Below are 54,514 nucleotides of genomic sequence, written 5' to 3'. Positions count from 1 at the left end.
GCGCACTTCCACCTCGTGCGCCAGCCGGATCAGCTGGCCGCTGTCCTTGCAGTCACGCAGAAGCAGCACAAAGCCGTCAGCCGAAAAACGGCCCATCTCGACATAGGCCGGCACCGCGCGGCGCAAACGCCCGGCGCAGACAAACAGCGCGTGGTTGACCGCTGCCATGCCGTGCAGGCGCTCCAGCGCGTAGAGGTTGCCTATGCTCACCACCATCACGCCCACGACCGTGCCCGACCGTCGGGGCGTCGGCGGCGCATTGTCCGCTGCTGCCACGACATCGCCCGCCTCGCCTGCATCAGCCGTGCCCGCGGTGTCCCACCCGGTCAGATCTTCCCTGCCGCGCCGGAAAATATTTCCAACCATCTGCCCGGTTTCGGTGTGTGAACGCATGCGGGTCACCGGGTCATAACTGGGCCCCATGGCCATGACCTGGTGCAGCTCGATCAGGTAGGAGTAACGCGTCCAGAGCGCTGCGGCCATGGTCACGAGGTAGGCGGTTCCAGCGAGGGCGCTGACCGCATGCACCGGCCAGGCTTCCTGCCCGCGCCCCAGCGCAATCCAGCCCAGGCCCAGCATGGCCACCAGCATGAAAAACACCCCAAGTACGGCCGTCCACGCCAGCCGGTCCCCGCGGTAGGCGCTGCGCAGCGACACGGCCAGCGCCACCACGCCCAGAGTCCAGGCGAACCCGAGACCCAGCGCGAGGGACGGAACTGGCGGCAGCAGCCAGCCCGCCGCCATCACGCCCAGCACGAGTACCGTCAGCGCCAGCCGGGTCTGCAGCCGCCCCTTCCTGCCACGCAGCAGGCCCAGAATGGAAAACAGCAGGTAAGCCAGAAAGCCCGAGACCAGCATCGCAATGTGTGCCAGAGCCCGCGCCAGCGTGTTTTCATTCTCAATCGGCAGGCCGCCCAGAAAGGCGATCACAAAAAAACCCGAGGCGGTGGCCGAGAGGCCGGCGTTGAGCGAAATGCGATGCAGCGAACGGGAGAACGCCAGCGCCGAACCCGCCAGCATCAGGGTCGCCGTGCCGAAATAAACGCCCCAGAAGCCAAACGCGAGTTTGTCCATGAATGGCCGCATTATCCGGCCAAACCGTCGCCGCCACCGCGTAGAAACCGCAGCCCGGCGAGGCCTCCCGCCGCGCCGCCGCGTCCCTTACACTCACTGCCATTGGCCGGAGCGCCGGGTCTTTTGTCCGGTTTTTCCGTTCCAGCAAGCTGTTTTTCACCTTTCCCGACCCCGAAAGCGCGCCCATGTCCGCCGTCTTCAATTTCACCTTTGTGCCCTGGTTCCGTTCGGTGGCGCCCTACATCCACCTGCACCGCGGCAAGACCTTTGTGGTTGGCATTGCTGGCGAAGCCATTGCCGCCGGCAAGCTCCAGCACCTGGCCCAGGACCTGGCGCTGATTCAAAGCATGGGCGTGAAAATCGTGCTGGTGCACGGCTTCCGGCCGCAGGTCAACGAGCAGTTGGCCGCCAAGGGCCACGAGGCCAAGTATTCCCACGGCATGCGCATCACCGATTCAGTGGCGCTGGATTGTGCCCAGGAAGCTGCCGGTCAGCTGCGTTATGAAATCGAGGCCGCCTTCAGCCAGGGCCTGCCCAACACACCGATGGCCGGCTCCACGGTGCGCGTGATCTCGGGCAACTTCATCACCGCCCGGCCGGTCGGCATTGTCGACGGGGTGGACTTCAAGCACTCGGGCCTGGTGCGCAAGGTGGACACCAAGGGCATCCTGCGCACGCTGGAGTTCGGCGCCATGGTGCTGCTCTCGCCCTTCGGTTTTTCACCGACCGGCGAAGCCTTCAACCTGACCATGGAGGAAGTGGCCACGAGCGTGGCGATTGAGCTGCAGGCCGACAAGTTGATCTTCGTGACAGAAATCCCCGGCATCCGCATCCACCCCGGCGAGCCGGAAAGCGAAGACAACCCGATCGACACCGAGCTGCCGCTTGCCACCGCCGAAAAACTGCTGGCCCAGCTGCCCAACGCGACCCAGCCCACGGACACCGCGTTTTACCTGCAGCACTGCGCCAAGGCCTGCAAGGCCGGTGTCGAGCGCAGCCACATCCTGCCCTTCGCGGTGGACGGCGCGCTGCTGCTGGAAATCTACGTGCACGACGGCATAGGCACCATGGTGATCGACGAAAAACTCGAGAGCCTGCGCGAAGCCACCGCCGACGACGTGGGCGGCATCCTGCAACTGATCGAGCCGTTTGAAAAAGACGGCACACTGGTCAAACGCGACCGCACCGAGATCGAACGCGACGCCGACCACTACACCGTGATCGAACACGACGGCGTCATCTTCGGCTGCGCCGCGCTGTATCCCTACCCCGAGGCCAAAACCGCCGAGATGGCGGCGCTCACGGTGTCGCCGCACAGCCAGAGCCAGGGCGACGGCGAACGCATCCTCAAACGCATCGAGCAGCGCGCCCGGCTGATGGGCCTGGACAGCATTTTTGTGCTGACCACCCGCACCATGCACTGGTTCATCAAGCGCGGCTTTGTGCAGGTCGATCCGGACTGGCTGCCGGAAGCGCGCAAGCGCAAGTACAACGTCAACCGCAAGAGCCAGGTGCTGGTCAAGAAACTGTAGGCGGGCGCGGGCTTTTAGGGATGACATTGGGCGGCGCCAAGCCTACACTTGTGGCGATGAATATCGACAAGGAAAAGCTGGAAGCTCAAAAAGAGCTTATATCTCACGCCTATGGACAAGCTCGGGCGTACACCAATTTGATATTGGTTGCAGGGTACGCTGGCTTCTTTGCCATTTGGTCGTTTCTAAAGCCAGAATTGACCAAGCCAGAAATTTTTTGGTCTGCAATTCTCGTTTCGGTGTCGCTAGCTGCCTTTGTTTTTTGGGAGGTTTACCAAGGCTATTTCCAATCGCGGCAGCTATTGGGCTTGGTAAAGGCCGTCAAGAACCCGGATCAGTTCGCTGCGTTGATTGAGGCTCACAAACTTGCCGCCCGCGATCAATACATCGTTTATGCACGTGTATGGAGCGTTGTATTTTTCTTCTCCGTTGTGAGTGGTCTTGCCGGTGTCCTTGTTTTGCTCTTTGCCTTTGTGCGGTCACTGTGGAGCTTCTATACAACATAAATGCTTCACCGCGACCGATTGCAGATGGCTTCTACGATGGGTGAGTATGTCGAAGCGTGCCGTACTTCCTGCTGAAAGTTTATCTGCCGATACTGATGCTTTTTATCGGGTGCTAAACGATGAACCTGATTCCTCTGTAGTTCTAGTCGCGTCAGCTTATATTGATGCTTGTCTCGGTTCGATGCTCGAAAGATTTTTTATTGAGAGTTCCGTCTCGTCTAAGGTTCTTAGTCCGACGTCAGGGGCTCTCGGTAACTTTTCTTCTCGCGCTGACGTCAGTTATTTGCTCGGGCTAATTTCAAAGCCCATTTATCAAGATCTTCAGATTCTGGCAAAAGTTAGAAACCAATTTGCTCACTACCATCTCACGTTAGATTTTTCTAAACCTGAAGTTGTTGAAGTTTGTAAAGGGCTGACATACGCGGCGAGCCTGTTGCGCTGGGACCGTGAAGATGATCATCCGATGTTTTCTCCTGAGCAGATTGCAGATACAAGAACGCGTTTTGTCATGACAGCTGTTTTTGTCAGCCAGCGCTTGTTAGTAGACGCGTTGGGAATAAGGCATCGCGAGATCAAAAAACCGTCTCGCTCGACCTTATAGCGGGAGCCAAGCGCCACTTGGGTGCTACCAAGCGCCTGCCAAGTCGCGTTTGATAATGTTGATCGTGGTCAGCTTACCTAAATCATCAGTGATTGTGATGGACGGTACCATGGTGTTGGGCAGGGGACGATGCCATTGCGCTGCAATATTAAGAACATCCATCAATACGGTGCCTTCGAATGCCCTGTCGATGATTCCGGCCGTCACATCTCGATCAGGCACAAACACACAGTCGCCCGTTTTTCTCATGTCATCAATCGACCCTGTAGTTTTGTCCACAGGCTTTTGAAACATTTTTCTCGGAGGAACGGCCGCGGGTGGAGCTGCTGCCGGATCGATCCCGATTGAGGTACGCCTTGCGCCGATCGAAGCTTCAAGATAGTTCGGAGCCATGAGATCGATCAACCACCCATCACACTCGATCCATGCATGAAACGCGTCCGGGCCAGTCGTTAACATTCCATCTTCGGTTAGCGTGAACCAAGAGAGCACGGTATCGCTTTTCGCATCAAGCATCACCGCCCCACTGCCGCAGATAACTTTCGCATTCTTTGAGTAATGCTGGTGCATTAGGGCTGCACCCGTAATGCTGAAAAATACACACGAGCGACCGACATCATTTTTCCAGTTCAGCGCAAGACTCTGGATGACATTGTGCAAACGCTGGTATTGATTGAATGTCAGCGGAGGTTTCTTGTTCTTAATAGTCATGCTTAGAAGTATGCAAGGCGATCGACGCAACAAAAACCTCCGATTAGAGGAGGTTTCAGCAATTGAATTGAGCTTGATTGGAGATGAAGGCGTATGTTGGCCACTCATCGACGTAGGAAAAGGCCAGCGCCCGCTGGCGATGATGTCTCACGCCCTGCCCCGCGTCGGCGCGGCACAGTGATCAGGTGGCCACGCACAGCGGCCCGCCCTCCATCACACCATCATCCAAAGGACACAGCATGACCGAAAAAACCGCCAGCGTTCACTGGGAAGGCCAGGGCAAACAAGGCCAGGGCCAGATCAGCACTGAAACCGATGCGCTCAAAGCTTATCCCTACGGCTTCGGCAGCCGTTTTGAAGACGACCGCAAAGGCACCAACCCCGAAGAGTTGCTGGGTGCGGCGCATGCGGCCTGCTTCACCATGGCGTTTTCGTTTGCCTGCGACAAGGCGGGCTTTGCCACCGAGCAGGTGGACACGACCGCCAAGGTCAGCCTGATTCCCGATGGCGATGGTTTTTTGATCGACCGGATTGCGCTGACGCTGGACGCCAAGGTGCCCCGCATGGATGCGGGCCAGTTCCAGCAGATCGCCGAGGCCGCCAAACGCGGCTGCCCGCTGTCCAAGGCGCTGGCCAGCGTGGGTTCCATCACGCTGACCGCGACGCTGAAGGCCTGACCCCGGTCAGCCGGCCGCTGCGATCTGCCGCAAGGCCTGCTCGAACACCTCGGCCGGCTGCCCGCCCGAGATCAGGTGTTTGTCGTTGATGATGACGGCCGGCACCGCGTGGATGCCCTGCTGCAGGTAGAACTGCTCACGTTCGCGCACGGCGTCTGCATACTCGCTTGACGCCAGAATGGCCTTGGCCCGCGCCATGTCCAGGCCAACCTCGCCGGCCACGCGCGCCAGCACCTCGTGCGAGCCCGGGCTTTCACCGTCGGAGAAATAGGCTTTGAACAAGGCCTCCTTGAGTGCCAGCTGGCGGCCTTCCCCTTCTTCTTCGGCCCAATGCAGCAGGCGGTGCGCGTCGAAGGTGTTGTAGATGCGGCTGCGTTTGTCCATGCTGAAGGTGAAACCCACGTCCTGCCCGCGCGCGCGGATCATCTCGCGGTTGCGCTGTGACTGCTCGGGGGTGGAGCCGTATTTTTCGGCCAGGTGTTCAGCAATGTCCTGGCCTTCGGCCGGCATCTGCGGGTTCAGCTCGAAAGGCTGGAAATGTATCTCGGCCTGGACCTCGCCGGCAACCCGCCCCAGGGCGTCTTCCAGCGACTTGAGGCCAATCACGCACCAGGGGCAGGACACGTCGGAGACGAAGTCGATTTTCATTTTTGTGAGGGTCGGGGTGGTCATGCGGGCGTCCTTGACAGAGGGATAAAAAAATCAGCACCCATGGTAGTGGCTATCGAGCAACCCCGCAGGCCGTCGGGCTGGCTCGCCAACATGCCGGAAAATGCGCAGCAAGAGCCCTTTCCGACCGCTTTGAACAGGACACCACCATGCTCCAACTCCGCCCCAACTGCGAATGCTGCAACCAGGACCTGCCCGGCGACTCGCCCGATGCCCGCATCTGCAGCTTTGAGTGCACCTTCTGCAGCGATTGCGCCAGCAACAAGCTTGCCGGCACCTGCCCCAACTGCGGCGGCGAACTGGTGGCCCGGCCGCGCCGGCCGGCGGGCAAACTGGCCCGCTACCCGGCATCGACCGAGCCGGTCTTCAAGCCCGCCGGCTGCAACGCCCCGGCGTGAACCGTGGCACAGCGCGGCGCCGGCAGCTCCTGATTTAATAGCTGCTCCCGCCCGCCCTGATTGGGCTGGTGGCTGTTTTTGCTCCATATCAAGGACCCGGCAACGGCAGGCCGGTCTGACCATCAAATAGGACTTGTCTGATGGCAGCGCACGCCGCGCAGGACTAAGGTGGGTCTGACTACCGGAGATGTCCATGAACCGTCCCACCTCTGCCCCGGCGAGCCGCGAAGTCCGTATTCCGTGCGGAAACACCTGGCTGTACGGCGACCTGGTCCTGCCGGCCGGCGCTCAGGGCCTGGTGGTGTTTGCCCATGGCAGCGGCAGCGGCCGGCACAGCGCCCGCAACCGCCAGGTGGCGCAAAAACTCCAGCACGCGGGCATTGCCACCCTGCTGTTCGACCTGCTCACCGCGCAGGAGGAACAGGTCGACACCCACACCCGCGAACACCGTTTCGACATTGCCCTGCTGACCGGGCGCATGCAGCAGGTCACCGAGTGGGTGGCCGCCCAGCCGGACCTGCAACACGCCCCCATCGGCTACTTCGGCGCCAGCACCGGCAGCGCGGCGGCACTGATTGCCGCGGCGCGGCTCGGCAAACGTATTGCCGCCGTGGTCTCGCGCGGTGGCCGCCCCGACCTGGCCGGTCCGGTGGCGCTGGCGGCGGTGACCGCGCCCACCCTGCTGATCGTGGGCGGCAACGACGACGAGGTGATGGCGCTCAACGAGCAGGCCTACGCGCATTTGCACTGCGAAAAACGGCTGGCGGTGGTGCCGGGCGCCACCCACCTGTTCGAGGAACGCGGCACCCTGGAGCAGGTGGCCGAACTGGCGGCCGACTGGTTCGGCGCCTGGCTGGCTCCCGTCAAAACCAGGGGGGTCCACCATGAAAGACACACGCCTTCCCTATGAGGACCGCCGCGAGGCGGGCCGCGTGCTGGCCGGTGCGCTGACGCATTACCGCGGCCGCCCCCGGCTGCTGGTGCTGGCCCTGCCGCGCGGCGGCGTGCCGGTGGCTTACGAGGTGGCGCGCGCCCTGAAGGCCCCGCTGGACGTGTTGGTGGTGCGCAAGCTCGGTTTTCCGGGCCACGAGGAATACGCCATGGGGGCGATTGCCAGCGGCGGTGTGCGCGTGATGAACCCGCTGCCGGGCATGACGGTGTCCGCAGAACAAGTGGCCGCCGTGGTGGCGCGCGAGTTGCCCGAGCTGCAGCGCCGCGAGCAGCTCTACCGTGGCCAGAGACCGGCGCCCGATCTGCGCGGCCGCACGGTGATCGTTGTTGACGACGGGCTGGCCACCGGCGCGACCATGCACGCCGCGCTGCTGGCCATCCGCCAGCAAGAGCCGGCGCATCTGGTGATGGCCGTGCCAGTGGGCGCCGCGGACAGCTGCCAGGCACTGCAGGGCGTGGCCGACGAGGTGGTCTGCGTCGCCATGCCCGAACCGTTTCGCGCCGTCGGCCTGTGGTACCGACAGTTTCCGCAGACCAGCGACGACGAGGTGCGCACCTTGCTTGAAGACGCCCGCGTACACGCGCCTTCCCCCTGACACCCCACCAGGACCCCGCCATGACTGCGCAGCATTCCCCCCCACACACCGACACGGCTTTGCTCGAGGGCCTGCGGCAGCACCTGCAGCCCCTGAGCGGCAGCGCGAACGACCACGACGGTCTGCTGCAGATGATCGGCCCGGCGCGGTTTGTGCTGCTCGGCGAAGCCTCCCACGGTACACGCGAGTTCTACCAGGAGCGCGTCAACATCACCAAACGGCTGATCACCGAACAAGGCTTCACCGCCATTGCGGTGGAGGCCGACTGGCCCGATGCCTGGCGCGTCAACCGTTATGTGCGCGGCCTGTCCGACGACCGCAACGCGGCCGACGCCCTCTCGGGGTTTGAGCGTTTTCCCGCCTGGATGTGGCGCAACACCGTGGTGCGCGATTTTGTGGAATGGCTGCGCGCGCACAACGCCGGGCGCAGCGCCGCCAGCCAGGTCGGCTTTTACGGCATGGACCTGTACAGCCTGTTCACCTCCATCCAGGAAGTGCTGGCCTACCTGGAGCGCACCGACCCGCCGGCGGCAGAACGGGCACGCGAACGGTATGCCTGTTTCGACCACGCGGCCGAAGACAGCCAGGCCTACGGTTATGCCGCCAGTTTCGGCCTGGCGCGCAGTTGTGAAGACGAGGTGGTGCAGCAACTGCGCGCCATGACCCGCCGCTTCGGCCAGTTGCCGCCCACGCCCGGGCTGGAGCGCGACGAGATGTTTTACGTCCAGCAGAACGCGCGCCTGGTGCGCAATGCCGAGGAGTACTACCGCACCATGTTCCATGGCCGCGTGTCGTCGTGGAATCTGCGCGACAGCCACATGGAAGAAACACTGCAGGCGCTGGACCGCCACCTGGGCGCCGGCGGCGTGCCGCCGCGCATGGCCGTCTGGGCGCACAACTCGCACCTGGGCGACGCAGCCGCCACCGAGATGGGCGACCGCGGGGAGTGGAACGTGGGCCAGCTCGTGCGCGACCGCCACGATGGCGACGCGGTGCTGGTGGGCTTCAGCACCCACCACGGCGCGGTGACGGCCGCGTCGAACTGGGACGAACCGCCGCAGCACAAGCGGGTGCGCGCCGGCCTGCCCGGCAGCTGGGAGGCGCTGCTGCACCAGACCGGAACCCCCCGCTTCTGGCTGAACCTGCGTGACAACGACGCGCTGGGCGAACTGGCGCAGCCGCAGCGGCTGCAGCGCGCCATCGGCGTGATCTACCGGCCCGACACCGAGCGCCAGAGCCACTACTTCCACACCCACCTGAGCCAGCAGTTCGACGCATTGATCCACATCGACGAAACCCATGCGCTGGAACCGCTGGACCGGGGCCCGGTGTGGCACACCGGCGAGGCACCCGAAACTTTCCCCTCGGGCATGTAAGCCAGCGGTCTGCGGCCTTTAATGAAAATCGCGGCTAGAGGTGCCCAGCCGCCCCAGCAGCGGCGTCAGGTCTTCGAGCCGGTGCGCCACCAGGTTGCGCACGGCGCCGTAACCTTCGCGGGTGTCGCTTTCCTCGCTGCGCTGCCAGACACCGTACACCGCCAGCAGGCGCGCATGCAGCACCTCCTGGCGCTGGGTGTCACGCAGTGATTTCCAGACAATCACGTTGACCGGGCCGGTCTCGTCTTCGAGCGTGACAAAGATGGTGCCCTTGGCGGTTTGCGGCTGCTGGCGCACCGTGACAATGCCGCAGGCCGCCACCTCCCGGCCATTGGGCAAGGCGTTCAATTCACCGGCGCTCAGCAGCCCGCGCCTGGCAAGGCGCGGCCGCAGCAAGGCCAGCGGATGGCGGCGCAGCGTCAGGCCGGTGGACTGGTAGTCGAACAGGATGTTTTCGCCTTCGGGCGTCTGCGGCAACACCAGCGGTGTTTCATGCGTGGGCACGGCCTTGAGCAAGGCAGGTGCGGGCGCGATGGCCGAGGCCTCCCAGACCTGCTGGCGCCGGTGGCCGGCCAGGGGCCGCAGCGCGTCGGCGGCGGCCAGCGCGTTGATCTCGCGCGTGCCGAGCTGCGCGCGCGAGACCAGGTCTTCGGTCGAGGTGAAAGGCGCTTGCGCACGGGCTTCCCCGATGCGCAGCGCCGCCGCTTCCGGCAGGCCCGCCACCAGACGCAGGCCCAGGCGGATGGCGGGTTGGCCGGGATGGATGCCTGGATACTGCGGCAACCGGGCCACGTCGTCCGCCGTCTCCAGCGTGCAATCCCACGCGCTGCAGGTCACGTCCACCGCACGCACCTCCACCCCGTGGCGGCGCGCGTCCTGCACCAGCTGTGACGGCGCATAAAACCCCATGGGCTGGGAGTTGAGCAGGGCCGCCAGGAAACACGCGGGCTCGTGGCACTTGAGCCAGCAGCTCACATACACCAGCTTGGCAAAACTGGCGGCATGGCTTTCCGGAAAGCCGTACTCGCCAAAACCGCGGATCTGGCTGAAGATGTTTTCCGAAAAAGTGGCGTCATACCCACGTGCCGTCATCGCGTTGACCAGGCGGTCGTGAAAACGTTCGACCCCGCCCTTGCGTTTCCAGGCCGCCATGGAGCGGCGCAAATCGTCGGCCTCGTCGGCGGTGAATTTGGCCGCGATCATGGCGATCTGCATGACCTGCTCCTGGAAAATCGGCACGCCCAGCGTGCGGCCCAGCGCGTCCTTGAGTTCCGGATAGGGGTAGGCAATGGCGCCGCCCTTGCGGACCCTCTCGCGGTTGCGCAGGTAGGGGTGCACCATGCCGCCCTGGATGGGCCCAGGCCGAACAATGGCCACTTCCACCACCAGGTCGTAGTAGATGCGCGGCTGCAGGCGCGGCAGCATCGACATCTGCGCGCGGCTTTCGATCTGGAACACGCCCACCGTGTCGGCCGCGCAGATCATGTCGTAGGTGGGCACGTCGTCACCCGGAATCTGGTGCATCTGCAGTTGGCCGCCGCGCAACTGGTCCACCAGCTGCAGGCAGCGGCGTATGGCCGAGAGCATGCCCAGCGCCAGCACGTCGACTTTCAGCAGGCCCATGGCGTCTAGGTCGTCCTTGTCCCACTGGATGATGCGGCGGTCTTCCATGGACGCCGGCTGGATGGGCACCAGGCGCGTGAGTTTGCCCTGGGTCAGCACAAAGCCGCCCACATGCTGGCTCAGGTGGCGCGGAAAACCGATCAGCTGCACCGACAAATCCAGCCACTGCAGCACCGGCCCGGGGTCCTGCTGCAGGCCGGCTTCGGCGAGCTTTTTCTCCAGCGCTTCGCTGCCGTCAAACCAGAAATGTTCTTTGGCCAGCTGCTCGACCAGTTCGGGCGCCACGCCCAGCGCCTTGCCCACGTCGCGGATGGCGCTGCGCGGACGGTAGCTGATCACGGTGGCGGCAATCGCCGCGCGGTCGTGGCCGTATTTGGCGTAGATGTACTGGATGACTTCCTCGCGCCGCTGGTGTTCGAAGTCCACGTCGATGTCGGGCGGCTCACGCCGTTCGCGGCTGATGAAACGTTCGAACAGCAACTGGCTTTCCGCCGGGTTGACGGCCGTCACGGCCAGGCAGTAACAGACAGCCGAGTTGGCGGCGGAACCCCGCCCCTGGCACAAAATGCCCTGCTGCCGTGCAAAACGCACGATGTCGTGCACGGTGATGAAGTACATCTCGTAGCCGAGTTCTTCAATCAGGGCCAGTTCGTGGTTGATCTGGGTCTGGATCTTTTCCGGCACGCCGTCGGGGTAACGCTCCTGCGCCCCCTCGGCGGTCAGTCGGCGCAGGCACTGGGCCGGTGTTTCCGCTTGCGGCACCATGTCGCCCAGCGGGTAGCGGTACAGGTCGCGGATCTCGTCCAGGCTGAAGCTGCAACGCGCGGCCACCTCCAGGGTGGCGCGCAGCAGCTCGGGCGGGTAAAGGTCGGCCAGGCGCATGCGCGGGCGCAAATGCGCTTCGGCATTGGCCTGCAGGGCAAAGCCGCATTCATGCACGGTTTTACCCAGACGGATGGCCGTCATCACGTCGTGCAGCGGCTTGCGCGAGCGCACATGCATGCGCACGCTGCCAGCCGCCACCAGACGGATACCCGTGCGCTGCGCCACCGCCTGCAACTGCTGCAGGCGCAGCGCGTCGTCCAGGCTCTGCAGCAGCTCGACGGCCAGCCAGGCCTGCAAGCCAAACAGGCCGCCAGCCCAGGCGGCATGTGCGCAGAGTGCTTCAGTATCGATAGCAGACGGCAAGGGAACCAGCAGCACTTCGCAATCGGTCAGCAGCGAAAAATCGCTGCCCCCCAGCGCCACGCGGTAGCTGCCTTTTTCGAGAAGATCACCGGCCTGCCTGGCCGCGGTGATGAACTCGCACAGGTTGCCCCAGCCGGCGGCATTGTGCGGCAGCACCACCAGCCGGAAGGCATGCGCCGCCTGCACAAAAAACTCGGCCCCGGGCAGCAGCTGGAGCCCGTGTTTCTTGGCCGCCACATGGGCGCGCACCACGCCGGCCACCGAACATTCGTCGGTGATGGCCAGCGCGCGGTAACCCAGGCCGGCGGCGCGCTCGACCAGCTCTTCGGCGTGCGAAGCGCCGCGCTGGAAGCTGAAATTGCTCAGTACATGCAGCTCGGCATAGTCGGGAAGCGGTCCGTTGAACACACCGGTTCCTCAGGCAAAAAAACCGTGCAGGTACCAGGCGCGCCGCTGCATGTCTGCCGGCTGCGGCACCGGCAAACGCTCGCTGAAAATCCACAGCAAACCCGCCTGCTGGCTGCGGTAGATGAAGTAGTCGCGAATCGCTGCGGGCTTGCTGCGCACGCTGGCCGCTTCACCGCTCATCAGCCAGCCGCTGGCCTCCAGACGCTGCGGGCCGGCCAGCCGCAGCAGCGGCCCCTGGTACACCGGGCTGTCGCCCACCGCCGCCAGCCGCAGCGGTTCGGGCAGCAGCCAGGTCGGGTAGAGAGCGTCGGCTCTGGCCTCCCCTTTCTCCGTTTTCTCCGTTTTCTCCGTTTTCTCCGTTTTTTCCGCTTTTTCCAAGCCTTTTTGGCCTCTGGCCCTTGTGCGGCGGGCGCCAGCAGCTATGGATTGAATAGCGCCCTGGGCATGGACCCAGTGCTGCATCTGCTCGGGCCGGTGGTCGGCGCAGGGCTGCCAGGCCTGCACCTGCGCCGGCCCCAGGCGGGCGCTCAGGCGTTCGATCAGTTCCACCGCGCTGTCGCCCTGCTGACGCGCCTCCATCAGCAGGCTGGTGGTGGCAGCGGCCGCGTCCACCAGCGGCTCGGTGACCAGCGAGCGCAGGCTCAGGGAATGCACCGGCGCCGGCAGCTTTTGCTGCGCAAGCTGCTCGGCGATCAGGCGCGTGACGTGGCGCAGGTCCTGTGCGGGCTGGGCGGTGCGCACGTCCATCTCGCCGGTGGGCGGCACGTCGCGGCGTTTGTCCAGGTGCCAGGTGAGCCGCAGTGCGCAGATGCCGCTTTGCCGCCCCAGCAGCCAGGCGTGCAGGCCGGCCAGCAGCCGTTCGGCACCGGCCATCAATGCCGGGCCGTGTGTGACCAGCGCGTTGAGCTCGATTTTTTCCTCGAAGTGTTCGGGCAGCACCAGCCAGTCGTGGTTGTCGGGCAGGCTGCCGCGCGCCCGGTCCAGCGCCTCCAGCAGCTCCGCACCAAAACGCCGGGCCACGCCGTCGCGCGGCAGGCGCAGCAGGTCGTCCCAGCTGCGGCAGCCGATGCGCTCGAGCACGCCCAGGTGCGGACGCGCCGCAGTCAAGGTGTGCATGGGCAGGTCGGCCACCCGCGTGCGGCCCTGCCCCGGCGTGCCGGCAGCATGGCGCAGGCGCCCCAGTGCTATGAAGGATGTAGCGCCTTGCGCATACTGCAAAAGGGCCAGAGCCCGATTTGACTCAAAGAATCGTGTGATCCGCTGCGCCAGCAGCTGCATCAGCCGCGCCAGCCCGCCAAACAGGCGCAGGCTGCCGGTCACGTCCAGCAGCACGGCCTCGTCGACCAGCGCCACGCGCGGCGTGAAGCCCAGCGCCAGGCTGGCCACGGTGCGCTGCAGCGCGGCCTCGTCCATCAGCGCCGACCCGGGCTCAGTGGTGATGGCTGTTTGCAATGCGATCCAGCAGTGCATGGGCCTCCTCCCCGGGTACCAAAGCCACACGCGCCGGGGCCGGCTGCAGCCGGGGCAGCAGGACCGCAACTTCCTCGCGGCGGCGGCGTGCACGTTCGCGGCTGGCCGCCAGCAGGGCCGACAGGCGCGCCGGCCGCGTGGCCAGCAGCAGCGGCGCGGCCAGCGGCGGGCCGCGCCGCTTGAGCACATGCACCCGCAGGTTGCCCTCTTCGGCCGCCGCACCTTCGAGCAACAGGCGCAGCGGCGCGGGTGAAGACTCGAGCTGCGCGCGCAGCGGGCGGAACACAAACAGCAACTGGCTGTGCGCATGTGCGGCCATCTGCAGGCGGCGCAAATGGGCGCTGCGCGCATCGGGCAGCCAGGCCAGCACGGCGGCCACGTCGGCACACTGCAGGGCTTCGCGTGTGGCCCACAGCAGCGCCGGCCCCTGGCCGTGCACACAGAGAACACGCTGCATGTCGAGCTGGCGCGCGCCCAGCGCCGGGCCGAACGGCAACCATGGCGCACCCACCAGCACCACCAGCTTGGCCGGCGCCGCGGCCTGCACGGCGGCCAGCGCGGGCGCCAGCAGGCCCCACTCATGCTGGCCGGCCTGCGGCTGCAGCATTTCCACCAGCGCGCCTTGCGGCCAGCCGCCACCGGGCAACACCTGGTTGAGCGCCGCATACCCGGTGTCCAGCGCGGGCTGGCTGTGGCTGCCCAGCTCGGCGGCACGCCAGACGTCGGCGTTCAGCGCCAGACCTGGCGGCCAGGACGGTGCGGAGGTGACGGAAGAAAGTGAAAGCATGGAAAGAAAAGGTCTAAAATACTGTTTATATGTACAGTATTACACCTTTTCCGGCCTCAGGGGAGAATCCTTTGTTTTGGAGTCACCCACGATGAACAATTCACTGCGGCGGGCCTGTTGCCTGGCTGTGTTTTTGCTGGTTGCGGCCTGCTCGAAAGAGCCCGAACCCGTTGACCCGGCCCATACACCCAGGCCCTCCCTCGCCAACGTGAAGCCGAGTTTCATCAACAAGGTGTGGGAAGTCAGCCTGTCCACCGGGGTGGCACCGGGCACGCTGTACGCGTTCCTGTCGGACGGCACGCTGGTGGTCACCTCGCCCAACAGCAAGGCTGCCTTCGGTGCCTGGACCTACACCAACGGCAAGCTCACCATGATCGAGGAAGCGCAGGAGTACAAAACCGACATCCTGAGCCTGACCCAGGACGAATTGCGGCTGAAAAGCCACAACCCGGGTGGCAGCATTGAAATCCTGCTGGTGCCGGCGCAGGTCGCGCCACTTCCGCCCTGAAGCTCAGGCCAGGCGACGCGCAACGGCCGGCCTGCGCCCCTGCGCCACCAGCAGGACCAGCATCAGCAGCGCAATGCCGGCAAAACACAGGAAGGACCAGTTGGCAATCGACAGGCCCAGAAAGGTCCAGTCGATCTTGGTGCAGTCGCCGCTGCCCTTGAAAATCATCGGGATCACCCGCTGCAGCGGAAAAGTCTCGATCATTCCGTAAAAATCACGCCCGCAGGAGGCGACTTCAGGCGGGTACCACTGCAGGAAACTCTGGCGTGCGGCGACAAAAGCACCGAAACCGGCCACCAGCAGCGTCACCGCCGAACCCGTCATGAGCAGCCCTTTGCCGCGCGCGAAAGCCGTCACACCGGCAACCACCGCCACCAGCACCAGCGCATAACGCTGCACAATGCACATGGGGCAAGGCTCCAGCCCGACCACATGCTGCAGGTAGAGCCCGAAAGCCAGCATGGCCACACAGCCTGCACACACCAGGGCCAGCACACGGCGCGGCGCGGTTTGGAAATACGTCAACAACATCACGGTCCTTTTTTTCTTCAATCTGCGGATTGTCGGTGGTTCGGGAGTTTAGACGGCGATAAGTTCCCTGCCTCTTGCCTTGGGACATGCGTTGCGTGCAGAAATAAAAAGTGCCGCGGCGGAAAACTCCGCGCGGCACCCTGAAGACACAGGAATGATATTTATTTGGCCGGCGTCACCGTCACGGTGGGCACTTCAACTTTTTTCTCTTCCACCTTGACGGTTGGGACCGCAACCGTTTTTTCAGTGGTGCCCACCGTAATGTCCGGGGTCTTGACGTCGTACTTGGGCAGCGTGACGTCGCCCTCCTGGGTTTTGGTGATTTCAACTTTAGGCACAGTGATGTTGCCTTCCTGGGTTTTTTTGACGTCGCAGGCGCTCAGGCCCAAGGCACTGGCTGAAATGAGGGCAAAAGCAAGGGTGTTTTTCAACATGGGACTCCCGGGTAAATGGATTAAAAGTGATTGAACTGAAATATCAAAAGCTCGCTTCACAAAGGGCGGCTCAAGGCCCGAAGCAGCAGCTTTGAATAAATTTTCCCTGCGGATCACTGGCCGGTTTTGTAAGGTAGCGTCCTACGTCCGTGTGAGCAGAGTCTCTTTTTATTCGTCAGGTTCAAATCCCCTCCCCCGCATCCACAAACACCCGCGCGTTACGCGGTGTTACCACCAGCAGTTCTCCTTCGTGCAGACCCATGTCGCGGTATTGCTGCGAGGGCATCTGCACTTCGATCAGCGGGTCGGCCTGACCGCTGTCTTCAGACGGTGTCAGTTCCAGCCGGGCAATCGGCCCGATGACAATTGCGCGGCTCAATTGGGCCGCAATGCCTTTGGCGCCTGGCGAATAACGCTGCACATCGAAGTCGTGCGGACGCACATAGGCGAAAGCTTTCGCGTTTTGCGCGCCGCTGTGTTCGGGCGCCTCCAGGCGCATGCCTTCGAGCTGGATCTTGCCTTCGTGCGCACGGCCGTGGAAAAGGTTGACGTCACCGAGAAAGCCGTACACAAAGGGACTGGCCGGGTGGTCCCAGACCTGCTGCGGCGAGCCGATCTGCTCGACCTTGCCCTGGTTCATCAGCACCACGCGGTCGGCGACTTCGAGCGCTTCCTCCTGGTCGTGCGTCACAAAAATGCTGGTGACATGCAGGTCGTCGTGCAGGCGGCGCAGCCAGCGCCGCAACTCTTTTCTCACCTTGGCGTCGAGCGCGCCGAAAGGTTCGTCGAGCAGAAGTACCTTGGGTTCAACCGCCAGTGCGCGTGCCAGCGCAATCCGCTGGCGCTGCCCACCCGAGAGCTGCGACGGGAAACGATCGGCCAGCCAGTCGAGCTGCACCAGGCCCAGCAGGTCGTGCACCTTCCTCTTGATGTCGACGTCGCTGGGGCGCAGGCCACGCGGCTTGACACGCAGGCCGAAGGCGACGTTTTCGAACACCGTCATGTGGCGGAACAGCGCGTAATGCTGGAACACAAACCCGACCTGACGCTCGCGCACATGCACATCGGTCGTGTCTTCGCCGCTGAACAAAATGCTGCCCTGGTCAGCCGTTTCGAGGCCAGCAATGATGCGCAGCAAGGTGGTCTTGCCGCAGCCCGAAGGGCCGAGCAAGGCGACCAGTTCGCCCGAGGCGATGTCCAGGCTCACGTCGCCGAGCGCCTGGAAGTTGCCGAAGTGTTTGCTGATGTTGCGGATTTCAATACTCATGATGGATTCCGTTTCTTGTGTTCAGGTCGCACCGGCGGTGATGGTGGCCGGCGGCCTCTCGGGCGGCAAAGCCGCGGCAGTTTTTTCTTCCTGCCCGGCGCGCCACTCGGCCACCGACTTGATCAGCAAGGTGACCAGGGCCAGCAGCGCAAGCAGCGAAGCCACCGCAAAGGCGGCCACCGACTGGTACTCGTTGTAGAGAATCTCCACGTGCAGCGGCAAGGTGTTGGTCTGCCCGCGGATGTGGCCGGACACCACCGACACCGCGCCGAACTCGCCCATGGCGCGGGCGTTCGTCAAAATCACGCCGTACAGCAGGCCCCACTTGATGTTGGGCAGGGTCACATGCCGGAAGGTCTGCCAGCCGGTGGCGCCCAGCACGATGGCGGCCTGCTCTTCGTCGCTGCCCTGCGCCTGCATCAGCGGGATCAGCTCGCGTGCGATGAAGGGAAAGGTCACGAACACCGTGGCCAGCACAATGCCGGGCACCGCAAAAATGATCTTGATGTCGTTGGCCGCGAGCCAGGGGCCGAACCAGCCCTGCGCGCCGAAGACCAGCACATACATCAGGCCGGCCACCACGGGCGAGACCGAAAACGGCAGGTCCACCAGCGTGGTGAGAAAGGACTTGCCGCGAAACTCGTACTTGGCAATCGCCCAGGCGGCCGAGACACCGAACACCAGGTTCAGGGGCACGGCAATCGCCGCGGCAATCAAGGTGAGTTCGATGGCTGCCCAGGCGTCGGGCTCTTTCAGCGCGGCGAGGTAAGCGCCAAAACCCTTGCGCAGTGCTTCGGTGAACACCGCCGCCAGCGGCAGCACCAAAAACAGCAGCACAAAACCCAGTGCAATGGTGATCAGGGTGTAGCGCACCCAGGGCGCTTCGGTGGTACCGGACCGAACAGGGGACGTGCGCCGCGAAGGGCCGCCCAGAGCAAGCACAGCCCCCTCGGGGGGCAGCGAGGACACGCCAGGGCCGAGCATGGGGGCTCTATCAGTCATGCCGGTGCTCCCGCGTTGCGGCGCTGCCAGGCCTGCAGGCCGTTGATGACCAGCAGCAGCGCAAAGGAAATCACCAGCATCACCACGGCCACGGCGGTGGCGCCGGCGTAGTCGTACTGCTCGAGCTTGCCGATGATGATCAGCGGCGTGATCTCGGAAATCATGGGCATGTTGCCGGCGATGAAAATCACCGAGCCGTATTCACCGATGGCGCGCGCAAAGGCCATGGCAAACCCGGTCAGCAACGCCGGCGTGATGTGCGGCAGGATCACCTTGGTGAAAATCTGCAGGCGCGTCGCACCCAGTGAGGTCGCGGCCTCTTCCAGTTCCTTCTCGGCATCTTCCAGCACCGGCTGCACCGTGCGCACCACAAACGGCAGGCCGATGAAGATCAGCGCGATCACCACGCCAGCCGGCGTGAAGGCCAGCTTGATGCCCAGCGGTTCCAGGTATTGCCCGATCCAGCCGTTGCCGGCCAGGATGGCGGTCAGCGAAATGCCAGCCACCGCGGTGGGCAGGGCAAACGGCAGATCCACCAGCGCATCGACAATTTTTTTGCCGGGGAATTTGTAGCGCACCAGCACCCAGGCCAGCAGCAGGCCGAACACCAGGTTCACCAGCGCAGCAAACAGCGAGGCGCCAAAGGTCAGGCGGTAGGACGCCATCACGCGCGGGGAAGTCACCGCTGTCACGAACTGCTCCCAGCTCAGCGAGAAGGTCTTGAACAGCAGCGCCGACAAGGGGATCAGCACGATGATGCTGAGGTAGAACAGCGTGTAGCCCAGCGTCAGGCCGAAGCCCGGCAGCACCTTTTTCGCAGATTTTTTTGTCATTTTTTTTGTTCAACTCAGGCATGGCATTTTTCCGACGGGCCGCCCCTAGGAAAAATAGCCCCCTCGGGGGGCAGCGCATTACGCGAAGCGAAAAGCGTGGGGGCCAGTTACTTGACGATGTAAAGCTTGTCGAACTGGCCGCCGTCGTTGAAATGGACTTTCTGCGCTTCGCCGAGCGAGCCGAAGTAGTCCTTCACCGTGAATTGCTGGATTGGCTTGAACACACTGGAATATTTCTTGAGCACGGCCGCCGAACGCGGGCGAATCGCATGTTTGGCGGCGATCTCCTGGCCTTCGTCCGAATACAGATAGGCCAGGTAGGCCCTGGCCAGTTCGCCCGTGCCCTTTTTGGCGACCGTGCGTTCGACCACGGCGACCGGGTTCTCGGCCACGATGCTGGACGAGGGATACACCGCATCAACCTTGCCTTCGCCGAACTCGCGGTTCACCGACAGCACCTCGGATTCAAACGTGATCAGCACGTCACCCGTGTTGCGCTGCAGGAAGATGGAAGTGGCGTCGCGGCCGCCCTTGGCCAGGATGGGCACGTTTTTGTAGAGCTTGCCGACAAAGTCCGCGGCCTGGGCATCGCTGCCGCCGCTCTTGCGCACCGAGCCCCAGGCCGCCAGGTAGGCCATGCGGCCGTTGCCGCCGGTCTTGGGGTTGACCACGATGACCTGCACGCCGGGCTTGACGAGATCGGCCCAGTCCTTGATGCCTTTGGGGTTGCCTTTGCGCACCAGGAACACCATGGTGGAGGTGGTGGGCGAGGCGTCGTTGGGGAAGCGTTTCGTCCAGTCCTTGGCGACCAGGCCCTTGTCGGCCAGAAACTCGATGTCGGTCGTGGTGTTCATGGTCACCACGTCAGCGTCCAGGCCGTCGGCCACCGAACGCGCCACGGCGCTGGAGCCGGCGTGCGACTGGTCGATCTTGACGTCCTTGCCGGTGGTTTTCTTGTAGTGGGCGATGAAGGCCGCGTTGTAGTCCTTGTAGAACTCGCGCGCCACGTCATAGGAGCCGTTGAGCAGGGTCTGGGCCGAAGCCAGGCCGCCGGTGGCCAGGGCGAGGGAAGCCAGGAGGAGTTTGAGTCTGCGTTGCGTGGTCATACAGTTTCCAGAGAAGAAAATGAAAAAGAAGAAGAAGAAAGGTGAGAGGAATGAAGGCGGGTGGCGACATCCACGTCACCGGCCAGCGACTGCAGCAGGGCCGCGCCCAGCGGCCATTCGCCGTGGCCCGATTCAACGTTGATGTGGCCGCCGTTCTGGATGCGCACAAACTCGCTGCCCCAGGCCCGCGCATAGGCGCCCGCCAGGCGCACCGGGCAGTACGGGTCGTTGCTGCTGGCCACCAGCACGCTGCGGTAAGGCAGCTTGCGGGCGGGCACGGGCGCGAAGTCGCTCAGGATGGAGCGGCGCTCCGGGTCGGCCGGGGCCACCAGCAAGGCGCCGTGAATGCGTGCTGCCGCATCGGCCGGCAGGTGCGTGGTGGCAATGCAGCCCAGGCTGTGCGCCACGATGACGACCGGTTCGGTTTGCAGCAGGATGGTGCGGGCCATCGAGGCCACCCACGCCTGGCGGCTGGGTGTGATCCAGTCGTCCTGCTGCACACGCACGGCGTTATCCATGCGCCCGGCCCACAGGCTTTGCCAGTGGCCGGGGCCGGAGTCGCGCCAGCCGGGAACGATGATGAAGCGCACTGGCCTGCCCAATCGTCAGGGGACAAACGAAGTGTCGGCGGGTTGGGGTGTTGCCATGAGGACTCCTGTGCATTTGTATTCAAAAATGCATTGTGGGGAGTCGTCTTTAAAACTCAAAAGAATATATCGTTTTAAATTTATATGGCATAACGATATAACTAACCCGGTTTGAGGCTGCTCGCGCTTTGCGCCAGGAGCCTGTCTGTCTTGGAACGTTGAAAGCAAAATAGGGCCTTGGCCCTTATCCCACCTGCGCAAGCCGCTATCAAAAAACGAGCGACTTACAAGGCCAGCACATCGGACTTCAGGTGGTCACCCAGAAAATCCAGAAAACTGCGCACCGCCGGCACCTGGCCCCGGCGGGAGGGAAACACGGCATGCACCATGCCCGGCCGCAATGCCCAGCCGGGCAGCACCGGCACCAGCAGCCTGGCCTGCAGTTCTGCCGTGCACAGCATCTCCGGCAAAAAACTCATGCCGGTGCCGGCCAGCACGGCCAGCTTGAGGGTCTGCAGGTCGTCGGCCACATAACGCGGCTGGTGCTGCAACACAAACTCCTGCCCCTGCGGGCCCAGCAGTTCCCAGGCGCTGCGCCCCTCGGTGGCCGACATGGCCACCGTGTCGAGGTTTTTCAGGTCATCGGGCGTGGCGGGCGCACCCTGCCGCCTGAGCAGTTCCGGACTGGCCAGCAGGTAGCTGCAGGAGGCGCCCAGCTGCTTGACGACCAGGCTGCCGCTGTCGTCCAGGGTGGGCCGCACCCGCAGCGCCACATCCATGCCCTCTTCCACCAAGTCCACCACCCGGTTGGTCACCCGCATGTCCAGCTTCACATGCGGGTGCTGGGCCAGGTACTGCGGAATCAGGTAGCCCAGCGTGCCCTGCGCCAGGGTCACCGGGCAACTGATGCGCAGCGTCCCGCGCGGCTCGCTTTGCATCTGCGCCACGGCCTCGCCGGCGGCCAGGGCCTCGTCGCGCATGGCCACACAGTGGCGCAGGTAGAGCTCGCCCGCGTCGGTCAGCGAGAGCTTGCGGGTGGTGCGCTGCAGCAGCCGCACGCCAAGCCGCGCCTCCAGTTCGGCCACCCGGCGCGATAGCCGCGACTTGGGCAGGCCCAGCGCCCGGCCCGCCGCCGCAAAGCCGCCGCGCTCGGCCACTTCGGCGAAATACAGCATGTCGTTCAGGTCCTGCATGGGCGGCTCCCAAGTTGTTGTTTCGTGTGTTTATTGTCCTGCTGGTAGGACGATGTATCGCATTTTTGCCATCTTATCAATGAATGGATCCACCCACACAATCTATTCATGGCTGCGATTCATGGTGAATACGGCCAACAACCGATCCATCCCCGATTCACACCTTCAAGGAACCCTTCATGACCAAGCTTCTGCACATCGACTCCAGCATCCTCGGCGGCAACTCCGTGTCGCGCCAATTGACCGCCCAGATCGTCGACTCCTGGCGCGCCGGCCACCCGGCCACCGACGTCAGCTACCTCGACCTGGCCGTGGACACCCCCAGCCACCTGTCGGCCGAGTCCCTGGGTTTTCGCATGCCCGCCGGCAGCGACCTGAGCGACGCGCAAAAGCGCGAAAACGCGGTCTCCGAAGCGCTGGTGTCCCAGTTTCTCGCCGCCGACGTGATTGTGGTGGGCGCACCGCTGTACAACTTCTCCATCCCCAGCCAGCTCAAGGCCTGGATTGACCGCATCGCCCAGGTCGGCCGCACTTTCACCTACACCGACAAGGGCCCGGTCGGCCTGGCCGGCGGCAAGACCGTGATCGTGGCGTCTGCCCGCGGCGGTGTCTATTCGACCAGCGACGCCGGCAATGCGATGGAGCACCAGGAAAGCTACCTGAAGACCGTGTTCGGCTTCTTCGGCATCACGGACGTGCGTTTTGTGCGCGCCGAAGGCCTGGCCATGGGTGACGCGGCCAAAGCCGCTGCCCTGGCCGCTGCCACCGCTGACATTGCGACGCAGGCCAACGCCGCCAACGAAGCGCAGGCCGCCCTCGCCGCCTGAACCCGGCAGGCCTGAGAGCTGCCCCCATGAAAAAAGCCCGCACTGCGGGCTTTTTTCTTTGCGCGGGACAGAAGCTCAGGCGTGCTTTTTCACCCAGTCCACATAGGCGTTGACCCAGCCCTGCAAAAACGCCAGGCTGGCCTCGCCGATGTTCCCGGCCGCGTCGTACAGCCCTTCCTTGTTGTGGATGAAGGCCTCGGGCTGGCCCAGCGTGGGCACGTTCAGGTAGGCCAGGATGTTGCGCAGGTGCTGCTGCGCCAGCGCCGTGCCGATGGGACCGACGGAAGCGCCCAGCACACCCGCAGGCTTGCCGTTCCACACGCTTTTGCCGTAAGGGCGGGAGGCATGGTCAATCGCGTTTTTCAGGACGCCGGGAATCGAACGGTTGTATTCGGGCGTGAAAAACAGCAAGCCCTGGGCCGCCGTGATCTCGCCCTTCAGGCGCGTCACCTGCGCCGAGGGATTGCCGTCGTCATCCTGGTTGTAGGGTGGCAGGTCGTCGATGCGCACATGGGTAAAGCTGAAGTCTGCCGGGAACAGTTTTTCAAGCGCCAGCGCGAGCTTTTTGTTGAATGAATCCTTGCGGATGCTGCCGACGACAACGGCGATGCGGTATTGAGCCATGGAGTTCTCCTGAAAATGGTCAGACTGGCGGGACCCATAAAGGGGCTCAACCATTATGCGAACCCTGTTTGACATTGCGCGGCGTGAGGACAAGCAGCAGGCGCATGCCGCGACGGCCTTGCGCCCGGAAAAAACATCAATAATGGCTCGCCATCACCTTGCGCCCCGCACCCCTACTGGAAAAAACCGTGAATCCCAAAATCAAAGAGCTGCTCGGTCAGATCACCACGCTGGAAGACGAGCTGCGCGCCGCACTGCGGGAACAGGAGACTCAGCTGTTCTACCAGTTCAAGGGCAAACGGGTGGAATTCGAGGGCTCGATCCGCGAAACCCACCGCAAACTCAAACGCAGCCTGTGGCGCTGGATCGTGACGGACCGCCCGCAGAACTTCCTGACCGGGCCCATCATCTACAGCCTGATTGTTCCGCTGGTGCTGCTGGATCTCTGCGTCACCCTGTACCAGGCCAGCTGCTTTCCCATCTACAGGATTGCCAAGGTAAGGCGTGCCGACTACATCGCCCTGGATCGCCAGCACCTGGCCTACCTCAACGCCTTCGAGCGTTTTCACTGCACCTACTGCTCCTATGCCAACGGGCTGATCGCCTACGCGGCCGAAATCGTGGCACGCACCGAGCAGTATTTCTGCCCCATCAAACACGCGCGCCAGCTGTTCAGTTCCCACGCGCGCTACGAGCGGTTCCTGGCCTACGGCGAAGCCGCCGACTACCACGCCAAGCTCGAAGCGTTCCGCCTGGCGCTGGAAAAGGAAATGAAAACCTAGGCGGCCCGGCTAGCGGAGAATCAGCACCGGCACCTTGCTCAGCCGCAGCAGCGTGGTGGTCGTGCTGCCGACAATCAGCTGGCGGATGCGCGAGTGCCCGTAGGCACCCATCACCAGCAAGGCCGCACCCTGGGCCTGGACCAATGCCGGCAACACCTCTTCCGGCTCACCGGCCACAAGCTCGACCTCGGCGTCAAATCCCGCAGCTGTCAGGGCCTGCCGGGCCTCCTTGAGCCGCTGGCGTGCCAGCGTGGTGTCCACACCGGCCATGGCCACCAGCACCGGCAGGCCGGCCAGCAAGGGGCTGCGCGCCACCGTCTCCACGGTCTTGCGCGCAGTCGGGCTGCCGTCAAACGCCATGACCACACGCCGGGGTGCGTCGAACTGCTCACCCGTCGCCACCAGCACCGGCCGCTTGACCGAACGGATCACCCGCTCGACATGGTGGTCCAGGTGAATCTTCGAAGCCTCGCTCGCGTGGTAGTGCTCACCGAGCACAAACAGGCGCGCATCGGGCTCCATCTCGAGCACCGTGTCGAGCAGGTCACCATGCCGCAGGCGGCCGTCAGGCTGGGACACACCGGCGGCAGCAGCCCGCTCACGCGCGGCGGCCAGCAGCCGGCGACCGGCTTCCTGCGCCAGCTTGCCGCGCTGCTCGTCCAGAACGCTCAGTTGCTCGAGCAGGGCCTCCTGCGTGCCCAGCCCGATGGCGCCGCTGTAGTCGGTGACCTGAGGCCGCTCAGGGTTGCGCTCCAGCACATGCAGCAGTTCCAGCGGGACATCGAGCCGCAGCGAGGACCAGGCGGCCCAGTCGATCACGGCGGTGGTGTTGGCAAGCCCGTCAATGCAGGCGTAAACCTTGTTCATTTTTTTGTCTCCCGAGTCAGTGCATGAGTTTTTCAACAGCGCCCGGCTTGTCGTGGATCGCGAAGCGGTCCATCAGCGTGGTGCTGGCTTCGTTCAGGCCGATCACTTCCACCGGCGTGCCCTCGCGCCTGAACTTGAGCACCACCTTGTCGAGTGCACTGACGGCGGTGATGTCCCAGAAATGCGCGCGGCTCAGGTCAATACGCACCTGCTCGACCACTTCCTTGAAATCAAAGGAAGCGATGAAGGCCTCGGAGGATGCAAAAAACACCTGGCCAACAACGCCATAGGTGCGCACCCGGCCTTCGTTGTCGCTCGCTCGGTCCACGCGCAGCACCCGCCCGACCTTGTGGGCAAAGAAGATGCCGGACAGCAGCACACCGACAAACACCCCTTTGGCCAGGTCGTGGGTGGCCACGGTGACAAGCACGGTGGCGATCATCACGACGGAAGAGCTCGGCGGGTGCTCGCGCAACTTGCGGACCGAGTCCCAGCTGAAGGTGCCTATGCTGACCATGATCATCACGGCCACCAGCGCGGCCATGGGGATCTGCTTGACCCAGGGGCCGAGGAAAACAATGAGGATCAGCAGGAACAAGCCGGCCACAAAAGTAGACAGGCGCCCGCGCCCGCCCGATTTCACATTGATCACCGACTGGCCGATCATCGCGCAGCCCGCCATGCCGCCTATGAAACCGGTGGCAATGTTGGCCACGCCCTGCCCCACACACTCGCGGTTCTTGTTGCTGCCGGTGTCGGTCAATTCGTCAACAATCGAGGCGGTCATCATCGATTCGAGCAAGCCGACCACGGCCAGCGTGGCGGCATAGGGGAAGATGATCTTCAGCGTCTCCAGGTTCAAAGGCACGTCGGGCAAGAGGAACACCGGCAAGCTGTCGGGCAGCTGGCCCATATCGCCCACGGTGCGGATGTCGAGCTTGAGCGCCATTGCCACACCGGTGAGCACCACGATGCAGATCAGCGGCGACGGCACGGCCCGGGTGAGGTAGGGCAAGCCGTAAATGATCACCAGGCCCGCCGCCGTCATGGCATACACCACCCAGCTGACGTTGGTGAGCTCGGGCAGTTGCGCCAGAAAGATCAGGATGGCCAGCGCATTGACAAAGCCGGTGATGACCGAACGCGAGACAAAACGCATCAGCACCCCCAGCTTCAAGGCGCCGGCAATGATCTGCAGCACGCCGGTCAGGATGGTGGCGGCCAGCAGGTACTGCAGGCCATGCTCCTTGACCAGCATGACCATGACCAGCGCCATGGCACCGGTGGCTGCCGAGATCATGCCCGGGCGGCCGCCGGTGAAGGCAATGATCACGGCGATGCTGAACGAGGCATACAGGCCGACCTTCGGGTCGACACCGGCAATGATGGAGAAGGCAATCGCCTCGGGAATCAGGGCCAGCGCCACCACCAGGCCGGCGAGCAGGTCGCCGCGGATGTTGGAGAACCAGTCCTGGCGGATGGAGGGGTAAAGTGTTTTCAATGGAATGAGCGCAGCCCGGGGCATGCCTGGCTGTCGTTGGAAAGGGAAAAAGAGGAAGGGATCACCGCAGCAGATGGCTGCCGGATCACGTCGGACTCGCAGGCGCCAGGCGCCTCAAGTGAACGCTCAGGGCGGCGTCACAGAGCAGAAATAGCCGCGCGGCAGCCCGCAACCCGGAAAGATCACCGGGGCAGACAAGCGCATGACGAGGCCTTTGTGCATGGCAGCATTGTAACAATCGGGTTCCGCAGGCCGGGGCCCGCAGCAGGGGCGCTGGCGGTGTCGGCCTGCGCCGGAGCGCGCTGTTGCAGGCCGGCCCGCATGCGCCGGTGAGGCCCTGGAGATGCCGCCCGTCTGCTCCTTCTTTTATAGCTGCTCGCGCCCGTCTGACAAGGGTTGGAGGGCGATTTGACTGTCAACCTCAGCCCGCACGACGAAACGTCAGGTTGATGCGGCGCCGGCCCAGCAGCGCATGGTCGCCATCGGCCAGCGGCGCCACGCCATGAAAAGCCAGGCGCGCCGGCCCACCCCAGACCACCACGTCGCCGTGAACCAGGCGATGACGTTGCGGCCTGTCGCTGCGGCTGCTGGACCCGAACAGGAACACGGCGGGAAGGCCCAGAGAGACTGACACAATGGGCGCCGAGAGATCCTGCTCCTCCTTGTCCTGGTGCAGCGAAAGCCGCGCACCCGGCTCGTAGCGGTTGATGAGGCAGGCGTCGGGCTCGAAGGCGGCAAAGCCGGCCTGCGCTGCGGCGCGCACGGCCAGGCTCCGCAGGACCGACGGCATGGCTGGCCAGGGCTGGCCCGACAGCGGGTCCAGCGCGTCGTAGCGGTAACCGCTGTGGTCGGACACCCAGCCCAGCGCGCCGCAATTGCTCATGGCCACCGACATGCGGTAGCCACCCGGCGTGACCAGATGGCGAAACGGCGACAGGCGGGTGAGCTCTGTGATGGCTTGCAGCAGGGCCGCGTCGTCCTCGCGCGCAAAGCCGCGCAGCAACGCGGCACCCGGTGCCAGCGTTTCACGCGACACCGCCACGGGCAACTCGTCAAAAAGATCAGCGGTCAAGCTTTCTCCTGGTTTCTCCTGCGCAAATTCAGGCGCTACTGCGCGTCATGAAAAATCACACCGAGCGTGTGACGCTGGCCCGAGCGTACCGTGCTGACGCCGTGGCGCATGTTGACCCTGTAAGTACCCCTGCTTCCCTGCACCGGGCGGTGGTGCACCGCAAACACCACCGCGTCGCCCTGCATCAGGGGAATCACCTCGGGGCGGGACTGCATGCGCGGGCGCTGTTCGGTCAGCACGAACTCGCCGCCGGTGAAGTCATCGCCCGGCCGCGACAGCAGCACCGCCACCTGCAGGGGAAACACATGTTCACCGTACAGATCCTGATGCAGGCAGTTGTAGTCGCCCTCCGCGTACTGCAACAGCAAGGGCGTCGGCCGCTTCTGGCCGGCCGCGTGGCAACGCGCGAGGAACAAGGCATGTTCGGGCGGATAACGCGCGGCGATGCCCATGGCTTCGTTCCAGCGGTTGGCCACCTCCACCAGCCGGGGATACAGCGAGCTGCGCAGTTGCTGAACCAGGGCCGGCAACGGGTAGTTGAAATACTGGTATTGACCGCGCCCAAAGCCATGCCGGGCCATCACGACGCGGCTGCGAAAACGGTCTGTTTGCGGATAAAGCCCGGCGACCGCCTCACATTCGGCGGCACCCAGCAGCGCGGGCAACACCACCCGGCCCTGCGTCACCAGGGTGTCGGTATCGATCGGGAGGTCGGCGCGCAGGCGGCTTGCCGGCAGGGCGGCGGTGGCGGTGGCGGTGGCGCAGCTTGTCGAAGAAAACATCGGGCTGAGAATAGCCCCGCGCCAGGCAACCGGCACGCCATAAACGGACATCCCCCTGAACTGGCGCAGCTACTTCCGGTTTTTGAGATCAAATCGGCACACAGCCCAATACCGATGGGCGCCAGCAGCTACCATATTGATAGCAGAACGCGACGGCTTCGCGTTGGCTACGACAGGTGCGACCGTGTCCAGCGCACGATGTCGGCCGCTCCCATGGCACCGGGCTGGCGCGCGACCTCGCGGCCGTTGAGGAAGAGCGCCAGCGTGGGGATGCTGCGGATATTGAAACGTGCGCCCAGATTGCGGGCGGCCTCGGTGTCCACCTTGGCCACACGAACGGCCGGCTCCAGCTGCGCGGCAGCCTGTTCATAGGCCGGCGCCATCTGCAGGCAGGGGCCACACCAGGGCGCCCAGAAATCGATGAGTACCGGGATCTGGCTGCGCGTGATGTGGCGGTCAAACGCCGCTTCGTCAAGGTTGACCGGGTGCCCGGTGAACAGCGCCTTGTGGCAGCTGCCGCAGTCCGGAGCCTTGGCCAGATCCGCGCTGTTGACGCGGTTGGTCGTGTGGCAGTGCGGGCACACGATGTGCAGGGAATCCGTCATCTGTACCCCGTCTGCTGCCTGAAATCAGCTGTTGTTGGCTTCGTCCAGCGCCTTGCAGGATGGCGCGCACACGGCATGGGACTTGCCCAACACCTTGCGTGTGCCCATCTGCGAGCGGGGACGGTGTTTGCCGCACATGAAACAGGACATGGTGGCGGCACCAAAAGAAGCGGACGCGACAAAGGGCGAACCCGAAACCTTGGATTTGTAACGCAGTCCGTCAGCAAGGACGGTGGTTTTGGCATCAGCTCTGGCCATAGGGGGTTCCTTTGTTGGATGAGCGCATGGCGCGCTCGATGACTTGCCTGGCTTGCTGCTCGGCGCTGAGAGAACTTTCCAGCGGAGAGCGGCACAAGCCCGCGTACTGGTAATTGACATTTTCGTACAACTCGGCCGCGGCCGGGTGGGTATCGAGCAAAGCCCCCAGTTCGATGCCCGGAGGGGCGTCGCCAAAGGCCTCGACCAGGTGATTCACGACAGACAGGTATTGCTCGGGCCCGACCGGCTCGACACTGCGCTCCAGCCGCTCAAGCAGTTCGGCAAGAACGTGGGTCACGGTCAGGCTGGCGCTGGAAGAAGGGGTTTGGGTGGTAGTCATGCATCAGAACTGGGGGTGCCGGGCTGAAAAACAAGCACCGGCGCCGCCATTTTACCCGCAGCGCCTGGCCCCGTGCGGCCCGGGCAGAACCCGCATAGCTCCTTTTTTTATAGCAGCCTCCGTGCGACGGACAAGGGCCAAGCCACGGTTTTCTCCTCCATCGGCAATGGACCCGGTGGCAAGCGGAGCAAGGCGAGCCGCCGCCGCAGTCGCAGCTCGCCTACAAAGGCTTGCAGCCTGGGCCGACGGCACCCGCCCCGCTCATCTGAAACACTTTGTACGGTTGACCGGCCGTTGCCGGGGTCGCCAGGAACCGCAGTGCATTTCAAGCTTTTTTACCACCTCGCCAAGCAGTCCGTCACCGCCTGGGTTGACGACTACGCCCCCAGCATGGGGGCCGCCATTTCCTACTACACCGTTTTTTCGATCGCGCCGCTGCTGATCATCGTGATCGCGGTCGCCGGCCTGGTCTGGGGGCGGGACGCCGTGCAAGGTGAAATCGTGGCCCAGCTCACCGACCTGATCGGCCAGGACGGCGCCATCGGCGTACAGGCCCTGATTGAAAGCGCCAACAAGCCGGCCAAGGGACTGATCGCCACCGTCATCAGCGTGGCCGTGCTGCTGATCGGCGCCACCACGGTGTTTGCCGAACTGCAAAGCGCGCTGGACCGCGTCTGGGATGTGCCGCCCTCGCAAAAAGCCTCCGGCATCTGGGCCACCCTGCGTGCACGGCTGCTGTCGCTGGGCTTTATCCTGGGGCTTGGCTTTTTGCTGTCGGTGTCGCTGGTCTTCAGCGCCGGCGTGGCGGCTTTTGGCGGTTGGGCCAACGCGCTGTTCCCGGGTCGGGAGTTGTTGCTGCAAGCGGTGAACACGGCGATCTCACTGGGCGTTTCCAGCCTGTTGTTCGCCATGATCTTCAAGCTGATGCCGCAGGCCCGGGTCAGCTGGCGCGATGTCTGGGTCGGCGCCGCCGTCACCGCGGTGCTGTTCGAGATCGGCAAGGCGCTGATCGGCCTGTACATCGGCAAAAGCAGCGTGACCTCGTCTTTTGCGGCAGCCGGCTCGCTGGTGGTGCTGCTGCTGTGGGTCTATTACTCGGCGCAGATTTTCCTGCTGGGCGCGGAATTCACCTGGGTTTACGCGCACGAGTACGGCTCGCTCCGGGGTGAGGCCGAGCGCAAGGCAAAACCCGTCGCGGCTGCTGCGCCCGATGCCGGCAGCGTGCTCGCACCGGCCGTCCCCGCGCCGCAGCGAAACGAGGCAGCCGGCAAGACGGTTCCCGTCCTTGCCGACGCCGCCGTTCCCGGGGCCGCGGCCCCGGAGGCTGTTCAGCCCGTGCGCCAGTCACCGGTGCCAGTGGCGCTGAGCCAGCGCGCCCTGGTCTATGGCGCCGCCTCCGCCGGCGTGGTGCTGCTCTCCCTCTGGCTGAAAAAGCGCCGCGCTGCACCACCTTGGCCGTCAGGCCGGTACTGAAAGGCGCCCGCCATGACGCCACCCTCCAGGCCGCCTGCCCCAGCAGAAAAGGCCGGCGAGCAAGGAAGGCCGCACGGCGACTTACCTGCGTCGCGTGTTCCAACCCGGGCGTGTGATCAAGCCGCCGCGAGGAATTTTCCGCGCATGAAAGCCATGTAGCCGTCTTCGGTCATTTCGCGCCGGGCTTTCACAAAACCCCGGGCGTCGTCACCCACCAGGTAGCGCAGCTGGTCGCTGCCATCGGTAGCTGCGGCGTAGATGACTTTGGCCACATCGTCGGAGTTCATGTTGCTGGCCGAGGTCATCGCTGCGAAGGCCCTGTCGGTGTTCGCGATGAAATCGTCGTAGTCGGTCAGCCCCTTGTCGTTCGCGCTGCCGGCCGCGGTGCGGGCGTTGAATCTGGTGCTGGTCACGCCCCCGTGCGGTATCACCAGCTTGACGGCGATGTTCTGCGACGCAAGCTCGTAAGAAAGCGCTTCCGAAAACCCTTCGAGCGCAAACTTGCTCGCGCAGTACATCGAGATCATCGGCAAGGTGAACATGCCGGCGCCCGAACTCACGTTGATCACATGGCCACCCTTGTTGCGGCGGAAATGCGGCAGGATGGCGCGCGTCAGTTCCATCACACCGAACACGTTGACTTCGAACTGGGCCAGAATCTGTTCATGCGATACGGCTTCCAACAGACCGTACTGGCCGTAGCCGCCGTTGTTGACCAGCGCATCGATGCGCCCAAAGTGCTGAATGCCTGCTTCGATAGCCGTCCCCATGCTGGCCAGGTCCTGCACGTCCAGGCGCGTGACCATCACGTTGGCGATGTGGCGCAATTCGGTGTCTTTGTCGGGGTTTCGCTGCGTGGCGACGACGTTCCAGCCTTGAGCGGCGAAACGTTTGGCAGTCGCCAGGCCGATACCGGACGACGTGCCTGTAATCAGGACGGTTTTGCTCATGAGGGGTTTCCTTCAGGGGGTGTATTGAGGGCGGTTGCTACTGGCTTGAAGCATATGAGGCTGCAACTTATTCAACAATCCTCGAAATTTGGCATGAGTTAGTGCATGATTTAGCACAATGAGGCGAACTGGACTCTCAGAACTCAATGCCGTGGTCGCCGTGGCGGCGCACCGGAGTTTTCGCAAGGCGGCGGCCGAACTCGACATCTCCCCCTCGGCCCTGAGCCACGCCATCGCCACGCTGGAGCAGCGCCTGGGCCTGCGGCTGTTTAACCGCACCACCCGCAGCGTCTCGCTGTCGGAGGCCGGGGCCTCCTTCCTGGCGCGGGTGCAGCCGGCGCTGCATGAAATCACCGCCGCCATGGAAGGCGCCAATGACTTCCGCGACACGCCTTCAGGCACGCTGCGCCTGAACACCTCTGAAGGCGGCGCGCGCATGATCCTGGCGCCGCTGTTGCTGGAGTTTTTGCGGCGCTACCCCGACATGCAGGTCGACCTGGTCACCGAGGGCCGGCTGGTGGATATCGTCAAGGAGGGTTTCGACGCGGGCTTTCGGCTGGCCGAGGCCGTGCCGCTGGACATGATTGCCGTGCCCTGCACGCTACCGCTGCGCTTCGCGGTGGTCGGCTCACCGGCCTACTTCAAAGGCCGCAAGCCACCGAAAACGCCGCAAGACTTGCTATCCCACGCATGCATACGCAGCCGCCTGCCCAGCGGCGCCCTCTTTAAATGGGAGTTTGAAAAAGATGGCCGCAAGCTGGACCTGGATGTCGTCGGTCGGCTCACGCTGGACAACGACAACCTGCGCATCGCCGCCGCACTCGAAGGCGAGGGCCTGACCTGGACCAGCGAATGGCCGGTGGCGCAGCACATCGCGGAGGGCCGGCTTTTGCGCGTGCTTGAAGACTGGACACCGCCCTACCCGGGCCTGTGTCTGTATTACCCCGGCCACCGGCTGGTGCCGGCGGGCCTGCAGGCCTTGATCGGCTTGGTGCGCGAAAAAATGACACTGTCCTCTGCAAGGACAGCGCCATTTTGATCAGGGCTTGAATAAGGGCAGTCGCTCAGTCCCCGTGGTCTCCGGGTCCAGCGCCGAGGTGGTTTCGCCGGACAGCCACACCTTGGGCCGCTCCGGGGGCTTACTTTCTTGTGTAAATCTGGTCAAAGAAGCCGCCGTCGGCGAAATGCGCCTGGTCCGCCCTGGCCCAGCCGCCAAAGGCCTGGTCGATGGTGAACAGGTTCAGTTTGGGAAACTGGCTGGCGTATCTGGCGATGGCTTTTTGCGAGACCGCCGGGCGGTAGAAGTTCTTGCCGGCGATGTCCTGGCCCTCTTCGGAATACAAATACCTCAGGTACTCCTCGGCCACGATACGTGTGCCTTTCCTGTCGACGTTTTTGTCCACCACGGCGACCGCCGGCTCGGCCAGGATGCTGATCGACGGTATGACCACGTCGAACCTGGCGCCGAATTCTTTTTCAAGCAGGTAAGCCTCGTTTTCCCAGGCGATCAGCACGTCACCCTGAGCGCGCTGGGCAAAAGTGATGGTGGAGCCGCGCGCGCCGGTATCGAGCACCGGCACGTTGCTGTAGAGCTTGGCGACAAACTCTTTGGCCTTGGCATCGGTGCCATATTTGCGCTTGGCAAACTCCCAGGCCGCGAGGTAGTTCCAGCGTGCGCCGCCCGAGGTTTTGGGGTTGGGCGTGATCACGCTGACACCGGGTTTGATCAGGTCGCCCCAGTCCTTGATGCCCTTGGGGTTGCCCTGGCGCACGGCCAGCACGATGGTCGAGGTGTAGGGCGAGGAGTTGTGTGGAAGCCGTTTTTGCCAGTCAGCCGCGAGCCAGCCGCCGTTTTTGACCAGCGCATCGGTGTCACCGGCCAGCGCCAGCGTGGCCACGTCGGCATCCAGCCCGTCGATGATGGAGCGCGCCTGCTTGCCCGAGCCGCCGTGCGACTGCTTGATGGTCACGTCCTGGTTGGCCCTGGCCTTCCAGTATTTGGCAAAGGCGGCGTTGTACTCCACGTAGAACTCGCGGGTCGGATCGTAGGACACATTGAGCAGGGTCACGGGCGGTTTGGCGGCCGGCGTTTGCGCCAGGGCGGCTCCGGCCGACCCTGTCAGCGCAACGGCTACTGCCAGGCGGGTGGAAACATTCATAAAATGGCGGCGTGTGGTCATGTTCTGCTTTCTGGTCCGGTGCATTTTTTCTATGCGGGTTTGAGTGAGAAGCCGGATTCTGGAAGCGGCAGGCCAAAACAAGAACAAATAAGAATTCAGTTCTTAATACCAAAATCATCTATAACCAGATTCCACGAAAGAAGTCCCCATGGCACGTACCGTCAAATGCATCAAACTGGGCCGGGAAGCCGAAGGTCTGGACTTTCCTCCCTACCCCGGCCCATTGGGCAAGCGCCTGTGGGAAGAAGTCAGCAAGGAAGCCTGGGCAGACTGGATGAAGCAGCAGACCATGCTGGTCAATGAAAACCGCCTCAACCTCGCCGATGCCCGCGCCCGCCAGTACCTGGCCCGGCAAATGGAGAACCACTTTTTCGGCACTGGCGCCGACAAAGTTCAGGGCTACGTTCCCCCAACGGAATAGAGCCCCCACGCTTGTCACTTCGCGAGCCTTCGGCGGTGCGCTGCCCCTTGCACAAAGAAAAAGGGGCCTGCGCCTGCGGCCCGGCAAAGCCGGTTCCGCGGCCCTTGCTTGAAGGGACCGCTATCTCGGTGTCTGACAACACATGCCCGAAGTAATCGAATGGCTGGCCGACGGCACGCCGTACAGCCCGCGTTTTGGCGACCGTTACCGCAGTGAACTCGGCGGGCTGGCGCAGTCGCGCGAGGTGTTTCTCCACGGCTGCGGCCTGCCTGCCGCCTGGGCCGGCCAGCCGCAGTGGTGCATCCTGGAAACCGGCTTTGGCCTCGGGCTGAACTTCCTGGTGACCTGGCAGGCCTGGAAGGCTGACCCGGCGCGCCCGCGGCTGTTGCATTTTGTGGCGACGGAGGCACACCCGGCCGGCGCCGCCGACATGCTGCGTGCCGCCGCGGCGCATCCAGAACTGCTTCCTTTGGCCGAACAACTGCAGGCCCAGTGCTGGGGCCTGCTGCCCGGTGCCCACCGGCTGGTGTTCGAAAGCGGCCAGGTGCTGCTCACCCTGTGTATCGGCGACACCCGGGCGGTGCTGCGCGAGCAGGCGTTTGAAGCCGATACGGTTTACCTGGACGGCTTCAGCCCCGCCAAAAACCCGGGCATGTGGGACCTGCCGACCTTCAAGGCGGTGGCGCGCTGCTGCCGCCGCGGCACCCGCGTCGCCAGCTGGACGGTCGCGCGCAGCGTGCTCGACGGCCTGGTGCAGGTCGGCTTTGCGATAAGAAAAACGCCCGGGCTGCCGCCTAAACGCGACAACCTGCAGGGTGAATTCAACCCCGGCTGGGAGCCGCGCCAGGCCAGCCATTTCACACCGGTTCAGCCCTCTACCTGCATCGTCATCGGCGCCGGCCTGGCCGGCGCAGCCAGTGCCGCCAGCCTGGCGCGGCGCGGCTGGCTGGTAACGGTGCTGGATGCGCATGACACGCCGGCCGGCGGCGCCTCGGGCCTGCCAGCCGGCGTGCTGGTACCGCATGTCTCGCCCGACGACAGCCTGCTGTCGCGCCTGTCGCGCTGCGGCGTGCGCGCCACGCTCCAGCAGCTCCGTGCGCTGTTGCCGGAAGGCGGCGGCTGGCTGGCCAGTGGTGTGCTGGAGCGGCGGCTGGACGGCAGCGGCGGCCTGCCCCCTGACTGGCCGCAAGCCGGCCGCGACTGGAGCGAGCCAGCCAATGCGGAACAACTCGAACAGGCCGGGCTCGATGCGGCTTCAGCGGCCACCTGGCATCACCAGGCCGGCTGGATCAAGCCGGCCCGGCTGGTGCAGGCGCTGCTTGCGCAGTCCGGCATCAGCTGGCGCGGTGGCGTGCGGGTGGCACGGCTGGCACGCGACACCGCGGGCCCGTGGCAGGTGTTCGACACTCAAAAGCAGGTCATCGCGCAGGCCGACCTGGTGGTGCTGGCCGCGGCCAATGCCAGCGGGCTGCTGGTGGACGGCGGCCTGCCGCTGCAGGCGATTCGCGGCCAGGTCTCCTGGGGTCTGCGGCGCGCTGGCGACAACAGCGCGTTTCCCCCCTTCCCGGTCAACGGGCATGGCAGCTTGCTCCCTGCCGTGCCTGTCGATGACGGCGTGGCGTGGATGGCTGGCGCCGGATTTCAGCGCGACCGGGACGACTGCCGGCTCGACCCGGCCGACCAGCAGGCCAACCTGGATCGCCTGCAGACGCTGCTGCCGCACACGGCACAGCAAGTGGCGCTGGATTTCCACGACGGTACAGCGCGGGCCTGGGCCGGCGTGCGATGCGCGTCACCGGACCGCTTGCCGCTGGTGGGCCCGGTCCATCCCCTGCGGCAGCCGGGGCTGTGGTTGAACACGGCCATGGGGTCACGCGGGCTGACGTTTGCCGTGCTCGGCGGCGAACTGCTCGCCGCCCGCCTGCATGGCGAACCCTCGCCGGTGGACAAGCGCATGCAGCAGGCGCTGGCGCCACAGCGCGCCAGCCTGCTCAAACAACGGGTGGCGCCCGCAGACCCGGTGGTTTGAAGCCTTTTCGGGTCCTGGAGCCCGTCGGGCTTACGCAGGCAGCTATATATTGAGTAGCAACTTCTTGAGCTGCCCCGGGTGCAGGGGTTTTCGCAGATAGACCTGCGCACCGGAAAAACGGGCTCGCAAGCCCTGCTGCCAGGCCGGCGCCGTGCCGGTGACAAACAGGTGGGCAATCGCCGGCCGGGTGTGGTCCACCGCCTTGACCAGCTCCCAGGGGTCCATGTCGGTCAGTCCGAGGTCCACCGTGACCAGCAGGTAGGCATGGGTGTTCAGCAGGATCAAGGCCTCGGTGCCGGTGGCGGCCTCATCCACCTCGTGCAGGCCAGAGGCGGCCAGCTTGGCGCGCAGGTAGAGGCGGTCATCGCGCCCCGGGTCCACCACCAGCACCCGCCGCCCCGCCACCGGCAGGGTGCCCGGCTCCAGCGGCAGGGGCTCGGTGGCGTCACCTTCGTCAAGCACCACATCGAGGTCCTCATCATGCGCGAGGTTCAGATCGATCGGCTGCGAGGCCGGGAGTTCGGGTGAAGAAGGCAAAGGCGCCGACAGGAGTCCAAAGGCCTCGTCCATGACCTCCAGAACGGCCGACCATTTGACGGGGGCCGCCAGCACCCGCCAGGCCTGGGCGGGTGCCTCGTCTCCGATCCAGATCAATTTCAGGCCGTCGTGGGCCGGGTTGGCCAGCGCCAGAACGGCCTCCCAGCTGTCGCCGTCGATGATCAGGATATCGGGCGCTTCAATCGCCTCAGCGGTTTGTGCAGTCCAGGCCGAATAAACCACCTCGCGTGACTCCGACAGGCGAAACACCAGGTCCAGCGCCTGACGCTCGGTGCCGCTGAACCCGAAATACTTGACGAATATCCGCTTCAATGCCTCGCCCCTCGTTGTTATTGCCGTGGATGATACGGGGCTTGTCTCCAGTTGTTGCCAAGGGCGTTGCCCCGATGACACGGAATTCAGTGATAAGGCCCGGAAAGCCGCATGAACACTGGGGAATAAGCTTATTCGCATAAGCGAACAACAAATCTGTAGTTTGTTTTCATAAGCCATCGCCCTAAAGTGCCCGGCTTATGCATGATTTTGCTTTTGTGTTCGCGGGTTTCGCCGTCGGTCTCGTGGTGGGACTGACCGGGGTCGGTGGCGGCTCACTGATGACACCCCTGCTGATCTTCTTTTTTGGCGTCAAGCCGCACCTGGCCATCGGTACCGACCTGCTGTTTGCCGCCTTCACCAAGCTGGGCGGCACGGTCGGCCTGGCCCGGTCCCGGCTGGTGGACTGGAAAATTGTCGGCCAGACCGCCGCCGGCAGCATTCCGGCTTCGCTGGCCACGCTGTATGTGCTGCATCTTGTCGGACCAGCCAATCCGGCGGCCCAGGCCGTGATGACCACCACGCTGGGGGTGGCGCTGCTGCTGACGGCGTGCGCCACCTTCTACAAGGCCATCTACGGCAAGGCCGCGCCGCGCCACATTGAACCGGCCGCGCTGGCCGCAGCCACGCAGGCCCGCCATTGGGCCCTGCCGCTGCTGTTCGGCGCCGTGATCGGTGTGCTGGTGACGCTGACTTCGGTCGGCGCAGGCGCCATCGGGGTGATTGTGCTGATGCTGCTTTACCCCGCCCTGCCGCTGCCGCGCATTGTGGCCGCAGACATTGCCCATGCAGTGCCACTGACCCTGGTGGCGGGCTTCGGCCACGCGTCCATCGGCTCGGTCGACTGGCTGCTGCTGGCCAAACTGCTGGCCGGCTCGCTGCCCGGCATCTGGCTCGGCTCGCGCCTGGTCAACAGCACGCCCGACCGCTGGATACGTTCCCTGCTTTCCGTGCTGCTGGCGTATGCCGGCGCCAAACTCATTGCCATCTGACCCTCTGACCTTCTGAATCACCTGATCCTGACCGCCATGTACCAATACACCGAATTTGACCGCCAGTTTGTGAAAGCCCGCGCCGGCCAATACCGCGACCAGCTGACCCGCTGGCAGGCCGGCGAGCTGGCCGAAGACGACTTCCGACCGCTGCGCCTGCAAAACGGCTGGTACGTCCAGCGTTACGCACCCATGCTGCGCGTCGCGGTGCCTTATGGCGAACTTTCCAGCGCGCAGGTGCGCGTGCTGGCCAGGATTGCCCGCGAGTACGACCAGCCCAACGCCGCGCTGTTCAATGACGCGCAGGCCACGCAGGACAAGCTCGGCCCGGTGAACCTCAAGAGCGGCCTGTCGGTGGCGTCCAAACTCACGGCCGGTTATGCCCACTTCACGACACGCCAGAACATCCAGTACAACTGGATCCCGCTCGACAAGTCGGCGGACGTGATGGACCTGCTGGCCAGCGTCAACATGCACGGCATCCAGACCAGCGGCAACTGCATACGCAACATCACCAGCGACGAACGTGCCGGCATCGCGGTCGACGAAATCGCCGACCCGAGGCCTTTTGGTGAAATCCTGCGCCAGTGGAGCACGCTGCACCCCGAGTTCGCCTTTTTGCCGCGCAAGTTCAAGATCGCCATCAGCGGCGCGAAGGAAGACCGCGCGGCGACGGCCTGGCACGACGTGGGTCTGCACCTGATCCGCAATGGTGAGGGAGAGCTGGGCTTCAGGGTCCAGGTCGGCGGCGGCATGGGCCGCACACCCATCATCGGCACGGTGATCCGCGAGTTCCTGCCGTGGCACCAGATCATGAATTACATCGAGGCCATCGTGCGTGTGTACAACCGCTACGGCCGCCGCGACAACATGTACAAGGCGCGCATCAAGATCCTGGTCAAGGCCGAGGGCCAGAAGTACATCGATGATGTCGAGGCCGAGTACCTGCAGATCATGGAGCACGACGGCGGCCCGCACACCATCACGCAGGCCGAGCTGGACCGTGTGACGGCCTCCTTTGTGCCGCCCACGCTCAACTGCGACCGCAAAAGCGCCGACGCCAAGATTGCCAACATCCTGCGCGCTGCCGCCGAGGATGACATCGAGTTCGGCCGCTGGCTCAAGCAGAACGTGGCGCCACACCAGAACCCCGACCTGCGTTGCGTCACGCTGTCGTTCAAACGCCTGGGCCAGGCGCCCGGCGACGCGACGGCCGACCAGCTCGACACCGCCGCCGACCTGGCCGACCGTTTCAGCGCTGGCGAGGTGCGCGTCACACATGACCAGAACCTGCTGCTGCCCTGGGTGCGCTGCGACGAGTTGCCCGAGCTATGGCGCGCCGCGCGCAAGTCGGGCTTTGCCCGCCCCAACATCCGCCTGCTGACCGACATGATCGCCTGCCCCGGCGGCGACTTCTGCTCGCTGGCCAATGCACGCTCCATCCCGATCGCCGAAGCCATCACCGAGCGTTACCAGGACATGGACGAACTGCACGATCTCGGCGAGATCGACCTGCACATCAGCGGCTGCATCAACTCCTGCGGCCACCATCACAGCGGCCACATCGGCATCCTGGGCGTCGACAAGGACGGCAAGGAGTGGTACCAGGTCACCTTGGGAGGCTCCGACGGCTCCACGCTGAGCGGCGCGCCGGTGCCGGGCAAGGTCGTCGGACCCTCGTTTTCTGCCGCCGAAGTTCCCGAAGTGATTGAAGCCGTGCTCGACACCTACCGCCGCGAGCGCGAAGCCGGCGAAACCTTTATCGCCACCTTGCGCCGCGTCGGCATCGACCCGTTCAAAACCGCCGCCCATGGCGCGCGTTTTGCCGCTGCCGCTGTGGCCGCCTGAGGAGAATTGCATGAAACTATTGCCCTTTGCCGACCACGCCGTCATTGAAAACAGCGCCGTCCTGGTGCTGGCCAACGACGCCGACCCGCTGCAGGCGCCGCTGGAAGGCGTGACGCGCATTGACCTGCACTTTCCGAAGTTCACCGACGGCCGCGCTTTCAGCCAGGCTTTTCTGCTGCGTCGCCGGCGTGGCTTTGAGGGTGAAATCCGTGCCACGGGCGACGTGCTGGCCGACCAGCTCGCGCAGATGGAGCGCAGCGGCTTTGACACCGCCGTGCTGCGCGCCGACCAGGACATGGCCACCGCTCAACGCGTGCTGGCCAGCTACCCCGGCTACGGGGTGGGCCGCTACCAGGGCGACGCGGTGCATGTTGCCCCCCACTTTGCAGAGGCAGCCTGACCATGGGTGCCATATCGCTTTACGCCAAGGCCTCGCCCGACTTCGCGCAGAAACTCGCGCGCAGCATTGCGCTCCTGCAATCGTCGGCGCAACAACACTCGCCGCTGACCCAGGCCTCCAGTCTGGGCGCGGAGGACATGGTGGTCACGCACCTGCTCGAGGAAGCCGGCATCAACAGCGGCATCTTTGTACTGGAGACCGGCATGCTGCATGCCGAAACCGTCGCGCTGATCCCGCGCATCGAAGAGCGCTACCTGCGCCATGTCGATGTGTACCGCCCTGATCTGGAGGCGGCCAGTGCCTTTGTGCAGGCCAACGGCAGCGACGCGATGTACAAGAGCCTGGACCTGCGCAAGGCCTGCTGCCACATCCGCAAGATGGAGCCGCTGGCCCGTGCGCTGGAAGGCAAAAAGGGCTGGGTCACCGGCCTGCGCCGCGAACAGTCCAGCGCCCGCGCCGAGGTGCACGACGTTGAGGAACAGGATGGTCGCGCCAAGATCAACCCGCTGGCCGACTGGACCTGGGGCGACGTCTGGCATTACATCGCGCTGCACAACATTCCGTTCAACCCGCTGCACGACCAGTTTTTTCCCAGCATAGGCTGCGCACCCTGCACCCGCGCTGTGACGCTGGGCGAAGACTTCCGCTCCGGCCGCTGGTGGTGGGAACAGGAAAGCGACAGGGAATGCGGACTGCACGTCAGCGCCGACGGTACCCATGAGGCGCAGGAGCCCGCTGCGTTTGAACCGCTGTCCAGCCCGCTTTCCGGTCGAACTTCCAGCATCATCCCCATCCGAGAGATCCCCGCATGAACGCACGCGCCGAACCCCAGCTGCTCAGCAAGCTGAGCAATTCCCACCTCGACGCGCTCGAGGAAGAAACCATTTTCATCCTGCGCGAGGTGGCCGCAGCCTTCGAGCGCCCGGCCCTGCTGTTTTCGGGCGGCAAGGACTCACTGGTCATGCTCAAGTGCGCCGAGAAGGCCTTTGGCGTGGGCCGCATTCCCTACCCTTTGCTGATGATCGACACCGGGCACAACTTCCACGAAGTCACCGATTTCCGTGACCTGCGTGCGAAGGAGCTCGGCGCTGAACTGATCGTGCGCAACGTGGAAGACTCGATGAAACGCGGCACCGTGCGCCTCGCGCACCCCGGCGAGTCGCGCAATGTGCATCAGTCGGTCACCCTGCTGGAGGCCATCGACGAGTTCCGCTTCGACGCGCTGATCGGCGGCGCGCGCCGCGACGAGGAAAAGGCTAGAGCCAAGGAGCGCATCTTCTCGCACCGCGACAGCTTCGGCCAGTGGCAGCCCAAGGCCCAGCGGCCCGAGCTCTGGACCCTGTTCAACACCCGGCTGCAGCCCGGCGAACATTTCCGCGTGTTCCCGATCTCCAACTGGACCGAACTCGACGTCTGGCAATACATCGAGCGCGAAGCCATCGCCCTGCCGTCGCTCTACTACGCGCACCAGCGCAAGGTGGTCGAACGCAACGGCCTGCTGGTCCCGGTGACCGAACTCACACCCGCGCGCGATGGCGAGGAAGTGGTGGAGAAAACCGTGCGTTTCCGCACCGTGGGTGACATCACCTGCACCTGTCCGGTGGACAGCCCGGCCGCCACCGCCGCGGAAATCGTGATCGAAACCCTGGCCGCCGATGTGAGCGAGCGCGGCGCCACCCGCATGGACGACAAGACGTCTGACGCATCCATGGAAAAGCGCAAGAAAGACGGGTATTTCTAGGTCTCCCCCGATGCAGGCTTCGCCTGCTGCTTCCCCCCAGGGGCGGCGCCTGCGGGCCGGCAAAGCCGGACCCGCGGCCCCTGCTGAAAAAGACAAAGTCCCTGGCAACATTATTTTGAGATTGAGATGAACACAAGCACCCACACTACTGATTTGATAGCTGGCGGCGCACAACTGGCGGGCGCTACAGGCCAAAATGACCTGAAATCTGCGCTGAAGTTCATCACCTGCGGCTCGGTTGATGACGGCAAAAGCACGCTGATCGGCCGCCTGCTGGTGGACAGCAAGGCCGTGCTGCAGGACCACCTGGCCGGTGTGCAGCGCGGCGGCGAGACCGACCTGGCCCTGCTGACCGACGGCCTGTCGGCCGAACGCGAACAGGGCATCACCATCGACGTGGCCTACCGCTACTTCGCCACCGAAAACCGCAAGTTCATCATCGGCGACGCGCCCGGCCACGAGCAGTACACACGCAACATGGTCACGGCGGCGTCAAGCGCCGACGCCGCCGTGGTGCTGGTCGATGCGACCAAGCTGGACTGGAAAAACCCGTCCATGGAACTGTTGCCGCAAACCCGCCGCCATTCGCTTCTGGTCAACCTGCTGCGTGTGCCGTCGATTGTGTTCACGGTCAACAAGCTCGACGCGGTGGAAGACCCTGCGCTGGCCTTCAAGAACATCAGCGAGGCACTGACGGCTTTTGCGCGCGCCGCGCAGATCCCGGTCCGGGCCATCGTGCCGATTTCCGCGCTCAAGGGCCACAACGTGGTGGACGCCCGACCCGGCTGGTGCGGCTATGAAGGGCTGTCGCTGCTCCATTTGCTGGAGCACCTGCCGGCCACGCCCGCGGAAAGCACCGAGGCTTTCGCCTTCCCGGTGCAGTGGGTGGAAAAATTCTCGTCCTCCTCGGACACTTCCCAAGGCCGCCGCGTCTTCTGGGGCCGCGTGGCCACCGGCGGAGTGCAGCCGGGCCAGACCGTCACCGTGCTGCCCAGCGGGCAGACGGCCGTGGTGGCCCAGGTGCTGGACCATACCCGTCAGCCCACGGCCGTGCTGGCGGGCCACAGCGCCGGCATCGTGCTGGACCGGGAAGTCGATGTGTCACGCGGCGATTGGTTGCTGGCGGCCGATACCTTTGAACCCACGCGCGAACTGTCGGTCACCATCGCCTGGATGGACGACGAGCCGCTGGTCGCCGGACGTGTTTACTGGGCGCTGCACGGCCACCGCTGGGTCAAGGCCAAGGTCAAACGCATCGTGCACAAGCTCGACGTCAATACCCTGGCCGAGGAAGACGCCAGCGAGTTGCCGCCCAACGCCATTGGCCACATCGAGCTGAGCCTGCAGGCGCCGCTGGCCACCCTGCCTTATGCCCGCTCGCGGGTCCTGGGCTCGCTGGTGCTGGTGGACACGGCATCAAACAAGACCTCGGGCGCCGTGCTGATTCTTTGATCAGGATCAGTCCCGATCAAGCACCCGACTTAACCCTGCTCACGGAATCCTCTTAAAATCGAGGGTTTCCACCGATCCCGCAAGAACAACATGACTCACATCGTTACCGAATCCTGCATCCGCTGCAAATACACCGACTGTGTGGATGTCTGTCCCGTGGACTGCTTCCGCGAAGGCCCGAACATGCTGGTGATCGATCCGGACGAATGTATCGATTGCGCGGTCTGCATCCCGGAGTGTCCGGTCAATGCCATTTATGCAGAAGAAGACGTGCCGGCCGACCAGGTCAACTTCATCAAGATCAATGTCGAACTGAGCAACGCTCCCGGCTGGAAAAGCATCACCAAGCGCAAGGAAGCCTTGCCCGATGCCGAAGAGTGGAAAGACGTCACCAGCAAGCTGGACCAGCTCGTACGCTGAAAACGCATCCAGCCGCGCTTTGCGCGCCCAGCCTCTTCAAACTGAAACTCCGAAAAAGCCTCATGGAACCTCAACTGAACCAGGAAGTGATCAACACGGCTGTCGCGCACGATGGTCCGATAGAAACCGATGCGGTCATCGTCGGCGCGGGCCCGGTCGGGCTGTTCCAGGTGTTTGAACTCGGCCTGCTGGAGATCAAGGCCCATGTCATCGACTCGCTGGCCTACCCCGGCGGCCAGTGCATCGAGCTGTACCCGGACAAGCCGATTTACGACATTCCTGCCGTGCCCATGTGCACCGGCAAGGAACTGACCGATTCGCTGCTCAAGCAGATCGAACCCTTTGGCGCGACGTTCCACTTCGGTCAGGAAGTCAGTACTGTTGAAAAGCAGGAGGATGGCCGCTTTTTTGTGCAGACCTCCAAAGGCACCCAGTTCCTGACCAAAACCATCTTTATTGCGGCCGGCGTGGGGGCCTTCCAGCCACGTCTGCTGAAGGTTGACGGCCTCGACAAGTTTGACAACACGCAGCTGTTTTACCGCGTCAAGTCACCGGCCGACTTTGCCGGCAAAAACCTGGTGATCGTGGGCGGCGGCGACTCCGCGCTCGACTGGGCGCTCAATTTCGCCAAGGACGGTCCGAACAAGGCCGAAAGCGTGATCCTGATCCATCGCCGCGACGGCTTCAAGGCCGCGCCGGCCAGCGTGGCGAAGATGAAGGAGCTGTGCGACAACTACGAGATGCAGTTCATCGTTGGTCAGGTCACTGGCTACGAGGAAAAGGACGGCAAACTCACCGGCGCCAAGGTCACCGGCGCCGACGGCGTGACCCGCGTGGTGCCGCTCGACGTGATGCTGGTTTTCTTCGGCCTGTCGCCCAAGCTTGGACCGATCGCGGACTGGGGCCTGGACATCGAGCGCAAGCAGCTCAAGGTGGACACGGAGAAATTTTCGACCAATGTGCCTGGCATCTTTGCGGTCGGCGACATCAACACCTACCCCGGCAAGAAGAAGCTGATTCTCAGCGGCTTTCATGAATGCGCGCTGGCCGCTTTCGGCGCCGCACCCTTCATCTTTCCGGACAAGAAAATCCACCTGCAGTACACCACCACCAGCCCGAAGCTGCACAAGGTGCTCGGCGTGGAAACACCTGTCTTCGACTGACAAACAGGCACCCTCCCGACAGGCCCGCCACGTGCGGGCCTTTTTGTTGCCTGTCTCTTTTTTGATTAATATCACCCGGGTAATATTGACATTCATGTTTTACCCGGATAATATTCAGCTCATCGAAAAAGAGGACAGGCCGACGATCACGGCAGGTCAGACAGCGCATCCAACTGGTCCCGCAAGAAAGAACATCATGGGAACCCTTCACCTGGTCTTCGGACCGCAAGGCGCCGGCAAGTCAAGTTATGCGCGTCTGCTCACAGACCGTATCCAGGGCGTTCGGCTGTCGATAGACGACTGGATGAGCCAGCTGTACGGCCCCGACCTGCCCACTCCCTTGAACTTTGCCTGGATCATGGAACGCGTTCAAAGGTGCGAGAAGCGCATCTGGACCACCGCAGCAGAAATTGCCGGCACGGGCGGCCACGTGGTGCTGGATCTCGGATTCATGAAGGCCAACAACCGGACTGAATTCCTGTCGCTGGCCAGCGCCGGCCAGCATCCGGCGCAGCTTCACTTTGTCAACGCACCGCTTGATGTCAGGCGCCAGCGTGTGCTCCAGAGGAATGCCGACAAGGGCAACACCTTTTCCTTCGAGGTCACCGCGCCCATGTTCGATTTCATGGAACGCGAGTTCGAGCCGCCCACGGAGCAGGAGCTCGCGAGCGCCACCGTGTTTCATTCACACTGAAAGAAAAACATGACCCCATCGTCCGGCCCCACGGCAAACACCTCCCCGCAGCGGTGCTGCACGGCCTTCGAGGAAAGCCGCCGCATCGCCACCGGCCCCTTGCGCGAGGTCGCCCTGAAGGTAAAGGCCGTCGTCGACCAGGGCCGGCAGAAAACCATCCTGGTGTTTGACGACCTGAGCAGCGAGCTGGTCGAGCTGGACCTGCGCGGCAGCGACGCCGATGTGCTGGCCCGCCTTCAGTCGCCCGGGCTGGCGGAGGGTGGCGATGTCCCGGCCACCCCTGAGCCGGAGGACACGCCGCGCGGCCCGGGCCGGCCCCGGCTGGGCGTGATTGCGCGCGAGGTGACCCTGCTGCCGCGGCACTGGGAATGGCTGGGCAGCCAGCCCGGTGGCGCGTCGGTGGCGCTGCGCAAGCTGGTCGAGGAAGCCCGCCGCACCCACGAGGGCAAGGACCGTGTGCGCCGTGCGCAGGAGGTGGCCTACCGTTTCATGTCGGCCATCGCCAGCGGTCTCCCCGGGTTTGAAGAGGCCAGCCGCGCGCTGTTCGCAGGCGACAGCGCTCGCTTCGACGAGCAGACCCAGGCCTGGCCGGCCGACCTGCGCAACCACGCACAAGGCCTGGCCCGGCAGGCGTTCACGGCGGCTGAAGGAAAGGACGCGGCATGAGCACACGACCTCCGCTGATGTGGAAGGCTTTTCTCGTCTTCCTCGGCCCCATGATGGCCAGCAACATCCTGCAGGGGCTGTCGGGCACGATCAACAACGTTTACCTCGGTCAGATGCTCGGCGTCGGCGCCATGGCGTCGGTGTCGGCCTTCTTTCCCGTGATGTTTTTCTTCATTTCCTTTGTTATCGGGCTCGGTGCCGGAGCCTCGGTGCTGATCGGCCAGGCTTGGGGCGCCCAGGAGCCGGACAGGGTCAAGGCCATTGCCGGCACCGCGCTGAGCGTCGGCCTGTTGGCGGGGCTGGCCGTCGCGGTGTTTGGCGGAACCTTCACCGGCCGGCTACTTACCTTGCTGGGAACGCCGGCCGACATCCTGCCCGGCGCCACTGCCTATGCGCGCGTGATGCTGATCGCCATGCCCGGCCTGTTCGTGTTCCTGCTGGTCACGTCCATGATGCGCGGCGTGGGCGACACACTGACGCCGCTGCTGGCGCTGCTGCTGTCCACCGCGGTGGGCCTGGTGGTGACGCCGGCATTGATCCGCGGCTGGGGCGGCCTGCCGCAAATGGGTGTTGCCAGCGGTGCGTGGGGGGCGGTGCTGTCTTTCACGGTGGCGCTGGTCTGGCTGGCCTGGTACCTGCGGCGCAAGGGCCACGCGCTGGCACCCGACGCCCGGTTTCTGCACCACATGAAGATTGACCGCGCCATCCTCGGAAAAGTCCTGCGCATCGGCCTGCCCACCGGCATGCAGATGGTCATCGTCTCGCTCGCCGAGGTGGCGGTGCTGTTCCTGGTCAACCGTTTCGGCTCAGAGGCCACCGCTGCCTACGGTGCCGTGAACCAGATCGTGGCCTATGTGCAGTTTCCGGCGATCTCCATTGCCATCACGGCCTCCATCCTCGGCGCGCATGCGATAGGCGCAGGCCATGCCACACGCCTGGGCACCATCGCGCGCACGGCCATCATGCTTAACCTGCTGGTGACCGGCGGCCTGGTGTTGCTGGCCTACCTGTTCTCGCGCAGCATCATCGGGCTGTTCATCACCAGCGCGCCAGTCATCGAAACGGCCCAGACCCTGCTGCACATCATGCTGTGGAGCACGGTCATCTTCGGCATGTCGGCGGCCATCTCGGGTGTGATGCGCGCCAGCGGTTCGGTGCTGGTGCCCACCGCGATTTCCATCACCGCCATCCTGGCCATTGAAGTGCCCGTCGCGTGGCTGCTGAGCCGCTACATCGGCCTGAACGGCATCTGGGTGGCCTACCCCGTGGCGTTCACCGCCATGCTGGCGATGCAAACCGCCTACTACCGGCTGGTATGGCAACACAAACCGGTGCGGCGGCTGTGACCCTGCCGCACGTCATGCAGCGCCTGCCGTAGAATCCAGCAGGCGCTCCAGGAGGAGCGCATTCGCTGGGGGTGTTGCCACGCAAGTGGCGACTGAGAAAGTCCCTTTGAACCTGACTGAGGTAATCCTCGCGCAGGGAAGCATGTCCAAGGCGCGGCACGGGGTTTTTCGACCCTGCACGCGCCCTCGCAAGCCGACCTGCCATTGACACAAGGAAACGTTGATGGCCACCACCCTACCCGCTACCCCCAACACCGCACTCACGCCCCTGGCCCAGGGAGACCGTTTGTTCGGATGGCGCGAACACGCCGCGCTCTGGCTCAGCCTCGGTGTCGGGCTGCTGGTCATGCAGATCGGCGCCTACCTGGTGCCGGCTCTCGGCACGCAGGCGGCCCTGGCCGTCATTGTTGTCGGCTCCATTCTCGGCGCCGGCCTGCTGGCCTGGACCGCGAAGATCGGCTGCGACAGCGGTCTGTCCAGCGCCGGCCTGATGCACGCCACCTACGGCAGCAGCTTCGCGCGCCTGCCGGTGCTGCTCAACATCGTGCAGCTGATCGGTTGGACCACCTTCGAACTGGTCGTCATGCGAGACGGCACGGTCGCCATTGCCCGGCAGTCGGGGGCCTTTGTCGCGTCCTTCTGGCCGGTGCTGGCCACGCTACTGTGGGGCGGCGTGCTGATTGCGCTGCTCTCGGGCTCCATGGTCAAGCTGGTGCGCAAATTCATCGGCCGCTACGGCCTGCCGCTGGTGATTGCCTCGCTGCTGTGGCTGACCTGGCAGTTCCTGGGCCGCGCCCACGCGCAAGGCTGGCAGGAAATCTGGAACCGTCCCGGCACAGGCGGCATGAGCACGCTGTCAGCCCTGGACCTGGTGATTGCGATGCCGGTGTCCTGGCTGCCGCTGGTGGCCGATTTCGCACGCCATGGCCGCGACGGCAAAAGCGCGCTGCGCGGCACCTGGCTGGGTTATGCGATTGCCAACACCTGGTGTTACGGCCTGGGCGTGCTGATTGCGCTGACCACCCCGAGCACCGACCTGGTGGCCGCCCTGCTGCTGGCGCAAGGCGGGCTGATTGCCCTGGGCCTGATCCTGATCGACGAGGTCGACAACGCCTATGGTGACCTGTACTCCGGCTCGGTCGCGGGCCACAGTCTCAAACCCGGCTGGAGCCTGCGCCGCTGGGGCATGGCCCTCGCCGTCCTGTGTACCGCGTTGGCGCTGGTGCTGCCCATGCACAGCCTGGAGCCCTTCCTGCTGATGCTCAGCTCGGTGTTTGTGCCGCTCTACGGCGTGATCCTGGCGCGCCTGGGCGGTGCGCCGAATGTCGCTGCGCTGGTGGGTACGAAAAAAGTCAATCTCAGCGCGGTCGTGATCTGGGTGCTGGGCGTGGGCACATATCACCTGTGCGCCCAACTCGCGCCCGAGTGGGGCGCAGCGCTGCCCACGCTGGCCCTGACGTTTGTGCTCGCGCGCGCGACCCGTGCCCGTTCCGGACCGGCTACCGGAGAGCGCGCGCTCAGCCCCGTGGCTTGAGCGGGTTCAAGGGCCTGAGCCGCATGGCCATGGGCGCATGCCCGTGGTTCAGCGGCCCGCTGCCGGCGCCGGTTTTCACCTTGGCACCGGCCAGCAGTGCCGCACGCACATAGGCGCGGGCCATTTCCACGGCTTCCCGCAAGGGCTGCCCCAAGGCGAGTCCGGCCGCAATGGCAGACGACAGCGTGCAGCCTGTCCCGTGCGTGTTGGCACTGTGAATGCGCGGCGCATGCATCCAGTGTTGGTCGCCCGCTGCTGTCAGCAGCAGGTCCATCACCGTGTCGCCCGGCAAATGCCCACCCTTGAGCAGCACCGCGCGCGCACCCCTGCCCAGCAACTCACGGGCGGCCGCTTCCATGTCATCGGCATTGTTCAGTGGCCGGCCCACCAGCAAGGCGGCTTCGTCCAGGTTGGGCGTGACCAGCACCGCGCGCGGAAACAGCTCACGCACCAGCACGTCAATGGCCGGGTTATCGATCAGCACCGCGCCGCTGGTGGCCACCATCACCGGATCCAGCACGATTTTGTCGAGTGCATGGCGCTCTATCGCCTCGGCCACGGCCAGCACAATCTCGGGCGCATGCAGCATGCCGATCTTCACCGCGTCCACGCCGATGTCTTCGACCACCGCGTCGATCTGGTCACGCAGCATGGCCGGCGGCACGCCATGAATGGCCCGCACGCCCTGGGTGTTCTGCGCCGTCAGCGCGGTGATGGCCGTCATGCCGTAGCAGCCGAGCGCGGCAAAGGTCTTCAGGTCCGCCTGGAGGCCCGCCCCGCCGCCGCTGTCAGAACCCGCGATGGACAACACGCGCGGGTACTCGAATTCAAAAGTGTCGTTGCTCATGGAGAAAAGTGTTTCCCGGTGGTTCAGGCCTGGCGAAGGCGATGCCGGATTATCGGGGAAGCCGCCCGGCGCCTTGAACGCCGGGGATTCGCGCCTGAATTCTCGGCCCCGAGTTCAATCCTGAGCCAGAAGTCCGAAAAAGTCAGGCTATAATCTTAGGCTGTATTCCTCAATAGCTCAGTTGGTAGAGCGCCGGACTGTTAATCCGTAGGTCCCTGGTTCGAGCCCAGGTTGAGGAGCCAAATTTAAAGCCTGGACGTGCACAACGTCCAGGCTTTTTTCGTTGGCGGGGTTACCATTTGCAGGTGTTGTCCATGCGCCGCCGGCCCGTGCGCTCAGCACGCCCACCCGCCTCACCCACCCGCCATGCGCAAGTCACCCCACCCCCTGCCCTGGCTGGATGCGGACGAACCCTTTCCGCCGGTGGAAACGGCATGGGCTGAGGGTGATCCGGCTCCCGGCCTGCTGGCCGCCGGGCGGTCGTTGGACGTGGCAAGCTTGCGGCAAGCCTATGCGCTGGGCATCTTCCCGTGGTTCGGGGTCGGCCAGCCCATCCTGTGGTGGAGCCCCAACCCGCGCATGGTGCTGCGTACCCAGGACTTCAAGCTGCACCGCTCGCTGCGCAAAACCCTGATGCGTTTTATCAGTTCATCCGGTCATGAGATCCGTTTTGACACGGCTTTTCCGGAGGTGATCCACGCCTGCGCCAGCACGCCACGCGACGGCCAGCCGGGCACCTGGATCGTGCCGGACATGGTCAAGGCCTACACCGCCCTGCACCACGCCGGCTATGCCCACAGCGTGGAAACCTGGGTGAACGGCCAGCTCGTCGGCGGGCTGTATTGCGTCAACCTGGGTGCCATGGTGTTTGGCGAGTCGATGTTTGCCCACCAGACCGATGCGTCCAAGACAGCCCTGGCGGCGCTGGTGGCTTTCTGTCGGGCTCGAGGCCTGCCCATGATTGACTGTCAGCAGAACACGCGGCACCTGGCCTCGCTAGGGGCTGCAGAAATTCCCCGCGGGGAATTTGCCCGGCAGGTGGCCACCCTCGCGGCCCAGGCTTCACCCCGCTGGGAGTTCGACGTCCTATACTGGAAGCAGCTACTGACGGCCAGCCCACCGAACGACCAGACGACGTGACGCACCTCAAAGACCTGCCCCTTCAGACGCTGCAGTTTTACGCAACAGCGCCCTACCCCTGCAGCTACCTGCCGGGAAGGCAGGCCCGCTCGCAGGTCGCCACCCCCAGCCACCTGATTCACAACGCCGCCTACTCAGAGCTGGTGACCAAAGGCTTTCGCCGTAGCGGCATGTTCACTTACCGTCCTTATTGCGACGGCTGCCAGGCCTGTGTGCCCCTGCGCGTGCCGGTGGCTACTTTCAAGCCAGACCGCAGCCAGCGCCGCGCCCTCAAGCAGCACCAGGCGCTGCAGGTCCGTGTGCTCAAGCTGTGCTTCATGCCCGAACACTACCAGCTCTACCTGCGCTACCAGAACGGCCGCCACGCCGGCGGCGGCATGGACCATGACAGCATCGACCAGTACACGCAGTTTCTGCTGCAAAGCCGCGTCAACTCGCGCCTGGTGGAGTTTCGCGACACGCTGCCCAATGGCGAGGCCGGGGCGCTGAAAATGGTGTCCATCCTCGACGTGCTGGAAGACGGCGTGTCGGCGGTGTACACGTTTTACGAGCCCGACGTACACGCCAGTTACGGCACCTACAGCGTGCTCTGGCAAATTGAGCAGGCCCGGCAACTGGACTTGCCGCATGTGTACCTGGGCTACTGGATCGCCGAAAGCCCGAAGATGAGCTACAAGGCCCGGTTTCTGCCGAACCAGATCCTGGCCGACGGGCAATGGGTGGACTCCGCGACCCCGGCGCCAGCCAGCGCGACCTGAGTACCGCCCGTGAGACAGGTCAAGGCAACGCGGCGACCGGCAACGGTGCGCTGATTTCACCAGCTAAAATCTGGTGAAGGTCGCCCCCCCATGAAAAAGCAAGATTCCCTCGCCTCACCCGCCAAACCCACTGTTCAGGTCATTGAACGAATGTTCACCCTGCTGGAGATTCTGGCGGGCCGCGAGGAAGCCGTCTCGCTCAAGGAAATCAGCGAGAAATCCGGCCTGCACCCGTCGACAGCGCACCGCATCCTGAACGACCTGGCCACAGGCCGGTTTGTAGACCGGCCGGTGGCCGGTAGCTATCGGCTCGGCATGCGCCTGCTGGAACTGGGCAACCTGGTGAAGGCACGCCTGAGCGTGCGCGACGCGGCGCTCACGCCCATGCGTGAACTGCATCGGCTGATCCAGCAACCGGTCAACCTGAGCATGCGTCAGGGCGATGAAATCATTTACGTCGAACGCGCCTACAGCGAACGCTCGGGCATGCAGGTAGTGCGCGCCATCGGCGGACGCGCGCCGCTGCACCTGACGTCGGTCGGCAAACTGTTTCTGGCGTTTGATGATCCCCAGCGGCTGCGCACGTATGCCACCCGCACCGGCTTGCCCGGCCAGACCAAAAACAGCATCACCCAGCTGGCGGTTCTGGAGCGCGAGCTCTCCAAGGCACGCCAGTACGGCATTGCCCGCGACAACGAGGAACTGGAGCTGGGGGTGCGCTGCATGGCCGCCGGCATTTACGACGACCAGAGCAAGCTGGTGGCGGGACTGTCGATTTCTGCACCGGCCGACCGGCTGGATGAAAACTGGCTGCCCAAACTGCAGTCCACCGCGAGCGAGATCTCGGCGGCGCTGGGCTACAAGCCCAACAATTTCAAATAAAAACGGGCCCGGGCCCTTGCCCCTCGTGCGCTGGCAGCTACACTTTTAGTAGCATTCCCAGCGGACCGACCGGTTGTCCGGCCAGCGGGAAAACCGCGGCTCAGCCGTTATTGGGCTGGGCGGTGGCGCTTATTTTAGGTGCGTTGACCGGTTGGGACTCCACCCAACGGCGAACGCGCTCTGCGTCACCGAGGCGGCTCAATTTGCCGGCCGAATCAAGAAAAACCATGATCAGCTTGCGCCCTGCAATTTTGGTCTGCATGACGAGGCATTGGCCGGCTTCTGAGATGTAGCCGGTTTTTTGCAGGCCAATTTCCCACTCGGGATTTTTCACCAGACGGTTGGTGTTGTTGTACTGCAGGGTCTGGCGCCCGACGGCAACCTGGTAACCGGTCGAGGTGGACAACTCGCGCAGAACCGGGTCGGCATGGGCGGCGTTGACCAGCGTCGCCAGGTCCTGGGCGCTGGACTGGTTCTGGCTGGACAAACCAGTCGGCTCCACATAACGGGTGTCCTTCATGCCCAGCATTCTGGCTTTCGCGTTCATCAGGCCCACGAAGGTGGACAAGCCGCCCGGGTAAGTGCGGCCCAGCGCATGCGCGGCACGGTTCTCGCTGGACATCAGCGCCAGATGCAGCAGTTCGCCGCGGGTCAGGCTGGCGCCCACGCGCAGGCGGGAGCTGCTGCCCTTTTCGGTGTCGACGTCGTCCTGGGTGATGGTGATGGTTTCGTCCATCGGCAGATGCGCACCGCTGATGATCACGCCCGTCATCAACTTGGTGAGCGAAGCGATGGGAAGCACTGCATGGTCGTTTTTGCTGAACAGCACTTCCCGGGTGTCCTGATCGATCACCAGGGCCACGCTGGATTTCAGGTCAAGAGGGTCCTGTGCACTGTGCAGGCCCGCCAGCTGGCCATATGACAACCGGGGCGGCGAGGCCACGATCACCACGGACCTGCGCGGGGATTTGGAAACGAAACGGGTGCTTTTCCGGCTGGAAATCACCGTTTTCGACACCGTC

57 protein-coding genes, 1 tRNA gene and 1 riboswitch (2 of these 59 only partly in view) are annotated in these 54,514 nt (G+C 64.2%); of the genes, 31 read left to right on the top strand and 27 right to left on the bottom strand.

Going from position 1 to position 54,514, the window contains the following annotated elements:
* Positions 1-1,074, bottom strand: the 5' portion of a protein-coding gene (locus PSV33_RS09280) for a GGDEF domain-containing protein (protein ID WP_300560858.1). It extends 246 nt beyond the left edge of the window; only the first 1,074 of its 1,320 coding nucleotides appear in the window; the start codon lies at positions 1,072-1,074; the stop codon falls past the left edge of the window.
* A 185-nt stretch (positions 1,075-1,259) separates the two neighbouring features.
* Between PSV33_RS09280 and argA the strand changes: the two genes are divergently transcribed.
* Genes argA through PSV33_RS09265 form a run of 3 tightly spaced genes read left to right on the top strand, consistent with a single transcriptional unit; the run spans position 1,260 to position 3,713 of the window.
* Entirely contained in the window at positions 1,260-2,606 is a 1,347-nt protein-coding gene (gene argA, locus PSV33_RS09275) for an amino-acid N-acetyltransferase (RefSeq protein ID WP_300560856.1), read from the top strand.
* A gap of 56 nt (positions 2,607-2,662) precedes the next feature.
* On the top strand, positions 2,663-3,112 hold the full coding sequence (locus tag PSV33_RS09270; RefSeq protein WP_300560853.1) for a hypothetical protein: 450 nt from the start codon (positions 2,663-2,665) through the stop codon (positions 3,110-3,112).
* A gap of 46 nt (positions 3,113-3,158) precedes the next feature.
* A complete protein-coding gene (locus tag PSV33_RS09265; RefSeq protein ID WP_300560851.1) occupies positions 3,159-3,713 on the top strand; it encodes an MltR family transcriptional regulator in 555 nt (184 codons plus the stop codon).
* A 24-nt stretch (positions 3,714-3,737) separates the two neighbouring features.
* On the opposite strand, the gene PSV33_RS09260 is transcribed toward PSV33_RS09265, so the two are convergent.
* Positions 3,738-4,424, bottom strand: coding sequence for a DUF2026 family protein (locus PSV33_RS09260; RefSeq protein WP_300560849.1), 687 nt, complete (start codon positions 4,422-4,424; stop codon positions 3,738-3,740).
* A gap of 239 nt (positions 4,425-4,663) precedes the next feature.
* Between PSV33_RS09260 and PSV33_RS09255 the strand changes: the two genes are divergently transcribed.
* Positions 4,664-5,101: an OsmC family peroxiredoxin gene (locus tag PSV33_RS09255; RefSeq protein WP_300560848.1), complete on the top strand. Its 438-nt coding sequence runs from the start codon at positions 4,664-4,666 to the stop codon at positions 5,099-5,101.
* Positions 5,102-5,107: 6 nt separating this feature from the next.
* On the opposite strand, the gene PSV33_RS09250 is transcribed toward PSV33_RS09255, so the two are convergent.
* Positions 5,108-5,773, bottom strand: coding sequence for a DsbA family oxidoreductase (locus tag PSV33_RS09250; protein WP_300560846.1), 666 nt, complete (start codon positions 5,771-5,773; stop codon positions 5,108-5,110).
* A gap of 146 nt (positions 5,774-5,919) precedes the next feature.
* Here PSV33_RS09250 and PSV33_RS09245 point away from each other — a divergent pair, with 146 nt between their 5' ends.
* From PSV33_RS09245 to PSV33_RS09230, 4 genes are all read left to right on the top strand, one after another.
* The gene (locus PSV33_RS09245) at positions 5,920-6,168 is read left to right on the top strand and encodes a DUF1272 domain-containing protein (protein ID WP_300560844.1); all 249 of its coding nucleotides are present in this window, start codon (positions 5,920-5,922) and stop codon (positions 6,166-6,168) included.
* A 193-nt stretch (positions 6,169-6,361) separates the two neighbouring features.
* Positions 6,362-7,078 carry an alpha/beta family hydrolase gene (locus PSV33_RS09240; RefSeq protein ID WP_300560843.1) on the top strand — a complete coding sequence of 239 codons (717 nt, stop codon included), beginning with the start codon at positions 6,362-6,364 and terminating at the stop codon, positions 7,076-7,078.
* On the top strand, positions 7,053-7,715 hold the full coding sequence (locus tag PSV33_RS09235; RefSeq protein ID WP_300560842.1) for a phosphoribosyltransferase: 663 nt from the start codon (positions 7,053-7,055) through the stop codon (positions 7,713-7,715). Before PSV33_RS09240 ends, PSV33_RS09235 begins: the two co-directional genes overlap by 26 nt.
* Before the next feature lie 20 nt (positions 7,716-7,735).
* Positions 7,736-9,091, top strand: coding sequence for an erythromycin esterase family protein (locus PSV33_RS09230; protein ID WP_300560839.1), 1,356 nt, complete (start codon positions 7,736-7,738; stop codon positions 9,089-9,091).
* An 18-nt stretch (positions 9,092-9,109) separates the two neighbouring features.
* Here the strand turns inward: PSV33_RS09230 and PSV33_RS09225 are convergent, their stop codons facing one another.
* From PSV33_RS09225 to imuA, 3 genes are read right to left on the bottom strand one after another with little or no spacing between them, the layout of a single operon-like run.
* The gene (locus tag PSV33_RS09225; RefSeq protein ID WP_300560837.1) at positions 9,110-12,310 is read right to left on the bottom strand and encodes an error-prone DNA polymerase; all 3,201 of its coding nucleotides are present in this window, start codon (positions 12,308-12,310) and stop codon (positions 9,110-9,112) included.
* Positions 12,311-12,319: 9 nt separating this feature from the next.
* Positions 12,320-13,780: a DNA polymerase Y family protein gene (locus tag PSV33_RS09220; protein WP_300560836.1), complete on the bottom strand. Its 1,461-nt coding sequence runs from the start codon at positions 13,778-13,780 to the stop codon at positions 12,320-12,322.
* Positions 13,740-14,567, bottom strand: coding sequence for a translesion DNA synthesis-associated protein ImuA (imuA, locus tag PSV33_RS09215; protein ID WP_300560835.1), 828 nt, complete (start codon positions 14,565-14,567; stop codon positions 13,740-13,742). Before imuA ends, PSV33_RS09220 begins: the two co-directional genes overlap by 41 nt.
* A 91-nt stretch (positions 14,568-14,658) precedes the next feature.
* Here imuA and PSV33_RS09210 point away from each other — a divergent pair, with 91 nt between their 5' ends.
* Entirely contained in the window at positions 14,659-15,075 is a 417-nt protein-coding gene (locus PSV33_RS09210) for a hypothetical protein (RefSeq protein ID WP_300560834.1), read from the top strand.
* A 3-nt stretch (positions 15,076-15,078) separates the two neighbouring features.
* On the opposite strand, the gene PSV33_RS09205 is transcribed toward PSV33_RS09210, so the two are convergent.
* The 8 genes from PSV33_RS09205 to PSV33_RS09170 all read right to left on the bottom strand — a co-directional run bounded on the left by PSV33_RS09205 (position 15,079) and on the right by PSV33_RS09170 (position 22,028).
* A complete protein-coding gene (locus PSV33_RS09205; protein ID WP_300560931.1) occupies positions 15,079-15,606 on the bottom strand; it encodes a disulfide bond formation protein B in 528 nt (175 codons plus the stop codon).
* 161 nt (positions 15,607-15,767) lie between these two features.
* A complete protein-coding gene (locus PSV33_RS09200) occupies positions 15,768-16,157 on the bottom strand; it encodes a hypothetical protein (protein WP_300560831.1) in 390 nt (129 codons plus the stop codon).
* Between the two features lie 64 nt (positions 16,158-16,221).
* Positions 16,222-17,307, bottom strand: a complete 1,086-nt coding sequence (locus tag PSV33_RS09195) for a sulfate ABC transporter ATP-binding protein (protein ID WP_300560829.1) — start codon at positions 17,305-17,307, stop codon at positions 16,222-16,224.
* A 21-nt stretch (positions 17,308-17,328) separates the two neighbouring features.
* On the bottom strand, positions 17,329-18,309 hold the full coding sequence (gene cysW, locus PSV33_RS09190) for a sulfate ABC transporter permease subunit CysW (RefSeq protein ID WP_300560827.1): 981 nt from the start codon (positions 18,307-18,309) through the stop codon (positions 17,329-17,331).
* Complete coding sequence (gene cysT, locus PSV33_RS09185) at positions 18,306-19,142, bottom strand: sulfate ABC transporter permease subunit CysT (protein ID WP_300560825.1); 837 nt, start codon at positions 19,140-19,142, stop codon at positions 18,306-18,308. Before cysT ends, cysW begins: the two co-directional genes overlap by 4 nt.
* 107 nt (positions 19,143-19,249) lie before the next feature.
* Positions 19,250-20,248, bottom strand: a complete 999-nt coding sequence (locus PSV33_RS09180; RefSeq protein WP_300560823.1) for a sulfate ABC transporter substrate-binding protein — start codon at positions 20,246-20,248, stop codon at positions 19,250-19,252.
* Positions 20,245-20,838 carry an alpha/beta hydrolase gene (locus tag PSV33_RS09175; protein ID WP_300560821.1) on the bottom strand — a complete coding sequence of 198 codons (594 nt, stop codon included), beginning with the start codon at positions 20,836-20,838 and terminating at the stop codon, positions 20,245-20,247. Before PSV33_RS09175 ends, PSV33_RS09180 begins: the two co-directional genes overlap by 4 nt.
* Before the next feature lie 281 nt (positions 20,839-21,119).
* Positions 21,120-22,028, bottom strand: coding sequence for a LysR family transcriptional regulator (locus tag PSV33_RS09170; protein WP_300560820.1), 909 nt, complete (start codon positions 22,026-22,028; stop codon positions 21,120-21,122).
* Between the two features lie 179 nt (positions 22,029-22,207).
* Here PSV33_RS09170 and PSV33_RS09165 point away from each other — a divergent pair, with 179 nt between their 5' ends.
* On the top strand, positions 22,208-22,855 hold the full coding sequence (locus PSV33_RS09165; protein WP_300560818.1) for an NAD(P)H-dependent oxidoreductase: 648 nt from the start codon (positions 22,208-22,210) through the stop codon (positions 22,853-22,855).
* A 75-nt stretch (positions 22,856-22,930) separates the two neighbouring features.
* On the opposite strand, the gene PSV33_RS09160 is transcribed toward PSV33_RS09165, so the two are convergent.
* Positions 22,931-23,479 carry an NAD(P)H-dependent oxidoreductase gene (locus tag PSV33_RS09160; RefSeq protein WP_300560817.1) on the bottom strand — a complete coding sequence of 183 codons (549 nt, stop codon included), beginning with the start codon at positions 23,477-23,479 and terminating at the stop codon, positions 22,931-22,933.
* 188 nt (positions 23,480-23,667) lie between these two features.
* On the opposite strand from PSV33_RS09160, the gene PSV33_RS09155 reads away from it, so the two are divergent.
* Positions 23,668-24,261, top strand: coding sequence for a hypothetical protein (locus tag PSV33_RS09155; RefSeq protein WP_300560815.1), 594 nt, complete (start codon positions 23,668-23,670; stop codon positions 24,259-24,261).
* A gap of 9 nt (positions 24,262-24,270) precedes the next feature.
* Here PSV33_RS09155 and PSV33_RS09150 read toward each other — a convergent pair whose 3' ends face one another.
* The 7 genes from PSV33_RS09150 to PSV33_RS09120 form a co-directional block, all read right to left on the bottom strand.
* Entirely contained in the window at positions 24,271-25,128 is an 858-nt protein-coding gene (locus tag PSV33_RS09150; RefSeq protein ID WP_300560813.1) for a universal stress protein, read from the bottom strand.
* 16 nt (positions 25,129-25,144) lie between these two features.
* Positions 25,145-26,629, bottom strand: coding sequence for a SulP family inorganic anion transporter (locus PSV33_RS09145; RefSeq protein WP_300560811.1), 1,485 nt, complete (start codon positions 26,627-26,629; stop codon positions 25,145-25,147).
* Between the two features lie 421 nt (positions 26,630-27,050).
* Positions 27,051-27,701, bottom strand: a complete 651-nt coding sequence (gene alkB, locus PSV33_RS09140; protein ID WP_300560809.1) for a DNA oxidative demethylase AlkB — start codon at positions 27,699-27,701, stop codon at positions 27,051-27,053.
* A gap of 35 nt (positions 27,702-27,736) precedes the next feature.
* Positions 27,737-28,483, bottom strand: coding sequence for a 2OG-Fe(II) oxygenase (locus PSV33_RS09135; protein ID WP_300560807.1), 747 nt, complete (start codon positions 28,481-28,483; stop codon positions 27,737-27,739).
* Between the two features lie 167 nt (positions 28,484-28,650).
* Positions 28,651-29,088, bottom strand: coding sequence for a thioredoxin TrxC (gene trxC / locus PSV33_RS09130; RefSeq protein WP_300560805.1), 438 nt, complete (start codon positions 29,086-29,088; stop codon positions 28,651-28,653).
* A gap of 24 nt (positions 29,089-29,112) precedes the next feature.
* Positions 29,113-29,346, bottom strand: a complete 234-nt coding sequence (locus PSV33_RS09125) for a hypothetical protein (RefSeq protein ID WP_096665230.1) — start codon at positions 29,344-29,346, stop codon at positions 29,113-29,115.
* Positions 29,333-29,686, bottom strand: coding sequence for a hypothetical protein (locus PSV33_RS09120; protein ID WP_300560803.1), 354 nt, complete (start codon positions 29,684-29,686; stop codon positions 29,333-29,335). Before PSV33_RS09120 ends, PSV33_RS09125 begins: the two co-directional genes overlap by 14 nt.
* A 318-nt stretch (positions 29,687-30,004) precedes the next feature.
* Here PSV33_RS09120 and PSV33_RS09115 point away from each other — a divergent pair, with 318 nt between their 5' ends.
* Entirely contained in the window at positions 30,005-31,159 is a 1,155-nt protein-coding gene (locus PSV33_RS09115) for a YihY/virulence factor BrkB family protein (protein ID WP_300560800.1), read from the top strand.
* 116 nt (positions 31,160-31,275) lie between these two features.
* Here the strand turns inward: PSV33_RS09115 and PSV33_RS09110 are convergent, their stop codons facing one another.
* Positions 31,276-32,109, bottom strand: a complete 834-nt coding sequence (locus PSV33_RS09110; RefSeq protein WP_300560799.1) for an SDR family oxidoreductase — start codon at positions 32,107-32,109, stop codon at positions 31,276-31,278.
* Between the two features lie 118 nt (positions 32,110-32,227).
* On the opposite strand from PSV33_RS09110, the gene PSV33_RS09105 reads away from it, so the two are divergent.
* Positions 32,228-33,148 carry a LysR family transcriptional regulator gene (locus tag PSV33_RS09105; RefSeq protein WP_300560798.1) on the top strand — a complete coding sequence of 307 codons (921 nt, stop codon included), beginning with the start codon at positions 32,228-32,230 and terminating at the stop codon, positions 33,146-33,148.
* Positions 33,149-33,248: 100 nt separating this feature from the next.
* On the opposite strand, the gene PSV33_RS09100 is transcribed toward PSV33_RS09105, so the two are convergent.
* The gene (locus tag PSV33_RS09100; protein WP_300560796.1) at positions 33,249-34,289 is read right to left on the bottom strand and encodes a sulfate ABC transporter substrate-binding protein; all 1,041 of its coding nucleotides are present in this window, start codon (positions 34,287-34,289) and stop codon (positions 33,249-33,251) included.
* A gap of 148 nt (positions 34,290-34,437) precedes the next feature.
* On the opposite strand from PSV33_RS09100, the gene PSV33_RS09095 reads away from it, so the two are divergent.
* Together PSV33_RS09095 and mnmC are read left to right on the top strand one after the other, a co-directional pair.
* Positions 34,438-34,710 carry an oxidative damage protection protein gene (locus tag PSV33_RS09095; protein WP_300560794.1) on the top strand — a complete coding sequence of 91 codons (273 nt, stop codon included), beginning with the start codon at positions 34,438-34,440 and terminating at the stop codon, positions 34,708-34,710.
* A gap of 142 nt (positions 34,711-34,852) precedes the next feature.
* Complete coding sequence (mnmC, locus tag PSV33_RS09090) at positions 34,853-36,739, top strand: FAD-dependent 5-carboxymethylaminomethyl-2-thiouridine(34) oxidoreductase MnmC (RefSeq protein WP_300560792.1); 1,887 nt, start codon at positions 34,853-34,855, stop codon at positions 36,737-36,739.
* 42 nt (positions 36,740-36,781) lie between these two features.
* Here the strand turns inward: mnmC and PSV33_RS09085 are convergent, their stop codons facing one another.
* Complete coding sequence (locus PSV33_RS09085; protein ID WP_300560790.1) at positions 36,782-37,609, bottom strand: response regulator; 828 nt, start codon at positions 37,607-37,609, stop codon at positions 36,782-36,784.
* Positions 37,610-37,809: 200 nt separating this feature from the next.
* Between PSV33_RS09085 and PSV33_RS09080 the strand changes: the two genes are divergently transcribed.
* From PSV33_RS09080 to PSV33_RS09025, 12 genes are all read left to right on the top strand, one after another.
* On the top strand, positions 37,810-38,601 hold the full coding sequence (locus PSV33_RS09080) for a sulfite exporter TauE/SafE family protein (RefSeq protein ID WP_300560788.1): 792 nt from the start codon (positions 37,810-37,812) through the stop codon (positions 38,599-38,601).
* Positions 38,602-38,637: 36 nt separating this feature from the next.
* Positions 38,638-40,449 carry a nitrite/sulfite reductase gene (locus PSV33_RS09075; protein WP_300560786.1) on the top strand — a complete coding sequence of 604 codons (1,812 nt, stop codon included), beginning with the start codon at positions 38,638-38,640 and terminating at the stop codon, positions 40,447-40,449.
* Positions 40,450-40,459: 10 nt separating this feature from the next.
* A complete protein-coding gene (locus PSV33_RS09070; RefSeq protein WP_300560784.1) occupies positions 40,460-40,849 on the top strand; it encodes a DUF934 domain-containing protein in 390 nt (129 codons plus the stop codon).
* A 2-nt stretch (positions 40,850-40,851) separates the two neighbouring features.
* Positions 40,852-41,661: a phosphoadenylyl-sulfate reductase gene (locus PSV33_RS09065; protein WP_300560782.1), complete on the top strand. Its 810-nt coding sequence runs from the start codon at positions 40,852-40,854 to the stop codon at positions 41,659-41,661.
* On the top strand, positions 41,658-42,590 hold the full coding sequence (gene cysD, locus PSV33_RS09060) for a sulfate adenylyltransferase subunit CysD (protein WP_300560780.1): 933 nt from the start codon (positions 41,658-41,660) through the stop codon (positions 42,588-42,590). Before PSV33_RS09065 ends, cysD begins: the two co-directional genes overlap by 4 nt.
* Before the next feature lie 126 nt (positions 42,591-42,716).
* Positions 42,717-44,042: a GTP-binding protein gene (locus PSV33_RS09055; RefSeq protein ID WP_300560778.1), complete on the top strand. Its 1,326-nt coding sequence runs from the start codon at positions 42,717-42,719 to the stop codon at positions 44,040-44,042.
* A gap of 90 nt (positions 44,043-44,132) precedes the next feature.
* Positions 44,133-44,462 (top strand): ferredoxin FdxA, encoded by a 330-nt coding sequence (gene fdxA / locus PSV33_RS09050; protein WP_293593279.1) that lies wholly within the window; start codon positions 44,133-44,135, stop codon positions 44,460-44,462.
* Positions 44,463-44,524: 62 nt separating this feature from the next.
* Positions 44,525-45,625, top strand: a complete 1,101-nt coding sequence (locus PSV33_RS09045; RefSeq protein WP_300560776.1) for an NAD(P)/FAD-dependent oxidoreductase — start codon at positions 44,525-44,527, stop codon at positions 45,623-45,625.
* A gap of 196 nt (positions 45,626-45,821) precedes the next feature.
* On the top strand, positions 45,822-46,319 hold the full coding sequence (locus PSV33_RS09040; RefSeq protein ID WP_300560774.1) for an ATP-binding protein: 498 nt from the start codon (positions 45,822-45,824) through the stop codon (positions 46,317-46,319).
* A 9-nt stretch (positions 46,320-46,328) separates the two neighbouring features.
* A complete protein-coding gene (locus tag PSV33_RS09035; protein ID WP_300560772.1) occupies positions 46,329-46,985 on the top strand; it encodes a DUF2239 family protein in 657 nt (218 codons plus the stop codon).
* A complete protein-coding gene (locus PSV33_RS09030) occupies positions 46,982-48,331 on the top strand; it encodes an MATE family efflux transporter (protein ID WP_300560770.1) in 1,350 nt (449 codons plus the stop codon). Before PSV33_RS09035 ends, PSV33_RS09030 begins: the two co-directional genes overlap by 4 nt.
* Positions 48,332-48,388: 57 nt before the next feature.
* Positions 48,389-48,487, top strand: a riboswitch (TPP riboswitch).
* Positions 48,488-48,554: 67 nt separating this feature from the next.
* A complete protein-coding gene (locus tag PSV33_RS09025) occupies positions 48,555-49,865 on the top strand; it encodes a cytosine permease (protein ID WP_300560768.1) in 1,311 nt (436 codons plus the stop codon).
* Here the strand turns inward: PSV33_RS09025 and thiD are convergent.
* The gene (gene thiD, locus PSV33_RS09020) at positions 49,849-50,712 is read right to left on the bottom strand and encodes a bifunctional hydroxymethylpyrimidine kinase/phosphomethylpyrimidine kinase (RefSeq protein WP_300560766.1); all 864 of its coding nucleotides are present in this window, start codon (positions 50,710-50,712) and stop codon (positions 49,849-49,851) included. The two genes, PSV33_RS09025 and thiD, sit on opposite strands and share 17 nt — an antisense overlap.
* A gap of 166 nt (positions 50,713-50,878) precedes the next feature.
* On the opposite strand from thiD, the gene PSV33_RS09015 reads away from it, so the two are divergent.
* From PSV33_RS09015 to PSV33_RS09000, 4 genes are all read left to right on the top strand, one after another.
* Positions 50,879-50,954: transfer RNA gene (locus tag PSV33_RS09015), tRNA-Asn, on the top strand.
* Positions 50,955-51,078: 124 nt separating this feature from the next.
* Positions 51,079-51,852, top strand: a complete 774-nt coding sequence (gene aat, locus PSV33_RS09010) for a leucyl/phenylalanyl-tRNA--protein transferase (protein WP_300560764.1) — start codon at positions 51,079-51,081, stop codon at positions 51,850-51,852.
* Positions 51,849-52,610 carry an arginyltransferase gene (locus tag PSV33_RS09005; protein WP_300560762.1) on the top strand — a complete coding sequence of 254 codons (762 nt, stop codon included), beginning with the start codon at positions 51,849-51,851 and terminating at the stop codon, positions 52,608-52,610. Before aat ends, PSV33_RS09005 begins: the two co-directional genes overlap by 4 nt.
* A 90-nt stretch (positions 52,611-52,700) precedes the next feature.
* A complete protein-coding gene (locus tag PSV33_RS09000; protein WP_300560760.1) occupies positions 52,701-53,492 on the top strand; it encodes an IclR family transcriptional regulator in 792 nt (263 codons plus the stop codon).
* A gap of 100 nt (positions 53,493-53,592) precedes the next feature.
* On the opposite strand, the gene pbpG is transcribed toward PSV33_RS09000, so the two are convergent.
* A protein-coding gene (gene pbpG / locus PSV33_RS08995; RefSeq protein ID WP_300560759.1) for a D-alanyl-D-alanine endopeptidase crosses the window boundary here: on the bottom strand, positions 53,593-54,514 show its 3' portion. 140 nt of this gene lie beyond the right edge of the window; only the last 922 of its 1,062 coding nucleotides appear in the window; its start codon lies beyond the right edge, outside the window — the gene reads right to left on this strand; the stop codon is at positions 53,593-53,595.

This window comes from Polaromonas sp., assembly GCF_029945895.1.
In the GTDB taxonomy this organism is placed as follows: domain Bacteria; phylum Pseudomonadota; class Gammaproteobacteria; order Burkholderiales; family Burkholderiaceae_C; genus Polaromonas.
This window is presented reverse-complemented; position numbering and strand designations above follow the sequence as displayed.

Excerpts from the sequence above, each read along its gene's own strand:
- argA (WP_300560856.1), top strand. The coding sequence starts at position 1,260 with ATGTCCGCCGTCTTCAATTTCACCTTTGTGCCCTGGTTCCGTTCGGTG.
- PSV33_RS09270 (WP_300560853.1), top strand. The coding sequence starts at position 2,663 with ATGAATATCGACAAGGAAAAGCTGGAAGCTCAAAAAGAGCTTATATCT.
- PSV33_RS09265 (WP_300560851.1), top strand. The coding sequence starts at position 3,159 with ATGTCGAAGCGTGCCGTACTTCCTGCTGAAAGTTTATCTGCCGATACT.
- PSV33_RS09260 (WP_300560849.1), bottom strand. The coding sequence starts at position 4,424 with ATGACTATTAAGAACAAGAAACCTCCGCTGACATTCAATCAATACCAG.
- PSV33_RS09255 (WP_300560848.1), top strand. The coding sequence starts at position 4,664 with ATGACCGAAAAAACCGCCAGCGTTCACTGGGAAGGCCAGGGCAAACAA.
- PSV33_RS09250 (WP_300560846.1), bottom strand. The coding sequence starts at position 5,773 with ATGACCACCCCGACCCTCACAAAAATGAAAATCGACTTCGTCTCCGAC.
- PSV33_RS09245 (WP_300560844.1), top strand. The coding sequence starts at position 5,920 with ATGCTCCAACTCCGCCCCAACTGCGAATGCTGCAACCAGGACCTGCCC.
- PSV33_RS09240 (WP_300560843.1), top strand. The coding sequence starts at position 6,362 with ATGAACCGTCCCACCTCTGCCCCGGCGAGCCGCGAAGTCCGTATTCCG.
- PSV33_RS09235 (WP_300560842.1), top strand. The coding sequence starts at position 7,053 with ATGAAAGACACACGCCTTCCCTATGAGGACCGCCGCGAGGCGGGCCGC.
- PSV33_RS09230 (WP_300560839.1), top strand. The coding sequence starts at position 7,736 with ATGACTGCGCAGCATTCCCCCCCACACACCGACACGGCTTTGCTCGAG.
- PSV33_RS09220 (WP_300560836.1), bottom strand. The coding sequence starts at position 13,780 with ATGCACTGCTGGATCGCATTGCAAACAGCCATCACCACTGAGCCCGGG.
- imuA (WP_300560835.1), bottom strand. The coding sequence starts at position 14,567 with ATGCTTTCACTTTCTTCCGTCACCTCCGCACCGTCCTGGCCGCCAGGT.
- PSV33_RS09210 (WP_300560834.1), top strand. The coding sequence starts at position 14,659 with ATGAACAATTCACTGCGGCGGGCCTGTTGCCTGGCTGTGTTTTTGCTG.
- PSV33_RS09205 (WP_300560931.1), bottom strand. The coding sequence starts at position 15,606 with ATGTTGTTGACGTATTTCCAAACCGCGCCGCGCCGTGTGCTGGCCCTG.
- PSV33_RS09195 (WP_300560829.1), bottom strand. The coding sequence starts at position 17,307 with ATGAGTATTGAAATCCGCAACATCAGCAAACACTTCGGCAACTTCCAG.
- cysW (WP_300560827.1), bottom strand. The coding sequence starts at position 18,309 with ATGACTGATAGAGCCCCCATGCTCGGCCCTGGCGTGTCCTCGCTGCCC.
- cysT (WP_300560825.1), bottom strand. The coding sequence starts at position 19,142 with ATGACAAAAAAATCTGCGAAAAAGGTGCTGCCGGGCTTCGGCCTGACG.
- PSV33_RS09180 (WP_300560823.1), bottom strand. The coding sequence starts at position 20,248 with ATGACCACGCAACGCAGACTCAAACTCCTCCTGGCTTCCCTCGCCCTG.
- PSV33_RS09170 (WP_300560820.1), bottom strand. The coding sequence starts at position 22,028 with ATGCAGGACCTGAACGACATGCTGTATTTCGCCGAAGTGGCCGAGCGC.
- PSV33_RS09165 (WP_300560818.1), top strand. The coding sequence starts at position 22,208 with ATGACCAAGCTTCTGCACATCGACTCCAGCATCCTCGGCGGCAACTCC.
- PSV33_RS09160 (WP_300560817.1), bottom strand. The coding sequence starts at position 23,479 with ATGGCTCAATACCGCATCGCCGTTGTCGTCGGCAGCATCCGCAAGGAT.
- PSV33_RS09150 (WP_300560813.1), bottom strand. The coding sequence starts at position 25,128 with ATGAACAAGGTTTACGCCTGCATTGACGGGCTTGCCAACACCACCGCC.
- PSV33_RS09135 (WP_300560807.1), bottom strand. The coding sequence starts at position 28,483 with ATGTTTTCTTCGACAAGCTGCGCCACCGCCACCGCCACCGCCGCCCTG.
- trxC (WP_300560805.1), bottom strand. The coding sequence starts at position 29,088 with ATGACGGATTCCCTGCACATCGTGTGCCCGCACTGCCACACGACCAAC.
- PSV33_RS09125 (WP_096665230.1), bottom strand. The coding sequence starts at position 29,346 with ATGGCCAGAGCTGATGCCAAAACCACCGTCCTTGCTGACGGACTGCGT.
- PSV33_RS09120 (WP_300560803.1), bottom strand. The coding sequence starts at position 29,686 with ATGACTACCACCCAAACCCCTTCTTCCAGCGCCAGCCTGACCGTGACC.
- PSV33_RS09110 (WP_300560799.1), bottom strand. The coding sequence starts at position 32,109 with ATGAGCAAAACCGTCCTGATTACAGGCACGTCGTCCGGTATCGGCCTG.
- PSV33_RS09105 (WP_300560798.1), top strand. The coding sequence starts at position 32,228 with ATGAGGCGAACTGGACTCTCAGAACTCAATGCCGTGGTCGCCGTGGCG.
- PSV33_RS09100 (WP_300560796.1), bottom strand. The coding sequence starts at position 34,289 with ATGACCACACGCCGCCATTTTATGAATGTTTCCACCCGCCTGGCAGTA.
- PSV33_RS09095 (WP_300560794.1), top strand. The coding sequence starts at position 34,438 with ATGGCACGTACCGTCAAATGCATCAAACTGGGCCGGGAAGCCGAAGGT.
- mnmC (WP_300560792.1), top strand. The coding sequence starts at position 34,853 with ATGCCCGAAGTAATCGAATGGCTGGCCGACGGCACGCCGTACAGCCCG.
- PSV33_RS09080 (WP_300560788.1), top strand. The coding sequence starts at position 37,810 with ATGCATGATTTTGCTTTTGTGTTCGCGGGTTTCGCCGTCGGTCTCGTG.
- PSV33_RS09075 (WP_300560786.1), top strand. The coding sequence starts at position 38,638 with ATGTACCAATACACCGAATTTGACCGCCAGTTTGTGAAAGCCCGCGCC.
- PSV33_RS09070 (WP_300560784.1), top strand. The coding sequence starts at position 40,460 with ATGAAACTATTGCCCTTTGCCGACCACGCCGTCATTGAAAACAGCGCC.
- PSV33_RS09065 (WP_300560782.1), top strand. The coding sequence starts at position 40,852 with ATGGGTGCCATATCGCTTTACGCCAAGGCCTCGCCCGACTTCGCGCAG.
- cysD (WP_300560780.1), top strand. The coding sequence starts at position 41,658 with ATGAACGCACGCGCCGAACCCCAGCTGCTCAGCAAGCTGAGCAATTCC.
- PSV33_RS09055 (WP_300560778.1), top strand. The coding sequence starts at position 42,717 with ATGAACACAAGCACCCACACTACTGATTTGATAGCTGGCGGCGCACAA.
- fdxA (WP_293593279.1), top strand. The coding sequence starts at position 44,133 with ATGACTCACATCGTTACCGAATCCTGCATCCGCTGCAAATACACCGAC.
- PSV33_RS09045 (WP_300560776.1), top strand. The coding sequence starts at position 44,525 with ATGGAACCTCAACTGAACCAGGAAGTGATCAACACGGCTGTCGCGCAC.
- PSV33_RS09040 (WP_300560774.1), top strand. The coding sequence starts at position 45,822 with ATGGGAACCCTTCACCTGGTCTTCGGACCGCAAGGCGCCGGCAAGTCA.
- PSV33_RS09035 (WP_300560772.1), top strand. The coding sequence starts at position 46,329 with ATGACCCCATCGTCCGGCCCCACGGCAAACACCTCCCCGCAGCGGTGC.
- PSV33_RS09030 (WP_300560770.1), top strand. The coding sequence starts at position 46,982 with ATGAGCACACGACCTCCGCTGATGTGGAAGGCTTTTCTCGTCTTCCTC.
- PSV33_RS09025 (WP_300560768.1), top strand. The coding sequence starts at position 48,555 with ATGGCCACCACCCTACCCGCTACCCCCAACACCGCACTCACGCCCCTG.
- thiD (WP_300560766.1), bottom strand. The coding sequence starts at position 50,712 with ATGAGCAACGACACTTTTGAATTCGAGTACCCGCGCGTGTTGTCCATC.
- aat (WP_300560764.1), top strand. The coding sequence starts at position 51,079 with ATGCGCAAGTCACCCCACCCCCTGCCCTGGCTGGATGCGGACGAACCC.
- PSV33_RS09000 (WP_300560760.1), top strand. The coding sequence starts at position 52,701 with ATGAAAAAGCAAGATTCCCTCGCCTCACCCGCCAAACCCACTGTTCAG.